Annotated in this window: 51 protein-coding genes, 2 tRNA genes, 2 pseudogenes and 1 riboswitch (1 of these 56 running past the window's edge); of the genes and pseudogenes, 30 read left to right on the top strand and 25 right to left on the bottom strand. The window is 69.7% G+C overall.

All coding sequences use genetic code 11. The annotated features are described in order from the left end of the window. A protein-coding gene (locus ACZ6I3_RS37570; protein WP_469420827.1) for a helix-turn-helix domain-containing protein crosses the window boundary here: on the bottom strand, positions 1–123 show its start. It extends 729 nt beyond the left edge of the window; the window shows 123 of its 852 coding nt (coding positions 1–123); it begins with the start codon at positions 121–123; its stop codon lies beyond the left edge, outside the window. 206 nt (positions 124–329) lie between these two features. On the opposite strand from ACZ6I3_RS37570, the gene ACZ6I3_RS37565 reads away from it, so the two are divergent. Beyond that, positions 330–764, top strand: a complete 435-nt coding sequence (locus ACZ6I3_RS37565; RefSeq protein ID WP_469420826.1) for an ATP-binding protein — start codon at positions 330–332, stop codon at positions 762–764. A gap of 531 nt (positions 765–1,295) precedes the next feature. On the opposite strand, the gene ACZ6I3_RS37560 is transcribed toward ACZ6I3_RS37565, so the two are convergent. The 5 genes from ACZ6I3_RS37560 to ACZ6I3_RS37540 form a co-directional block, all read right to left on the bottom strand. Then, a complete protein-coding gene (locus ACZ6I3_RS37560) occupies positions 1,296–2,129 on the bottom strand; it encodes a recombinase family protein (RefSeq protein WP_469420825.1) in 834 nt (277 codons plus the stop codon). 836 nt (positions 2,130–2,965) lie between these two features. Further along, complete coding sequence (locus tag ACZ6I3_RS37555) at positions 2,966–5,140, bottom strand: bifunctional DNA primase/polymerase (RefSeq protein WP_469420824.1); 2,175 nt, start codon at positions 5,138–5,140, stop codon at positions 2,966–2,968. A 218-nt stretch (positions 5,141–5,358) separates the two neighbouring features. Next, positions 5,359–5,553 (bottom strand): hypothetical protein, encoded by a 195-nt coding sequence (locus ACZ6I3_RS37550; RefSeq protein WP_469420823.1) that lies wholly within the window; start codon positions 5,551–5,553, stop codon positions 5,359–5,361. Further along, positions 5,550–5,780 carry a hypothetical protein gene (locus tag ACZ6I3_RS37545; RefSeq protein WP_469420822.1) on the bottom strand — a complete coding sequence of 77 codons (231 nt, stop codon included), beginning with the start codon at positions 5,778–5,780 and terminating at the stop codon, positions 5,550–5,552. Before ACZ6I3_RS37545 ends, ACZ6I3_RS37550 begins: the two co-directional genes overlap by 4 nt. Before the next feature lie 366 nt (positions 5,781–6,146). After that, on the bottom strand, positions 6,147–6,410 hold the full coding sequence (locus tag ACZ6I3_RS37540; RefSeq protein ID WP_469420821.1) for a mycoredoxin: 264 nt from the start codon (positions 6,408–6,410) through the stop codon (positions 6,147–6,149). A 99-nt stretch (positions 6,411–6,509) separates the two neighbouring features. Here ACZ6I3_RS37540 and ACZ6I3_RS37535 point away from each other — a divergent pair, with 99 nt between their 5' ends. The 5 genes from ACZ6I3_RS37535 to ACZ6I3_RS37515 all read left to right on the top strand — a co-directional run bounded on the left by ACZ6I3_RS37535 (position 6,510) and on the right by ACZ6I3_RS37515 (position 10,486). Further along, positions 6,510–8,789 carry an ATP-dependent DNA helicase UvrD2 gene (locus ACZ6I3_RS37535; RefSeq protein WP_469420820.1) on the top strand — a complete coding sequence of 760 codons (2,280 nt, stop codon included), beginning with the start codon at positions 6,510–6,512 and terminating at the stop codon, positions 8,787–8,789. A gap of 164 nt (positions 8,790–8,953) precedes the next feature. Beyond that, the gene (locus ACZ6I3_RS37530) at positions 8,954–9,280 is read left to right on the top strand and encodes a hypothetical protein (protein WP_469420819.1); all 327 of its coding nucleotides are present in this window, start codon (positions 8,954–8,956) and stop codon (positions 9,278–9,280) included. Between the two features lie 171 nt (positions 9,281–9,451). Beyond that, on the top strand, positions 9,452–9,820 hold the full coding sequence (locus ACZ6I3_RS37525; protein WP_469420818.1) for a WhiB family transcriptional regulator: 369 nt from the start codon (positions 9,452–9,454) through the stop codon (positions 9,818–9,820). Further along, the gene (locus tag ACZ6I3_RS37520) at positions 9,817–10,140 is read left to right on the top strand and encodes a hypothetical protein (protein ID WP_469420817.1); all 324 of its coding nucleotides are present in this window, start codon (positions 9,817–9,819) and stop codon (positions 10,138–10,140) included. Before ACZ6I3_RS37525 ends, ACZ6I3_RS37520 begins: the two co-directional genes overlap by 4 nt. 136 nt (positions 10,141–10,276) lie before the next feature. Beyond that, positions 10,277–10,486: a hypothetical protein gene (locus ACZ6I3_RS37515; protein WP_469420816.1), complete on the top strand. Its 210-nt coding sequence runs from the start codon at positions 10,277–10,279 to the stop codon at positions 10,484–10,486. 38 nt (positions 10,487–10,524) lie between these two features. On the opposite strand, the gene ACZ6I3_RS37510 is transcribed toward ACZ6I3_RS37515, so the two are convergent. Continuing rightward, on the bottom strand, positions 10,525–11,895 hold the full coding sequence (locus tag ACZ6I3_RS37510) for an ABC1 kinase family protein (RefSeq protein WP_469420815.1): 1,371 nt from the start codon (positions 11,893–11,895) through the stop codon (positions 10,525–10,527). Next, a complete protein-coding gene (locus ACZ6I3_RS37505) occupies positions 11,888–13,102 on the bottom strand; it encodes a ThiF family adenylyltransferase (RefSeq protein ID WP_469420814.1) in 1,215 nt (404 codons plus the stop codon). The genes ACZ6I3_RS37510 and ACZ6I3_RS37505 overlap by 8 nt, the downstream gene beginning before the upstream one ends. A 269-nt stretch (positions 13,103–13,371) precedes the next feature. On the opposite strand from ACZ6I3_RS37505, the gene ACZ6I3_RS37500 reads away from it, so the two are divergent. From ACZ6I3_RS37500 to ACZ6I3_RS37485, 4 genes are all read left to right on the top strand, one after another. Further along, complete coding sequence (locus tag ACZ6I3_RS37500; RefSeq protein ID WP_469420813.1) at positions 13,372–13,980, top strand: M48 metallopeptidase family protein; 609 nt, start codon at positions 13,372–13,374, stop codon at positions 13,978–13,980. 142 nt (positions 13,981–14,122) lie between these two features. Further along, on the top strand, positions 14,123–15,832 hold the full coding sequence (locus ACZ6I3_RS37495; protein WP_469420812.1) for a TerD family protein: 1,710 nt from the start codon (positions 14,123–14,125) through the stop codon (positions 15,830–15,832). 11 nt (positions 15,833–15,843) lie between these two features. Further along, the gene (locus ACZ6I3_RS37490) at positions 15,844–16,524 is read left to right on the top strand and encodes an AIM24 family protein (protein ID WP_215118632.1); all 681 of its coding nucleotides are present in this window, start codon (positions 15,844–15,846) and stop codon (positions 16,522–16,524) included. A gap of 16 nt (positions 16,525–16,540) precedes the next feature. Continuing rightward, a complete protein-coding gene (locus ACZ6I3_RS37485) occupies positions 16,541–17,296 on the top strand; it encodes an AIM24 family protein (protein WP_184590674.1) in 756 nt (251 codons plus the stop codon). A gap of 168 nt (positions 17,297–17,464) precedes the next feature. On the opposite strand, the gene ACZ6I3_RS37480 is transcribed toward ACZ6I3_RS37485, so the two are convergent. Together ACZ6I3_RS37480 and ACZ6I3_RS37475 are read right to left on the bottom strand one after the other, a co-directional pair. After that, positions 17,465–17,992 carry an NUDIX hydrolase gene (locus ACZ6I3_RS37480; RefSeq protein WP_469420811.1) on the bottom strand — a complete coding sequence of 176 codons (528 nt, stop codon included), beginning with the start codon at positions 17,990–17,992 and terminating at the stop codon, positions 17,465–17,467. Next, positions 17,989–19,464 carry a zinc-dependent metalloprotease gene (locus tag ACZ6I3_RS37475; protein WP_469420810.1) on the bottom strand — a complete coding sequence of 492 codons (1,476 nt, stop codon included), beginning with the start codon at positions 19,462–19,464 and terminating at the stop codon, positions 17,989–17,991. The genes ACZ6I3_RS37480 and ACZ6I3_RS37475 overlap by 4 nt, the downstream gene beginning before the upstream one ends. 193 nt (positions 19,465–19,657) lie before the next feature. Here ACZ6I3_RS37475 and ACZ6I3_RS37470 point away from each other — a divergent pair, with 193 nt between their 5' ends. The 3 genes from ACZ6I3_RS37470 to ACZ6I3_RS37460 all read left to right on the top strand — a co-directional run bounded on the left by ACZ6I3_RS37470 (position 19,658) and on the right by ACZ6I3_RS37460 (position 22,861). Next, on the top strand, positions 19,658–20,779 hold the full coding sequence (locus ACZ6I3_RS37470; protein ID WP_469420809.1) for an SDR family oxidoreductase: 1,122 nt from the start codon (positions 19,658–19,660) through the stop codon (positions 20,777–20,779). Between the two features lie 146 nt (positions 20,780–20,925). Continuing rightward, a complete protein-coding gene (locus ACZ6I3_RS37465; protein ID WP_469420808.1) occupies positions 20,926–21,387 on the top strand; it encodes a molybdenum cofactor biosynthesis protein MoaE in 462 nt (153 codons plus the stop codon). 382 nt (positions 21,388–21,769) lie between these two features. Beyond that, positions 21,770–22,861 carry a YlbL family protein gene (locus ACZ6I3_RS37460; RefSeq protein ID WP_469420807.1) on the top strand — a complete coding sequence of 364 codons (1,092 nt, stop codon included), beginning with the start codon at positions 21,770–21,772 and terminating at the stop codon, positions 22,859–22,861. Positions 22,862–22,984: 123 nt separating this feature from the next. On the opposite strand, the gene ACZ6I3_RS37455 is transcribed toward ACZ6I3_RS37460, so the two are convergent. Next, positions 22,985–23,530: a PPA1309 family protein gene (locus tag ACZ6I3_RS37455; RefSeq protein WP_469420806.1), complete on the bottom strand. Its 546-nt coding sequence runs from the start codon at positions 23,528–23,530 to the stop codon at positions 22,985–22,987. 164 nt (positions 23,531–23,694) lie between these two features. Here ACZ6I3_RS37455 and ACZ6I3_RS37450 point away from each other — a divergent pair, with 164 nt between their 5' ends. From ACZ6I3_RS37450 to ACZ6I3_RS37435, 4 genes are all read left to right on the top strand, one after another. Continuing rightward, positions 23,695–26,643: a UPF0182 family membrane protein gene (locus ACZ6I3_RS37450; RefSeq protein WP_469420842.1), complete on the top strand. Its 2,949-nt coding sequence runs from the start codon at positions 23,695–23,697 to the stop codon at positions 26,641–26,643. A gap of 57 nt (positions 26,644–26,700) precedes the next feature. Beyond that, positions 26,701–26,774 (top strand) — tRNA-Met (locus tag ACZ6I3_RS37445). 234 nt (positions 26,775–27,008) lie between these two features. Continuing rightward, positions 27,009–28,829: a tetratricopeptide repeat protein gene (locus tag ACZ6I3_RS37440; RefSeq protein ID WP_469420805.1), complete on the top strand. Its 1,821-nt coding sequence runs from the start codon at positions 27,009–27,011 to the stop codon at positions 28,827–28,829. A 96-nt stretch (positions 28,830–28,925) separates the two neighbouring features. Beyond that, positions 28,926–28,999 (top strand) — tRNA-Met (locus ACZ6I3_RS37435). Positions 29,000–29,087: 88 nt separating this feature from the next. Here ACZ6I3_RS37435 and ACZ6I3_RS37430 read toward each other — a convergent pair. The 5 genes and pseudogenes from ACZ6I3_RS37430 to hisN all read right to left on the bottom strand — a co-directional run. Continuing rightward, a pseudogene (locus ACZ6I3_RS37430) lies at positions 29,088–29,338 on the bottom strand (ABC transporter permease); the annotation flags it as partial. 15 nt (positions 29,339–29,353) lie between these two features. Further along, positions 29,354–30,117: pseudogene (locus ACZ6I3_RS37425) on the bottom strand (ABC transporter ATP-binding protein). 30 nt (positions 30,118–30,147) lie between these two features. Next, a complete protein-coding gene (locus ACZ6I3_RS37420) occupies positions 30,148–30,564 on the bottom strand; it encodes a Fur family transcriptional regulator (protein ID WP_215118622.1) in 417 nt (138 codons plus the stop codon). Positions 30,565–30,660: 96 nt separating this feature from the next. Next, positions 30,661–31,053: a CBS domain-containing protein gene (locus ACZ6I3_RS37415; protein ID WP_469420804.1), complete on the bottom strand. Its 393-nt coding sequence runs from the start codon at positions 31,051–31,053 to the stop codon at positions 30,661–30,663. 143 nt (positions 31,054–31,196) lie between these two features. Beyond that, positions 31,197–31,997 carry a histidinol-phosphatase gene (hisN, locus tag ACZ6I3_RS37410; RefSeq protein WP_469420803.1) on the bottom strand — a complete coding sequence of 267 codons (801 nt, stop codon included), beginning with the start codon at positions 31,995–31,997 and terminating at the stop codon, positions 31,197–31,199. Positions 31,998–32,281: 284 nt separating this feature from the next. Here hisN and ACZ6I3_RS37405 point away from each other — a divergent pair, with 284 nt between their 5' ends. Beyond that, positions 32,282–32,890, top strand: coding sequence for a TetR/AcrR family transcriptional regulator (locus ACZ6I3_RS37405; RefSeq protein ID WP_469420802.1), 609 nt, complete (start codon positions 32,282–32,284; stop codon positions 32,888–32,890). Positions 32,891–32,897: 7 nt separating this feature from the next. On the opposite strand, the gene ACZ6I3_RS37400 is transcribed toward ACZ6I3_RS37405, so the two are convergent. From ACZ6I3_RS37400 to ACZ6I3_RS37385, 4 genes are all read right to left on the bottom strand, one after another. Continuing rightward, entirely contained in the window at positions 32,898–33,221 is a 324-nt protein-coding gene (locus ACZ6I3_RS37400; protein ID WP_189723130.1) for a DMT family transporter, read from the bottom strand. A gap of 106 nt (positions 33,222–33,327) precedes the next feature. Then, the gene (rsgA, locus tag ACZ6I3_RS37395) at positions 33,328–34,338 is read right to left on the bottom strand and encodes a ribosome small subunit-dependent GTPase A (protein ID WP_469420801.1); all 1,011 of its coding nucleotides are present in this window, start codon (positions 34,336–34,338) and stop codon (positions 33,328–33,330) included. Positions 34,339–34,355: 17 nt separating this feature from the next. Beyond that, positions 34,356–35,672: a 3-phosphoshikimate 1-carboxyvinyltransferase gene (gene aroA / locus ACZ6I3_RS37390; protein WP_469420800.1), complete on the bottom strand. Its 1,317-nt coding sequence runs from the start codon at positions 35,670–35,672 to the stop codon at positions 34,356–34,358. A 110-nt stretch (positions 35,673–35,782) separates the two neighbouring features. Next, entirely contained in the window at positions 35,783–36,505 is a 723-nt protein-coding gene (locus ACZ6I3_RS37385) for a M50 family metallopeptidase (RefSeq protein ID WP_469420799.1), read from the bottom strand. A 50-nt stretch (positions 36,506–36,555) separates the two neighbouring features. On the opposite strand from ACZ6I3_RS37385, the gene ACZ6I3_RS37380 reads away from it, so the two are divergent. The 10 genes from ACZ6I3_RS37380 (at position 36,556) to ACZ6I3_RS37335 (ending at position 46,655) form a co-directional block, all read left to right on the top strand. Then, a complete protein-coding gene (locus ACZ6I3_RS37380) occupies positions 36,556–37,371 on the top strand; it encodes an SOS response-associated peptidase (protein ID WP_469420798.1) in 816 nt (271 codons plus the stop codon). 1 nt (position 37,372) lies between these two features. Beyond that, positions 37,373–38,020: an alpha/beta hydrolase family protein gene (locus tag ACZ6I3_RS37375; RefSeq protein WP_469420797.1), complete on the top strand. Its 648-nt coding sequence runs from the start codon at positions 37,373–37,375 to the stop codon at positions 38,018–38,020. A 256-nt stretch (positions 38,021–38,276) separates the two neighbouring features. Further along, entirely contained in the window at positions 38,277–38,963 is a 687-nt protein-coding gene (gene sigR / locus ACZ6I3_RS37370) for an RNA polymerase sigma factor SigR (RefSeq protein ID WP_189723136.1), read from the top strand. After that, positions 38,960–39,271, top strand: coding sequence for a mycothiol system anti-sigma-R factor (gene rsrA / locus ACZ6I3_RS37365; RefSeq protein ID WP_031103063.1), 312 nt, complete (start codon positions 38,960–38,962; stop codon positions 39,269–39,271). Before sigR ends, rsrA begins: the two co-directional genes overlap by 4 nt. A 163-nt stretch (positions 39,272–39,434) precedes the next feature. Continuing rightward, positions 39,435–40,799, top strand: coding sequence for an HD-GYP domain-containing protein (locus tag ACZ6I3_RS37360; protein ID WP_469420796.1), 1,365 nt, complete (start codon positions 39,435–39,437; stop codon positions 40,797–40,799). Beyond that, entirely contained in the window at positions 40,796–42,043 is a 1,248-nt protein-coding gene (locus ACZ6I3_RS37355; protein ID WP_469420795.1) for an HD-GYP domain-containing protein, read from the top strand. The genes ACZ6I3_RS37360 and ACZ6I3_RS37355 overlap by 4 nt, the downstream gene beginning before the upstream one ends. 117 nt (positions 42,044–42,160) lie before the next feature. Next, positions 42,161–43,141: a tetratricopeptide repeat protein gene (locus ACZ6I3_RS37350; protein WP_382490761.1), complete on the top strand. Its 981-nt coding sequence runs from the start codon at positions 42,161–42,163 to the stop codon at positions 43,139–43,141. Between the two features lie 118 nt (positions 43,142–43,259). After that, entirely contained in the window at positions 43,260–43,910 is a 651-nt protein-coding gene (def, locus tag ACZ6I3_RS37345; protein ID WP_469420794.1) for a peptide deformylase, read from the top strand. A gap of 295 nt (positions 43,911–44,205) precedes the next feature. Then, the gene (cyc1, locus tag ACZ6I3_RS37340) at positions 44,206–45,291 is read left to right on the top strand and encodes an epi-isozizaene synthase (RefSeq protein WP_469420793.1); all 1,086 of its coding nucleotides are present in this window, start codon (positions 44,206–44,208) and stop codon (positions 45,289–45,291) included. Next, positions 45,288–46,655, top strand: coding sequence for a bifunctional albaflavenone monooxygenase/terpene synthase (locus tag ACZ6I3_RS37335; RefSeq protein ID WP_469420792.1), 1,368 nt, complete (start codon positions 45,288–45,290; stop codon positions 46,653–46,655). Before cyc1 ends, ACZ6I3_RS37335 begins: the two co-directional genes overlap by 4 nt. Before the next feature lie 13 nt (positions 46,656–46,668). On the opposite strand, the gene ACZ6I3_RS37330 is transcribed toward ACZ6I3_RS37335, so the two are convergent. The 4 genes from ACZ6I3_RS37330 to ACZ6I3_RS37315 all read right to left on the bottom strand — a co-directional run bounded on the left by ACZ6I3_RS37330 (position 46,669) and on the right by ACZ6I3_RS37315 (position 52,083). Continuing rightward, entirely contained in the window at positions 46,669–47,631 is a 963-nt protein-coding gene (locus tag ACZ6I3_RS37330) for a GlxA family transcriptional regulator (RefSeq protein ID WP_399024381.1), read from the bottom strand. A gap of 248 nt (positions 47,632–47,879) precedes the next feature. After that, a complete protein-coding gene (locus tag ACZ6I3_RS37325; RefSeq protein WP_469420791.1) occupies positions 47,880–48,887 on the bottom strand; it encodes a ribonucleotide-diphosphate reductase subunit beta in 1,008 nt (335 codons plus the stop codon). Then, positions 48,887–51,262 (bottom strand): ribonucleoside-diphosphate reductase subunit alpha, encoded by a 2,376-nt coding sequence (locus tag ACZ6I3_RS37320; protein ID WP_469420790.1) that lies wholly within the window; start codon positions 51,260–51,262, stop codon positions 48,887–48,889. Before ACZ6I3_RS37320 ends, ACZ6I3_RS37325 begins: the two co-directional genes overlap by 1 nt. A 123-nt stretch (positions 51,263–51,385) precedes the next feature. Continuing rightward, positions 51,386–51,524, bottom strand: a riboswitch (cobalamin riboswitch). A 52-nt stretch (positions 51,525–51,576) separates the two neighbouring features. Beyond that, positions 51,577–52,083: a GNAT family N-acetyltransferase gene (locus ACZ6I3_RS37315; RefSeq protein WP_469420789.1), complete on the bottom strand. Its 507-nt coding sequence runs from the start codon at positions 52,081–52,083 to the stop codon at positions 51,577–51,579. Between the two features lie 680 nt (positions 52,084–52,763). Here ACZ6I3_RS37315 and ACZ6I3_RS37310 point away from each other — a divergent pair. Together ACZ6I3_RS37310 and ACZ6I3_RS37305 are read left to right on the top strand one after the other, a co-directional pair. After that, a complete protein-coding gene (locus ACZ6I3_RS37310; protein ID WP_469420788.1) occupies positions 52,764–53,753 on the top strand; it encodes a helix-turn-helix domain-containing protein in 990 nt (329 codons plus the stop codon). Positions 53,754–54,088: 335 nt separating this feature from the next. Further along, complete coding sequence (locus ACZ6I3_RS37305; RefSeq protein ID WP_469420787.1) at positions 54,089–54,583, top strand: DUF456 domain-containing protein; 495 nt, start codon at positions 54,089–54,091, stop codon at positions 54,581–54,583. On the opposite strand, the gene ACZ6I3_RS37300 is transcribed toward ACZ6I3_RS37305, so the two are convergent. Further along, on the bottom strand, positions 54,519–55,595 hold a 1,077-nt coding region (locus ACZ6I3_RS37300; protein ID WP_469420786.1), incomplete at its 5' end, for an SGNH/GDSL hydrolase family protein. The genes ACZ6I3_RS37305 and ACZ6I3_RS37300 overlap by 65 nt on opposite strands.

Here is a 55,595-nt window from a genome sequence, read left to right as displayed (position 1 = left end):
GATCTTGGACTCGGCACAGTCCAGCTCTCCGGCGGCATGCGCGATCGTCTTCCCGGCAGCCGTCCGGGCCTCCCGGAGCATGCGGCCGAGTCGCCGTTGCCGAACGGTCGGGTTGCGATTCACCGGCACGTTTGTGCGCCTCCTGGTCGTCGTCTCACTTCAGTCTGCCGTGCGGCTCCACCCCGAACAACCACGTTGCGTAACCCCCAAAGTGGGGACTTGCACTGTGAGGTGGACAACCCTCATGGTAGGGACTGTTCCGCAAAACACAGGCTGACTTGACAGGACGTCAAGTGGCTTGGGTGGCAAGGGTGGTCGGAGAGGTGATCATGGACGATTTCCGAACAGATCGAACGCGGTACCCCACTCGCAGCGCTTACGTGAGAACGGCCCGTAACCGCGTCCGCCGGGTGGCACTGGATTGGGGCTTGACCGAGTCCATGGCTGACGATCTCGCCGTAATCGCCTCGGAGTTGGTCACGAATGCGATCAGGCACGCGCACGCCCCGGCGGGGCGGGAAGTCGGTGTAAGCCTGGCTCTGTCCCCCGACTGCATCCGGCTGGAAGTCCGGGACGCCGGAAACACCTTGCCCGTTGAGAGGGAACCGTCCGCCGACGATTCCGGCGGTCGGGGGCTGTTCCTGGTGGACGCTCTTGCCGACAGGTGGAACGTGATCACTCAGGTTGTCGGCAAGATCGTCTTTGCTGAAATCGACCTGAAGCCTTCAACTCCCGCTCAATGCAACGGAGTTGCCCGTGTGTGACGCGATAGCGGCCACTTCTCCAGACCCGTTCGAGGGGACCCCCTACGAGGGTTCGCCGGAAGGCTGGTGGACCAAGCACGGCGGGGCCCTGGACGTCTCCTCTGGGGTGGTGTTCATCCCCGCCGGGGGCGACCTACCGGCGTGCTCTCACCCGTGCGCGCACTGCCGACGCAAGGGGGTGCAGCGATGACCCCACAAACTGAGGAGATCACCCCCGTACAGTCGGCATTCGTTGCGCTCTGCGATCACTGCATTGGGTGCCGAACATGCATGGCGATGGACGAGAACGGGGCGAACCTGAACCTCCCCTGTGAGGAAGCCGACCGACTAGACCAGGAGTACCGGAGTCGGAAGCGAGCCGAACGGCGCTGAGAACCCCGTAGAAGCCGCAGTGACGAGAGCCCCGAGCCTTCCCCCGGCTCGGGGTTCTCAGCGTCTCTCAGGCCCCGTACAGAGCCTCTGAGAGGCCGGACACGACAGAACCCCCGACCTGGTATGGGTCGGGGGCTCTCAGAGCCGTACAGGGGGCATTCAGAGATGCCGGTAGAGCGTTGCTCGGGATACCCCCAGAGCCTTAGCGATCGCGGTCACACTCTCCCCCTTGGCATGGCGGGCACGGGCCGCAGCGATTTTGTCGTCATCCACCACGGTCGGCCGTCCGCCGTGGTTGCCGTTGCGGGCCGCAGTGTCCAGCCCCTCTAGGGTCTTCTCCCGGATTCCCTCCCGCTCTACCTCAGCGCTGACTGCCAGTACGGCAAAGACGATTGCACCGGCCCCATTCGGGTCGTACACGCCTTGGAGCGGGCCGGAGAGCAATTCCAGTTGGATTCCATCGGACTGGAGAAGGGAAGAGAGGGTCATCAACTCGGCTGCGCTGCGAGCGAGACGCTTCATTTCGACCACGGTCAGGATGACCGGCTGCCGGGGCGCGGCTGCCTTGATCTCCCGGGCCAGGGTCAAAGCCTTGTCGAGTTCGGGCCGTTCCTTCACCCGAGTACTGATCTTCTCTGAGAACACCCGTGTGCAGTCGGCACGTGACAGTGCATCCAACTGGCTTTGGAGTTCCTGCCCCACAGTGGAGCACCGGGCATACCCGATGCGGATAGCTGCGCCCGGCGCAGCTTCGGGTACCACGGGGACGGGGACACCGGACACCCACGGCTTACCGGGGTTGCGGTCGGCCGGTGTCTTGACCGTCAGCTCAGCCTTGAGGGACGGCACCAGGGCGAAGCGTCCCGTGTGGTAGTTCGCTGCCACCTTGCCCGTTGCCGTACGGCAGGGGCTCCCTGCGGGGGCCTCACACTTGGGGCAGTCGTGGCGTTCAACCTGAGTGGCGTCTGTCTCATGCGTCGTCGTTGAGGTCATGCCCCGACTGTCTCATAAACGCGTCTCATAATCCATGGACCGACTCGCCTTTTTGAGACGGGTTGTGAGACACGAGAGATGGGGCGAATCGGACACCGTCCGGCCGGGGCTCGGTCGTCTCATAAACGATCGTTTGTGGACATGATCAACACCGTCACTAGCTGCCCGCGTGTGCTGAGCAGACGCAGGACGCCAGACGGCGGAGTGATCGCCTAAAGGGGTTGACACCGTGGGACGCCAAGGGGATGGGACGGCAGCCAGTATGGCGCGGCCGTACCAGGGCACACGTGGCTAGTCCCGGGACGCCTTGGGCTCGTGCACGGACATATGCGGGGTTGACATAAGGATGTTGACAACCTCGCGCATAAAGAGGGCCGATGCGGCGCAAAGGCCGAACGTCCGCCCCTAAAAGGTCTGTCATTCTGAGAGAGGTACCCCCTTGGGGGGTATTTCCTGTCTGGCCAGGGCCCGGAGGGTCGCCGGAGCTATAGCGAGCATTTTTTGGAAAAGTTGCTCTCTTGCCTGTTGCCGTGGGGCGCGGAACTTACCACTAGGGAGTTACCAGTGGAATCGTCTATGGTTCCGCCCTCATAGTTCCACCCCCTCTCTTATAGAGAGGGGAGGGGTTGGAACTATGGTGTTGGGGAGTCATAATTCTGAGCATGATTCCATCGCAGTTCCAGCATGATTCCAACGCCTTGACCTGCGAATTAGCGGAATCATGAATGGAACCGCCGGCTAGGGGTGATCGCGATTCCGACCCTGGTTCCAGCATGATTCCAGAGTGTTTGATAGAGGGGTTCTGGAATCACGTCCAGAACCCCTCTATGTCAGGGTCAGGCTTCCAGGCCGATCGCTTTGTGATCGTCATCAACCCAATAGTGGCGCCTTGCCTTGCTCTTAAGGTCCGGCTTCACGCGGATGCGGTCGACCTTCTCAAGAGACTTAAGGAACGTTGTGTTAGCTGCCCTGTTTCCGGTGAGCTGTGCCAGTACCGCACTCTGGTTTGCGCCTGGGTTATGCGTGAGGAAAATGCGCACCTTAGCTTCCTTGGCTTCATCCGAATCAGGCACGTTGCGAAATTCGGTAGTGAGCATCGCCCCTGAGAGGACGTGACCAGATTTACCGTCGGCCCACTTCTCCTCACCCTTCTCGCCGACCTTTTCACCAATCCGCTTAATGGTGACTGAATCAGGCTCCAGTCCACCGCGAGTGTTCGTGCACGTCATAACGAGCGTGCCGCCCTTTCCGAGCGACATTATGTATTCGACGTCAATGTCTCCGGTTTTTGCGGAACTACCACGGGCACCGCGTTCCGGGGTCTTACCCGTGTGGTCTAAGCGGATAATGGTGAGATCCGGAAGGGTGATACGCAGCGGGACAATGACGCCGTTAAAAACGTTGTTCACAGTGTCCGGTGAATTCTCTTCACCCTGAACGAAACGGGCAAAGGTGTCTAGGATTAAGACATCTGGCCTGAAATTGAGAACATGCTGTACGAATTCCTTTGCTCCGACAGGAGTGTCGAGAGCGGCTCCCGGAGGGAAGGTCTTTATGTCCAGACGGCCGCCGTGTGACTCCTTCGACATTCCGAGAGCCCGTACCTGCGCCTTGTTGCTGCGCTGAGAATTCTCCCGGTCCAGGTAAAGTACCCTTAGCGGCTCTCCTCCAGCCTCGTCTCCGAGGAAAGGAAGACCGGCCGCACAATGATAAGCAAAATCCTTGAGGAGCAGCGTCTTGCCGACCTTTGGAGCCGAGACCAGAGATGCGTAGCTTCCTCGGATAAGGAATCCTCCCGGTAGCCAGTGGGTTGGGCCGTCATCCTCATCAAGCGTGTCCCAGTCCATGGAGGATGCATCCCAGAGCGAGACGGCTAAACCAGCTGGGGCCGCGCTTCGTTCTGACACGGCCTCTCGTACGAAGTCAGGAGCGCTGCGGGAAAGGTTCTCTTCGGTGACGGTCTGGTACGCGGAGTGAATGCACTTAGCCATTCGTGAGTCATTCCATGCGTCGTCTCCGCCACGGGGTGCTGCATCTACAAGTCGGGCAACTACGCCGGATTCTGAATGGCTGTAGTCATCAACTCCCGTGCGCATAATGACGCCAGTCTGTAGCGAGTTCCAGTTGCTGGCAGCCAGGGAAAGCGCCGAGAGGGATACGTCATAGACGAGATCGTCCCAGCCTTCATCGTCGTACTCATCAATGAACCGGAACAGGATGCCTTCTAAGGCCTTCTCGGCGTACGCATCTGCCCTGTTCATCAACCCATTAGACATGTTCGCTACAGCTGCGGCAGGAAGCTGGCCAGTGGCGTTGAGGGATGCATCAGAGGACTTTAGTAAGTCAATCAGAGCCTCCGGCATTGGCAGCATTGTTTTGCCGTTATCAGGCCCGTACGATCCCTTCTTGCTTACGCTCGGATAGACGACAACCATTCCACCAGTACTGCGGATATCGATGCCGGGATACTTCTTTTTCAGGGCCCGATTAGAATTGGTAATAACCGCGCATTCTGGGTACTCCACCCAATAATGCGTCCCACCTGATCCGGTCCCGAACTGTAAGGTCTCACTCAAATTGACGCCGATGTCCGAGCAGAGCCGGTCAAAGGATTCAGCGCCCCCGTGATCTGGGTCCACATCAATTACAACACCGATACGGCGTCCATCTACGATACCGGTGTGAATTCCTACGTTAAGGAGCGGGTCACCGCCCGGTCCCCAGGTCTCGTCAACCTGCCTTGGCGTAGTAATGTGCTGCTCTTGCTCATTCCAGCGCGAGCCAACGTTCGGATGCTTTCCAGGAGTTGAGCAAGCGTGTCCTTTCCAGCAACTACAATCGCCTGACCCGTCAATGTAGTAGCAAGAGGTAAGGGCGAATCCACGTCGGACGTAGCCTTTGAGGGTTCGGCGCTTGGGATCGTCATCGATCCCTTCTGGAGAATCCGGAATTTCGGTGATGTCGATGTCAGCAAAACGGATTGGTAAGAAGGTGTTCTTCTCGTCGTTCATCTGTGTTTCCTATCGGTGATCTGAGCTGCTGTCCTCCGGGACAATCGCGTCAATGGTTGGATCATTCAGAGCTTCTGCGGTAAGGGCTGTTTCTACTAGCCTGCGGATAATCTCCGCTCTTGCTACGCCGTCCCGCCTCTGCATGTAGAGAATGGCGTCAACCGCCCATAACTCACAGCGGAAGTACTGAGTTGGCCTAGGGTCTGGGCTTGGGTGGCTCATAGTCCCAATACCTCCGCCACGGCCTTGGTTAACTCCGGGTCACCCGATAATGCCATGCTTGAAATTCCGAGACGTAAGATGAGATCTACGGTGTTAGCCCGCGTCTGTCCGTGGTGCATTGCGATCGTGTCGATCGCGTCGAGCATGGCCGGATCGACCACGAAGTCGTCTAAATCGTCAGGTCGCTTCATTCCTGACCCTCTTTCTTGTTGCCGTCTAACTGCTCTAGCCACTTTGCCTCGCTGTATCCGTAGTCAGCGAGATAGTTCGAAAGACTTGCTCGGAAGATGTCTGCCTCGGTGCGTCCAGCGCGTTTCCCGATTTCCTTGATAGCGGTGAACATCCACTCTGGGGTGCGGATGTGGTGTACGTGTACAGGGTTCTCTGACACTTGATCCTCCTTCGATATGGTGCGCATATAGCTATGGTACCGGGGCGGACTCATCCCGTGGGAGGCAGAAATTTTGCAGCCTGTTCGCCCATGCCTGATCGGTACAATGGAGGCAGCGCAAAGCAACCCCAGTCAGGGGCTAGGTAACCTCAGCTTCAAGGCAAGTACAGAAAAAGCTCTCCCAGTAAGGGACTCAAACTTCATACCCTCCGGAGTGCTCGCAGAGGCGAGACACCCGGCACTGCCAGCCTTCAAACGCGTCTGCGTTGAGGGCTACTTTTCGTTGTCCCGTAGCGCATCCGAAAGAGCGGCTCGCGGGCCCTTGACACACGAGAACCCCGCCCTCCCCTAGCGGGGTGGTACGGGGCTCTCAGGCTAACTGTGGCGCAGGACTCAGCTTGCCCCGAGAGCCTGTTTGACCTGGGCAAGAGAAGGGTTCGTCATGACTGCCTTGGGGGTATCCTCCCCGGAGGCAAAAACAACAACCGTGGGCACCGTCTGGTTTCCGCCATTCGCCTTCTCCACGAACGCGGCGGATTCCGGGTCCTGCTCGATGTTGATCTCGGTGTACGCGATGCCCTCGCGGTCCATCTGGCTCTTCAGCCGGCGGCAGTAGCCGCACCACGTGGTGCTGTACATCGTCACAGTGCCCAGCATGTCTCTTGTGCTCCTTCGGTGGCTCGGGGCGGGTGGTCGCAGAGGTGGAACGTACGTGAGGGGGCCGCCATTCCCGGGGTCCGGGAGGTGCCGGACGTGATGCCTGCCGCATTAGTACGACTATCGGGGCCCACCTGTGGACAACCGGCACGGCCGTCTCCCACGACCTGGCAGCATGGCCGTGTGACAGCAGCAACGCACTCCACCCTGTTCCCGCAGGTACCGGACTCGGCCGACGCGGTGCTCGACGGGCTCGACCCCGAGCAGCGCGAGGTGGCCACCGCCCTGCACGGTCCGGTGTGCGTCCTGGCGGGCGCGGGCACGGGCAAGACCCGGGCGATCACCCACCGCATCGCCTACGGGGTGCGCGCGGGCGTCCTCCACCCCTCCAGCGTGCTCGCCGTCACCTTCACCAACCGCGCCGCCGGAGAGATGCGCGGCCGGCTGCGCCAGCTCGGCGCCGCGGGCGTCCAGGCGCGCACCTTCCACTCGGCGGCCCTGCGTCAGCTCCAGTACTTCTGGCCGAAAGCGGTCGGCGGCTCCATGCCCCGGCTCGTCGACCGCAAGATCCAGCTCGTCGCCGACGCGGCCGCGGCCTGCCGCATCCGGCTCGACCGGGGCGAGCTGCGGGACGTCACCGCCGAGATCGAATGGTCCAAGGTCACCCAGACCGTCCCCGCGGACTACGCGCCCGCCGTCGCCAAGTCGGGCCGTGAGGCCCCGCGCGACCCCGCGGAGATCGCCCAGCTCTACGCCGCCTACGAGGACGTCAAGCGCGAGCGCTCCGTCATCGACTTCGAGGACGTGCTGCTGCTGACCGTGGCCGTCCTCCAGGACCGGCACGACATCGCCGAACAGGTCCGCTCCCAGTACCAGCACTTCGTGGTCGACGAGTACCAGGACGTCAGTCCCCTCCAGCAGCGCCTTCTCGAACTGTGGCTCGGCGAGCGGGACAGCCTGTGCGTGGTCGGCGACGCCAGCCAGACGATCTATTCGTTCACGGGAGCAACTCCGGACCATCTGCTCGATTTCCGCACCCGCCACCCCGGCGCCACGGTCGTCAAGCTGGTCCGCGACTACCGTTCCACGCCCCAGGTCGTCCACCTCGCCAACGGCCTGCTCGCCCAGGCCAGGGGCCGCGCGGCCGACCACCGCCTGGAGCTCGTATCCCAACGTGCGCCGGGACCCGAGCCCGCCTATACGGAGTACACCGACGAGCCGGCCGAGGCGGAGGGCGCGGCCCGCCGCATCCGTGAACTCGTCGACGCGGGGGTCCCGGCCGCCGAGATCGCCATCCTGTTCCGGACGAACGCGCAGTCCGAGACCTACGAACAGGCCCTCGCCGACGCCGGGGTGCCCTACCAGCTGCGCGGCGCCGAGCGGTTCTTCGACCGCCCGGAGGTGCGCAAGGCGGGCGTCGCCCTGCGCGGCGCGGCCCGCTTCGGCGGCAACGACTCCCTCCTGGACGACGTCGTCGACCTGCCCTCGCAGGTGCGTGCCGTGCTGTCGGGCGAGGGCTGGACACCGCAGCCACCGGCGGGCTCCGGCGCCGTCAGAGAGCGCTGGGAGTCCCTGGCCGCCCTGGTGAACCTCGCCCAGGACTTCGCCGCCGCCAAACCCGGCGCCACCCTGGCGGACCTCGTCGCCGAGCTCGACGAACGGGCGAACGCCCAGCACGCTCCGACCGTGCAGGGCGTCACCCTCGCCTCCCTGCACTCGGCCAAGGGCCTGGAGTGGGACGTCGTCTTCCTGGTCGGCGTGGCCGAGGGCATGATGCCGATCACCTACGCAAAGACCGACGAACAGATCGAGGAGGAACGCCGTCTCCTGTACGTCGGCGTCACCCGTGCGCGGGAACACCTCCAGGTCTCCTGGTCCCTCTCCCGCTCACCCGGCGGCCGCCCCAACCGCCGCCCCAGCCGTTTCCTCGACGGGCTGCGCCCCGGCTCGACGGCCACCAAGGGCCGTACGACCGGCGGTGCCGCGGGCGGCATCGAGCGCGGAATCCCCGGAACCAGGGGTTCCGCCCCGAGGCGAGTGCAGCGAACCCCCGCCCGCTGCCGCGTCTGCGGCCGCACGCTCACCGACGCGGGCGAGATGAAGCTGATGCGCTGCGACGGCTGCCCCTCCGACATGAACGAGGGCCTCTACGAACGGCTCCGAGAGTGGCGCGCCGAACAGGCAAGGAGCAGTGGTCAGCCCGCCTTCTGCGTCTTCACCGACAGGACTCTGGTGGCGATCGCCGAGACCGCCCCCGACGACGAGCACGAGCTGGCACGCATCCCTGGCGTCGGGATGCGCAAGCTCACCCGCTACGGAGCCGATGTCCTGGCCATCTGCGCAGGCCAGTACCCCGGAGGGGACACAGATCAGGACTGATCCCAACTCGTCGAAAAAATAGTTTGCGCATGCCCCAGCAATCCCCATAGGTTCTTAGGCACGAGAGCAGCGGCCTTCTCGAAGGCCCTGATTCCGTGTTGTACTTGCATATCCGTCGGACTGGTTCACCCAGTCCCCCGAGACGCCGAGAGGAGGCGAGTCCAGTGATCAGCATCAACAGCAGCTCCATCAGCATCGTGAAAATGACCGATCGCTCGGCCGTCTCCACGTGCATGCTCGGCGTTTCGAACCTGGGCACCGGTCTGTCCGGCATTCGTGCCGTCCGTCCGGCGTCCTCCTCCCTTGCTCCCACGGGCCTTCCCGTCCGTGAGCGCAATGAGCGACCGACCAAGGCACTGGAAGCGGCAGTAAAGGGACAGGCGCGGGCCTATGCCTTTACGGCGACCGGTGCCGGATTCCGGACGCAGACGACGCAGCACCACCAGATGTGGGCCTTCCGTGGGCCAGAACCCTGGAGTGATCCAGCCTGATCTGATCAGGCCGGCGCCTTCAGGGCCGCGGAACCCCATCCGGGATCCGCGGCCCTTCTGTTTGTCCCTGACCAGGGACGACGGACCGAAGGAGCCTCGGGACAAGAAAAGAACCGGGTACCAGCCGCCCCCGGCCAACAGGCCGGAACGACCAGACGAGGAAGACGAACCGTGCAACTCGAAGCGCACGCCCCGTCCGTACCGCCTTCCGACACGATCCCCAAGCCCGGCCCCACGGAGGACTCCGCCTTGACCCCCCTCACCGCGCTCACCGCGCTCGACGACGCCATCGAGAACCTCGGCGTACCCGTCCCGTGCCGCTTCTACGACCCGGAGGTCTTCTTCGCCGAGTCGCCGGCGGACGTGGAGTACGCCAAGTCCCTGTGCCGCACCTGCCCGCTGGTCGAGGCCTGCCTCGCCGGCGCCAAGGAGCGGCGTGAGCCGTGGGGCGTCTGGGGTGGCGAGCTGTTCGTGCAGGGTGTCGTCGTCGCCCGGAAGCGGCCGCGTGGCCGCCCGCGCAAGAACCCGGTCACGGTATGAACACCGCAGGAACGATCGACCGTCCTTTCACGCACGACCCCCAGAAGCAGGCCCCGATGAAGCCGTCCACCCACGAGCCCGCAGGCTCCGCGACTCAAGACCTCACCCCGCACGGCGCGAGGGACTCGCGCCAGAACAGGACCCGAGAGATGCAACTCATCCCAGAAGCCATGGCTCGTGCACATATGCACGAGCGACTGCAGGAGGCGGAGCGAGACCGCAGGGCCGCGCGCCTGGTGGCCGCCCGCCGGATGCAGCGCAAGGCGGAGCGCGCCTCACGGCGTGCCCGCCGGGCGCTCGCCATGGCGGTCATGCAGTAACCGAACCCACCTGAAGCGGTGGCCTCCCGATCCGGGAGGCCGAGCTCACCCCGCGGGGGCCGGTCCGTGCGAACGGACCGGCCCCCGTGGTGCGTTGTGTCCGCGAAGCCGCCGGGCACGGAGATATCGTCGGCGCGTGACGAGCCCTCCCGGAGGAAACGACGACGAAGGCTCCGCCGCGGAGCCCGAACGCCTTGTCTGCGCCCGCTGCGGCACCTCGGCCGAAGCCCCGCAGCTCACCTGGACCTGCTCCGTGGAGCACGGCGCCCGCCGGGACTTCTGCGAGACCTGCTCCCGGAAGAACCTCAGATCGATCGAGGGGCGACTGGACTCGGACTGGTGGTAGAGCGCGGGGAGCCGATCACCCGCGGGACCCGCCGGGGCTCACGCCTCCGCCGCCGGCTCCTCGCCGTCCGCCGGGTCCTCCGGTTCGAACCCCGGCAGCCACTCCTCCAACTCTTCGCGCAGACGCACCGCCGCCCCCAGCTGACACAGCACACCGATCGTGCTCAGGGTCACCCGGTGGATCAGCAGATACGCAGGGGGCAAGTTGAGCTGCTTGGCGAGCTGGTAGGCGGGGGAGCGGGGGTCGGCGACACGCGCCGCCTGGCTGCGCATCCAGCCGCGAGTGAAGGTGAACTCCTCGACCTGGGCCGGCTCGATGATCGGCAGCAGGTAGTCCAGCACCGCGTCGGGATCGAGCTCTATGGTCTCCTTGACGAACCCCTCCGCGCACAGAAGCTCGTAGACCGCCTCGGCCTCCCCGTCCAGCGTCATCCGCAGGGATTCGCCGATGGTGGCCGGCAGACCACCCGGGAGACGGTCGACCGTGCCGAAGTCCAGGACACCCAGGCGCCAGTCGTCCTCGCCCTCCGGACCGCCGGGCAGCAGCCGGAAGTTGCCCGGGTGCGGGTCGGCGTGCAGCAGGCCGGTGCGGGCGGGGCCGGAGAACAGGAAACGGGCCAGGAGCTGGCCGGCGCGGTCACGCTGCTCCTGGGTGCCGTCCGCGATGATCTCCGACATCGGGATGCCGTCGATCCACTCGGTGACCAGGACCTGGTCGGACTGGTGCACCACCTGCGGTACGACGACGTCCGGGTCGTCCGCGAACTCCTCCGCGTGAGCCTGCTGGGCCTGGGCCTCGAGGCCGTAGTCCAGCTCCTCCGAGACGCGGTCCTTCAGCTCCGCGATCAGCGGCTTGATGTCCATCCCGGGAATCAGCGGACCGAGCAGACGGGAGAAGCGGCTCAGCTGGTTCAAATCGGACAGCAGGGCCTCGCCGGCGCCCGGGTACTGCACCTTGACCGCCACCTCACGGCCGTCGTGCCACACCCCTCGGTGCACCTGGCCGATCGAGGCCGCCGCGGCGGGCTTGTCCTCGAACTCCAGGAACAGCTCATGCCAGCCCTCGCCGAGCCGCTCCTCGAGCACCGCGTGCACGGTGCGCGTCGGCATCGGGGGCGCCGCCTCCTGGAGCTTCGTCAGTGCCGCCCGGTAGGGGCCGGCCACCTCCTCGGGCAGTGCCGACTCGAAGACGGACAGGGCCTGGCCGAACTTCATCGCGCCGCCCTTGAGCTCGCCGAGCACCTTGAACAGCTGCTCCGCCGTGCGCTGTTGGAGCTCGCGGCCGACCAGCTCCGCGGACTCGCCGACGATCCGCTTGCCGAATCCCCAGGTTGCCCGCCCGGCGATGCCGAGCGGGAGTGCGGCGAGCTTGGCGGTCCGGGTGACCGCCTTCCGGGGAAGATCAGACATGCGCCCTCCAAGTCCCAGCCGGCCGCTCCGCCTCTGCCTCACGGCACTGCTCCGACGGCCGTTGCACCGCCATTGTCTCGTGTGACCCCCCTTCCTCCGAGAGGCGCTCCCCCTTTCCTCTCTCCGCCGCAGCGCACGGGCATGCCGGATGCGCCCAGACCGGCCGAGCATGCCAGTGGAGACGGGGGACGGACACCTCCCAGCGTGCCCCGGCGCTCGACGGAACGCGGCCGTCGAGGAAAGCGAGCGCGTGGGCGGCCGCCAGTCCGGCCACGGTCGTGGCGAGTGCCAGGTCGCAGGGCCGCACGTGACGCTGTCTGCCGGAGCGCCACTGGGCGACCAGGCGCGGCCAGGTCGGATCCCGGTCGGTGCGGCTGTTGTGCAGACAACCCGCGCAGCCCGTCTCCCCGGGCAGGACGAGAGGGCCGACCATGCCGGTCCCCTCCACCACACCGGCGTACAGATGGGGTGTCCCGGCGGACATCAGCGACTCGGCGGCGGACGGGTCCGGCGCGTACATGGCCACGTCGTCCCGCGGGGCGACGATCACCAGCGAGAAACCGGGGTCGCCTTCCTCCGCGGGTGCCTGTGCTGTCGCGGGGCGCGGCGGCCGGTCCGGGGCCGCCCGGCGCGCGGCACGTCGGGCCGCCTCGTCGCGGCGGTCGCCGACGGCATCGGCGGGCAGTCCGCCCGGCGCGACGTCCCACGGTTCCACCCGTCCGAGGTCGCGCACATCGACCTCGCCGACGCCGGCGCCGGCCAGCAGCGCGGCCAGCACGGCGCCGACCCGGCCCGCACCCCGCACCTGAACGCGTTGCGCGCGCCGGGCGGCCAGCTGTCTGATCGCGTCGCCGGGAGCGGAGGTGGTCAAGGACAGGGAGGCCAGGTCGGGGCGCAGCCGGTCGAGGACCTCCTTCTTCCCGCGCAGGGCGTCGGCGGCAGATCCGCCGCCCCGCGCGTCGTCCAGGAGACCGGCCCGCGCGAGCCTCCCCACCAGCCCGTCGACATGACCGTCGGGCAGATCCATACGGCGTCCCTCCTCGCGCAGCAGCTCCAGCCCCCGTGTGCCGTTCAGCAGGTCGAGGAAACTGCCCGTCGCCAGGTCCATCGGGCCGAGCGTCATCGCATGCGCCGGCGTCATCCCGAACTGCACCGTATTGAGGTCGCGCCAGCCGCGCCTGAGCGCGGGTTTCACCATCGGATGCATGACAGGCCCCCGTATGTCATAGATCGTCCCCGTGTGCCGGTCGAGTGCGGGAGCAGCCCGAGACTGGCCCGCAGGCCCGGCCTGGTCCCGGACCGAACCCGCCCAGCGCTTCGCCGACAAGAGCCAGCATGCCCAAACCCGCCGTCGGCTGCCGAAAGTTGTCCACAGGTACGAGCATTCGTCGTACAAATCCGGCGGCCGGTGGGGGCATCGGCACCGAACCGTCCCGGAGCCGGGACTTCCCCGTGTGCAGCGGGTAACGTCGGGGCGTGCCCGCCGACCCACTGCACCGCGCCGGAAAGCCACAGCGCAGCACGATGAGCCAGCCGCCGAGCGGCTCGAGGGCGAGCGCGATCGAGGTCCGCAGGAGCACCCGCCGACGCCGAACGGTCTCCGCGTACCGCGAGGGCGATCGCACCGTTGTGCTCATCCCCGCCCGGATGTCCGAGGCGGAGGAGCAGCGCTGGGTGACCGTCATGCTCGACAAGCTGGCCGCCCAGGAGAGCAAGCGGACCCTCGGCGACACCGAGCTGGCCGAGCGGGCCCGGCGTCTGTCGGACCAGTACTTCGGCGGGCGGGCCCGGCCCGCTTCGGTGCGCTGGGTGACCAACCAGAACACGCGCTGGGGATCCTGTACCCCGTCCGAGGGCAGCATCCGCCTGTCGCACCGCCTCCAGGGCATGCCCGAGTACGTCGTCGACTACGTCCTCGTCCACGAACTCGCCCATCTGCTCGTCCCCGGGCACGGACCTCGCTTCTGGGAGCTGCTGGAGGCCTATCCGCGGACGGAGCGGGCCCGGGGGTACCTCGAAGGCGTGGTCGCCGCCGAGCGATTGCCGCATGTGCCCGGGGCGCGGGGTGAAGGCCCCACGGGGTGAGTGACACCTTTGCGTGAGCGAGCAGCCGATACGGCTGCGCGGGGGTTATGTACCGGGTCTGTACCGACACCGTCCGGTGTCAGAGTTTGCCGTTAGCCTGGCGCAACGCAATCACGTTCTGGATGGGGGACGGTCGTTACGCATGGCCAGGGAATTCCAACGCGGCCACAAGGCCAGGATCAGTGACCTCACCGCGGGCACGGATCTGTACGTAGGTGTGCAGATCTCGGGCCCCGGGCTGAGCTTCGACATCAGCTGCTTCGGCCTCGACGCCGACGAACGGCTCTCGGACGACCGCTACTTCGTCTTCTTCAACCAGCCGAAGTCCCCCGAGGAATCCCTTCAGCTCCTCGGCGCCCAGGCGGGCGACACGGAGTCCTTCCGGGTGACGCTCGACCGGATCCCGTCGCAGATCCAGAAGCTGTCCTTCACGGCGACGATCGACGGTGCCGGCCAGATGTCGCAGATCGCCCCCGGGTACATCCGCATCGTCGCGGGCGGCGAGGAGGTGGCCCGCTACTCCTTCAACGGCTCGGAGTTCTCCACCGAACGGGCCGTGATGCTGGGTGACTTCTATCTCAAGGACGTCTGGCGGTTCGCCGCGGTCGGACAGGGCTTCGACGGCGGCCTCGACGCGCTGCTGAAGAACTTCGGCGGCGAGGTGGCCGAGGAGGAGGCGCCCGAGCCCGCCCCGCAGCAACCGCAGGCCGGCGCCGCCCCTGGCTTCGCCCCGCCCGCGTTCGGCGTCCCCGGCACTCCGGAACCGGCCCCGGCCCCGGCCCCTGCCCCGGCAGCTCCTCCGGCCCCCGCTCCCGCGCCGCCGCCCGCTCCCCAGCCCGCCGCGCAGGGCTTCGCGCCGCCTCCGGCACCGGCGCCGGCACCCGGAGTGCATGGCGCCCCGACCATCGTCGCGCCCATGAACAACCCGCCCGGCGGTTCCCCGGTACCGCCTCCGGCCCCGGCGCCCGCGCCCTACGGCCAGCCGGGCCAGCAGCCGCCGCCGTACGGCCAGGTCCCCGGCCAGACGGCTCCGCTGCCTCCCGGCTACGGCCAGCCCCAGGCGCCCCAGGCGCCCCAAGCACCTCAGGCCCCGGCCCCGCCCCCTGGCTACGGCCAGCCGCCGCCGTACGGGCAGGCTCCCTACGGTGCCCCGCAGCAGGGTGCTGCCCCGCAGGCCGCCGCTCCCCAGGGCGCCGGTGTGTCCGCCGCGCTCCAGCAGTTCAAGGAGACCCCCACAGGGCAGCGCTGGACGCAGCAGAACAAGAAGCTCGTCCGCGTCGACCTCGGCGTCGGCGGACAGCCCGTACTGGCCCGGCAGGGCAGCATGGTGCTCTACCAGGGCAAGGTCGACTTCAGCTACAAGGGCGCCGGCTTCGCCGGCCGGATCGTGGGCAACGCGACCGGCCAGGAGATGCAGCTGATGCGCTGTACGGGCCAGGGCCAGGTGTTCCTCGCCGAGAACTCGACCATGCTGCACCCCATCGAGCTCCAGGGCGACGCCGTCTGTGTCTCCGCCGAGAACGTCCTCGCGTTCGACGAGAGCCTCACCTACGAGGTCCGCCGCATCGAGGGACACGGCATCCCCGGAGGCGCGCTGTTCACGATGCAGTTCCAGGGGAGCGGCACCATCGTCGTGAAGACGCACGGCACACCCGTGGTGCTGCCGGTCACGCCCACCACCTTCGCCGACTGCAACGCCGTGGTCGCCTGGTCGGCCGCCGCCCAGGTCGTAGTCTCCAGCCAGGTGCGGATGCGCCGTAACGCCTACCCCGGTGACACCGGCGAGAGCGTGAACCTCCAGTTCCGGGGAGCGCCCGGCAACTTCATCGTCGTCCAGCCGTACGAGGTCTGAGGGAGCCCGTCATGACACAGCAGCTCGCGGGCCACGCCCCCGCACCCGTCACCGCCCGCATGGAGAACCACGGCAATCACATGCTGAAGGTCGCCATGCAGACCGGGAACGACCTCTTCGCGCGCGTGGGGTCGATGGCCGCCTACGAAGGGTTCGTCCAGTACGAGCCCAACCCGCCGGCCGTGCGCCAGATCGCCAAGGACTGGATGACCGGCGAGGGCGCGCCCCTGATGAAGTGCTCCGGCGACGGCCTGCTCTACCTCTCCGACTACGGAGCGAACGTCGTCGTCATCAATCTCAACGGCGACGGCATCTCCGTCAACGCCACCAACCTGCTCGCCTTCGACGCCCACCTCACGTGGGGCGTCGAGCGGGTGAAGGGCCTGGCGAAGTTCGCCGGGCAGGGCCTGTGGAACACCAAGATCTCCGGGCAGGGCTGGGTCGCGCTGACCTCCCGGGGCAAGCCGATCGTCGTCGACTGCGGAGGCGGCGAGGACGAGACGTACGTCGACCCCGACGCACTCGTCGCCTGGTCCCCGAACCTCAAGGTCAAGGGCAAGCGCAGCTTCAGGGCCCAGTCGCTGATCGGCCGCGGCAGCGGCGAGGCCTACCAGATGGCCTTCTCCGGTCAGGGCATCGTCGTCGTCCAGCCCAGCGAGGACAGCACCGACCGCCTCCGGGTCCGGGGCTGAGGGGGAGCAACACGCCATGCAGAGCCCGATTTTCGCCTACAACGAGCAGCAGACCCAGGACCGCTGGAGCCTGCAGAACAAGCAGATGCTGCGCGTGACCCTGGAGGGCCACGACGACATCCTGGCCCGCAAGGGCACCATGGTCGCCTACCAGGGCCTCGTCGAGTTCGACGCCGAGTACCAGAGCAACGACCAGTCACGCGCGCGTGCGCACACCGGTGAGGGACTCGACCTGATGCGCTGCCACGGGCAGGGCACGGTCTACCTCGCCAACCTCAAGCAGCACGTCCACGTCATGGAGGTGGAGCAGGACGGCCTCACCGTCGACAGCAGCTACGTGCTGGCGATGGACTCCTCCCTGCACCACGAGGTCATCGCCGTCGACAGCCTGTACGGCATCTCCGGCTCCGGGAAGTACCAGCTCAACATCACCGGCCGGGGCAAGATCGCCCTGATGACCTCGGGCATGCCGCTGCTGATGCAGGTGACCCCCGACAAGTACGTCAACTGCGACGCCGACGCGATCGTCGCCTGGTCGACGAGCCTGCGCGTGCAGATGCAGGCCCAGACGCACTCCTCCGGGGTGTGGCGGCGGCGCGGCAACACGGGCGAGGGCTGGGAGCTGAGCTTCATGGGCACCGGCTACGCGCTCGTCCAGCCCAGCGAGCTGCTGCCGCCGCAGAACGCCCAGGTCGGCTCGGGTCTCTCCGCGCAGTACGGCATGGGCCAGCAGGGAGCACGCGGGCAGAACCAGGGCAACGTCTGGAGCTGAGTGCTCCGCGGGTTCGGCCGAGTCGGGTTCGGGGGCTGTGCGGTCTCGTCCAGCCCGCGGGCTGTCTGTGCTCGCTCGCGCAGTTCCCCGCGCCCCTGACGGGGCGCAGCCCACTGCCAGGATCGAAAGTAAGGGGCGGCCGCAAGAGCGGTCGCCCCTTACCGGTGTTCAGGCCCCGAGCCTCGCGCGCGTCGCCGCCAGCAGGCGTACCACCGACTCGTCCGCCACGTCCGCGACCTCGTCGTACCCGAACCAGCGCACGTCGAGCGACTCGTCGCTGACCTCGTGCGCGGCGTCCGGTGCTGCCACGACCGCGTACTGGACGTCGAAGTGGCAGTTGCACGGTGGCGGGATCGGGTGCCGGTCGAGGCGGACCGGGCCGCCGGGCAGCAGCGAAAGCCCCGAGACGCCGGACTCCTCCGTCGCCTCACGCAGGGCCGCGGCGGCCAGGGAGGAGTCGCCCGGTTCGCAGTGACCGCCCATCTGAAGCCACATCCGCAGCTTCCTGTGCAGGGTCAGCAGTACCCGGCCGCCCTCGGGGTCGATCACCAGGGCGCTCGCCGTGATGTGGCCGGCGTGGCACGCCTTCCACAGGCCGTCAGGGTGATCCGCCAGGTGGTCGAGGTAGGCCTGCCGCAGCTCGGGCTGGTCCTCGTACCCCTTCAGCACGAGGACCGCGTCGTCGTACAGGCTCACCCGGCGTCGTCGCCCTTGTTCTTGTCCTCGCCTTCGCTGTCGCCCTCGGCCCCGGCCTCGTCCTTCTTCTTCAGATCGGGCTTTCCCGCCGCCTCGCCGAGCATCTTGTCCAGCTCGGAGAAGTCGATCTGCTCGCGGTGCACGAAGCCGTCCGGGTCGTCCAGGTCGGTCGCCGTCGGCAGCATGTCCGGGTGGGCCCACAGGGCGTCCCGGCCGTCGACGCCGCGCGCGTCCGTGAGCGAGGCCCACAGACGGGAGGCGTCGCGCAGACGGCGCGGGCGCAGCTCCAGACCGATCAGCGTGGCGAACGTCTGCTCGGCCGGACCACCCGAGGCGCGGCGGCGGCGCAGCGTCTCACGCAGGGCGTCGGCGGACGACAGGCGGGGCTTCGCGGCGGCGTGGACCACCGCGTCCACCCAGCCCTCCACGAGCGCCAGAGCCGTCTCCAGACGCGCCAGGGCGGCCTTCTGCTCCGGCGTGTCCTCCGGCTGGAACATGCCCTGCTGGAGGGCCTCCTGCAACTGCTCGGGATTCTGCGGGTCGAACTGGCCGACCACGTCCTCCAGCTTGGCCGTGTCGACCTTGATCCCGCGGGCGTAGCCGTCGACCGCGCCGAACAGATGCGAGCGCAGCCACGGCACGTGCGCGAAGAGGCGCTGGTGGGCGGCCTCGCGCAGGGCGAGATACAGCCGCACCTCCTCCTGCGGGACGCTCAGGTCCTTGCCGAACGTCTCCACGTTCACCGGCAGCAGCGCGGCCTTGCCGGCCGGGCCGAGCGGCAGGCCGATGTCGGACGAGCCGACGACCTCGCCCGCGAGCACGCCGACGGCCTGCCCGATCTGCGTGCCGAACATGGCGCCGCCCATCGAGCGCATCATGCCGATCAGCGGGCCGGCCATGGCCTGCATCTCCTCCGGCAGGACGTCGCCCATGGCGGTGCCCACGCGCTCGGCGACCGGGTCGACGAGCTCCTTCCAGGCGGGCAGGGTCGCCTCGACCCACTCCGCGCGGCTCCAGGCCACGGCGGAGGTGGCGCCGGACGGCAGGGACGTGGCGTCGTCGAGCCAGAGATCGGCCAGGCGGACGGCCTCCTCGACGGACTTGCGGTCGGCGGGGCCGACGCTCGCGTCCTTGGTGCCGTCAGGGCTGCCCTGGGAGACCGTCTGGCGGGCGATCTGCTTGGCCATGTCCCAGTTCACCGGGCCGCCCTCGTAGGAGAGCATCTGGCCCAGCTGCTGGAACGCGGCGCCCAGGTCGTTGGGGTTCAGGGAACCGAACATGGCAGCGAACGGATTGTCCGCACCGGGGCCACCAGGGCCGCCGCCAAAGCCTCCGGCTCCTGGCAGGCCGCCGAAACCGAACGGATTGGCCGGTCCCTGACCACCACCGCTCTGCTGGTCCTTCTTCTTGCCCTCGTCGCCGTCGTCCGGCTCCTCCGGCGGAAGGCCGAATCCGAATGGGGTGTCACTCACGGGATTCCTCGGCTTGTAGGGCCGCCGGTTCTTTCCGGCGGCACGGCTGCCCGACATCACCACCCAGCGTAGACACCTTGGGGCGGATCGGGCCTCGGTGCTTTGCCGGCTGACGGCCTGCGGCAGGATGGATGCCACCTGGTACGCACGCTTCACTCGTGCTCGTACTGAAGACAACCGCTGGAGACGCCCGGTGAGTTCCCCAGATCCGCAGGTTCGCGCAGCGCGAAACCAGTCAACCAGTTCCGCGAGTCCCGCGGCGCGCGGGCCCGTCGTCGCGGTCACCGGCGCCGCGTACGGCATCGGAGCGCTGCTCACCGAGCAGCTCGCCGCGTCCGACGAGGTCAAGCAGGTCGTCGCCATCGACGAGCGGCGTGGCGAGTGCGCGGCGGCGCAGTGGCACATCCTGGACGTTCGGGATCCGGCCATCGCGGACAAACTGCGCGGCGCCGACGTCGTGGTGCACTTGGCGCTGGATCTCGACCTGGAGACCGACGCGGCCGCCCGGACGGCCTACAACGTACGGGGGACGCAGACCGTCCTGACGGCGGCGGCCGCGGCCGGAGTGCGCCGGGTCGTGCTGTGCACCTCGGCGATGGTCTACGGGGCGCTGCCGGAGAACGAGCTGCCGCTGTCCGAGGACGCCGAGCTGCGGGCCACGGCGGAGGCGACGGGCGTCGGCGACCTGCTGGAGATCGAGCGGCTGGCACGGCGTGCCCCGCGGGCGCACCCGGGGCTCAATGTCACCGTGGTCCGGCCCGCCGTGCTGGTGGGAGGCACGGACACCGCGCTGACCAGGTACTTCGAGTCTCCTCGACTGCTCGTCGTCGCCGGGTCGCGGCCCGCGTGGCAGTTTTGCCACGTCGAGGACCTGTGCAGCGCGCTCGAGTACGCCGTCCTGGAGAAGGTCGACGGGGAACTGGCCGTCGGCTGCGACGGGTGGCTGGAGCAGGAGGAGGTCGAGGAGCTCAGCGGCATCCGGCGGATGGAGCTGCCGTCGGCGGTCGCGCTGGGCGCGGCGGCGCGACTGCACCGGATCGGGCTCACGCCGTCTCCGGCGGGGGACCTGGCGTACACGATGTACCCCTGGGTGGTGAGCGGGAGCCGGCTGCACGACTCGGGGTGGCGCCCGCAGTACACCAACGAGGAGGTGCTGGCGGAGCTCCTGGAGGAGGTCTCCGGGCGGCACACGGTGGCCGGGCGGCGACTGGGCCGCAAGGACGCGACGGCCGCGGGAGCCGCGGGCGCGACGGTGGCGCTGCTGGGTGCGGCCGCGGTGGTACGACGGGCCCGCAAGGCCCGGCGGCGGATCTGAGAGACCCGCCCGTGGAGAGACCACCCGTGGGAGCACGCCTGAGCGCACCTGCCCGAGCGCACCTGTAGGAGGCTCCAACGCCTACGCGCGCGTGCCGGTCGATAGGTCTATTCCGTGTTGTCAGTCGCGTGCGGCACGATGGGGGCATGGCAGCCACGAGTGATCACCCAGGTGAGCAGGGAGCACAGGATCCGATCAGGCTGATCGGGATCCGGGACACGGCCCTCTCCCTGGACGAGGTGTTCCGGGCCGTCGGGGACGACGCGGCCGGCGGCACCGCGCTCTTCGTGGGGACCGTCCGGAACCACGACGGGGGCGCCGATGTCGCGGAGCTCGGGTATTCCTGCCACCCGAGTGCCGAGGCCGAGATGCGGCGGATCGCCGAGAAGGTCGTCGCCGACTTCCCCGTGCGGGCGCTGGCGGCCGTGCACCGGGTGGGGGATCTCCGGGTCGGAGACCTCGCCGTGGTCGTCGCAGTCTCCTGTCCGCATCGAGGAGAGGCCTTCGAGGCCTGCCGGAAGCTGATCGACGACCTGAAGCACGAAGTGCCCATCTGGAAGCACCAGAAGTTCTCCGACGGCACCGAGGAATGGGTCGGTGCCTGCTGATCCCCGGAACCGCCCTCCGGTTGCGTAACCGCACCCCTGGCGTGAGCGTTGTCTCTGCGGATGGTTAATCTGCTGATCAGTCAGTTGCGGACGCTCAATGGGGTTGGAGGTCGGCATGGCGGCTCTCGCCTGGTTGCTGATTCCGCTTGTGGCTGCCATCGGCGCGGGGCTCTGGGGCAGTTGGGCCAACCGGACTCGCAGGTCGCGCGGCGACGGCCCGGAACTCACCGGATACGCCCGCTTTCGCGAGGCCATGGAGAAGCCCGGGCCGGGTAGCTGAAAGCCAAGGAAACAGCAGGTCAGAGACGGTATAGCCCACAGGGCCGCCCCGGACGGGCGGCCCTGACGGTGCGCTGACAGGCCCGTCCCGTACTGTCGAGTCATGCCACGCCGCACCGCGACGATGCTCGCCTCCACCCTGATGCTGATCGCGCTCCTGTGCGCGGGAGTGTTCATCCCCGTGCCGTACGCGGAGATGTCCCCGGGGCCGACGGTGAACACACTTGGCGATCATGACGGCGAGCCGGTGCTGCAGATCTCGGGGCGCAAGACCTATGCGGCCAGTGGCCACCTGAACATGACCACGGTCCGGGTCACGAGCGCCGACTACCGGATGAACCTGGTCGAAGCCGTCTACGGCTGGCTCGCGCACGACAACAAGGTCGTGCCGCGCGAGACGCTCTACCCGGACGGCAAGACGGAGGAGCAGTCGACCCAGGAGAACGCCGAGGAGTTCAGCCAGTCCCAGGAGAGCGCCAAGGTCGCCGCCCTGAAGGAACTCGACGTTCCGGTGAAGGCGTGGGTGATCGTCTCGACGGTCGTCAAGGGGTCCCCGGCCGAGGGCAAGCTGCACGCCGGGGATGTGATCAAGTCCGTCGACGGCAAGACGGTCGAGGAGCCGGCCGACGTCGCGGAGCTCGTCACGAAGCACAAGCCGGGCCAGGACGTCCGCTTCACGATCGTGCCGGCCAAGGAGCAGGCCGCCGCGGAGAAGGAGAAGCGGACGCCGACGAAGACGCAGGACATCACCATCACCACGACGACCTCGGACGACAAGGGCGAGAAGCGCGCCATCGTGGGGATCTCCGCGGGGACCGACCACACGTTCCCGTTCACGGTCGACATCAAGCTGGCCGACGTCGGCGGGCCGAGCGCCGGGCTGATGTTCGCACTCGGCATCTACGACAAGCTCACGCCGGGCAATCTGACCGGCGGCAAGTTCGTGGCCGGCACCGGCACGATCGACGACACCGGCAAGGTCGGCCCGATCGGCGGCATCGAGATGAAGACCGTGGGGGCCCGGGCCAAGGGCGCGCAGTACTTCCTGACGCCCGCCGACAACTGCGCCGCAGCCGCCAAGGACACCCCCGAGGGCCTCACCCTCATCAAGGTGGACACCATCCAGGACGCCCTCGGCGCCCTCAAGGACCTCCGCAGCGGCGACACGGCGGACCTGCCGAAGTGCGGCAAGTAGTCCGCGGCGCCGAGGACGCGTCGGAGCAAGGCGACCGGCGCGACTGAGGGGGCCTTGCGGGACCGGTGGGGCCCGAGGGTCCCGAGGGGCCGGCGAGCCCCCTCACGCCGCGCTGCTCCCGCTCTACTCCTCCTCGAACGTCGCCGCCAGCGCCTCCGCCAGGCCCGGGACCAGGTCGGAGCCGGTGAGGACCTCCGTGGCGGAGTCCTTCTCGCGCAGGCGCAGGGCCGACTCGCGGGCGCCGTCGCGCAGGACCGCGACCGTCATCCGGACCTCCTGACGGTCCGGGTGGTCCGCCACCCACTTCGTCAGCGCGGCCTGGCTCAGGCCCTGCGGAACCTGGGCTTCCGCGGACGGCGGCAGCATCAGACGCTCCACGGCGAGGGCGCAGCCGACCACCGCGTCGGGCCAGGCGATGGTGGCGAGGAACTCGTCGAGCGGCTTGCCCGTTGGAACCTCGTCCTGCTCGATCGGGGTGAGGCCGGAGTTCTCCGACTCGGCCCCGAGACCGAGCCGGTCGGCGAGCGAGGGCTGTTCGGCCCGCAGCCGTGCGGTGTCGACGAGGGCGAAAAGGCGGGCGGGCTGGTCCCAGCCGAGCCCGGAGACGTACTCGTCGATCTCGAGAACGGCCCGGGTGAGCGGGTTCGCAGCCATGGGAGTGTTGGACATGGTCACAATCCTGCCTCGTTCCTGGCCGGAATCGGGAACCGAGTAAACGGTGAGTAAGTTGCATAGGTGGGGGCCCACGATCACCGGGGGCCACGCACGGTCCGTGAAGACGCGGGCCTGACGGATCAACAGCGAACTTCGAGGTGCGCACCTTGGCTTTCCAGATGCCGGACCGCGGCGGAGGCCCGACAGGGCCGCGGATGAGAGTGGGCCGCCCGTCCCGGCGTGTCCGCACCCTGCTCATGACGCTGGGCGTCCTGGCCGTCCTCGGCATGGCGTTCACCATGTTCGCGGGCTTTTGGACGGACTGGCTCTGGTACCGGTCGGTGAACTACTCATCGGTCTTCACCACGACCCTGTGGACCAAGATCGGGTTGTTCTTCGTCTTCGGCCTGCTCATGGCCGTCGCCGTCGGCCTCAACATCTGGCTGGCGCACCGGCTGCGGCCACCGCTGAGCGCCATGTCGATGGAGCAGCAGAACCTCGACCGCTACCGGATGGGCATCGCGCCCTACAAGAAGTGGCTGCTGTTCGGGATCACCGCCCTGGTGGGCCTGATCGCCGGCGCCTCCGCGTCCGGCCAGTGGCGGACCTGGCTGATGTGGGTCAACGGCGTGCCGTTCGGCGAGAAGGACCCCCAGTTCAAGCTGGACGTCTCGTTCTACGCCTTCGACCTGCCCTGGTACCGGTTCCTGCTCGGCTTCGGCTTCGCCGCGGCGATCCTGTCCGTGATCGCCGCCGCGCTCACGCACTACCTGTACGGCGGGCTGCGTGTCACCAGCCCCGGCGCGCGCGCGACGGCGGCGGCCACCGGGCACCTGTCGGTGCTCATCGGCGTCTTCGTGGCACTGAAGGCGGTCGCGTACTGGCTCGACCGGTACGGACTCGCGGTCAAGTCCAGCGACTTCAGGGCGACCGACAACTGGACGGGCCTGAGGTACGTCGACGCCAACGCCTATCTGCCGGCCAAGACGATCCTGTTCTGCATCGCCGTCATCTGCGCGCTGCTGTTCTTCGCCACCCTGTGGCGGCGGACCTGGCAGCTGCCCGTGATCGGCTTCGGCCTGATGGTGCTCTCCGCGATCCTCATCGGCGGCCTGTACCCGGCGATCGTGCAGAAGTTCCAGGTCCAGCCGAACGAGCAGGCCAAGGAAGCGCCGTACGTCGAGAAGAACCTCGAGGCGACGCGCAAGGCCTACGGCATCGACGGCACCAAGGTCACCGACTACACGGGGACCAGCAAGACCGAGGACAAGACCAAACTCCGTGATGACGTCGACTCCACGGCGAGCATCCGGATCATGGACCCGAACATCGTCTCGCCGACGTTCCAGCAGCTCCAGCAGATCAGGAACTACTACGCGTTCCCGAACAACCTGGACGTGGACCGTTACGCCAAGGACGGCAAGGACCAGGACACGGTCATCGGCCTGCGTGAGCTGAACCTCGCGGGCATCCCGAAGAAGAACTGGATCAACAACCACTTCCGCTACACCCACGGATACGGAGCGGTCGCGGCCGAGGGCACCAGCGCCGACGCCCAGGGCCGTCCGAACTTCACGGAGTCCGACCTGCCCTCCGAGGGCGACCTCGGCACGTACGAGCAGCGGGTCTACTACGGCGAGAAGACCACCACGTACTCGATCGTCGGCGGTCCCCAGAAGGAGATCGACTACTCCGACGACAATGGCGAGAAGACCACCAGCTACAAGGGCGACAGCGGGGTCAACCTCTCCAACCCGGTCAACCGGGCCGCGTACGCGGTGGCGTTCGGCGAACCGCAGATCCTCTACTCCGGCGCCATCGGCGAGGGTTCGCGGGTCCTGTACAACCGCACGCCCAAGGAGCGCGTCGAGGCGGTCGCCCCCTGGCTGACCATCGACGGTGACGCCTACCCGGCGGTCGTGGACGGCCGTATCCAGTGGATCGTCGACGCGTACACGACGACGAACGGATACCCGTACTCCTCGCGTACGACCCTCGGTGACACCACGGCCGACTCGCTGACCGCCACCAACGACAACCGCGCGGTGGTGGCCCAGCAGAACCAGGTCAACTACATCCGCAACTCGGTGAAGGCGACCGTCGACGCGTACACCGGAGAGGTCAAGCTCTTCCAGTGGGACACCAAGGATCCGGTCCTGAAGACCTGGATGAAGGCCTTCCCGGACACGGTGAAGCCCAAGAGCGAGATCTCCAAGCCGCTGATGGATCATCTGCGCTACCCCCAGGACCTGTTCAAGGTCCAGCGGGAACTGCTCACGCGTTACCACGTGAAGGACGCGACGACGTTCCTCAGCGGCAGCGAGGTGTGGCAGGTGCCGGACGACCCGACGAACCGGTCGGGCAACGCGGTGCCGCCGTACTACCTGAGCATGAAGATGCCCGACCAGAAGGCACAGGCGTTCTCGCTGACGACGACCCTCACGCCCAACGGCCGGGACAATCTCAGCGCGTTCATGGCGGTCGACGCCGAGGCCGGCGCCAGCGACTACGGCAAGATCAGAATCCTGAAACTGCCGACCAACACCACGGTCAACGGCCCCAAGCAGGTCCAGAGCCAGTTCAACTCCCAGGAGGACATCGCCGAGTCCATCAGGCTCCTGAGAGGCGGTGACTCCGAGGTCGAGTACGGCAACCTGCTGACGGTGCCCCTCGACGGAGGACTGCTCTACGTGGAGCCGGTCTACGTACGCGGTGGTGGACTGAAGTACCCGCTGCTGCGCAAGGTGCTGGTCACCTACGGAGGCCAGACGGCCTTCGAGAACACGCTCGACGAGGCCCTCAACAAGATCTTCGGGGCGGAGGGCGCCACGCCTGAGCCACCGGAGGACGGCGACACGACGCCTCCACCGGCGTCCGAGGACCCGACGGTCAAGCAGGCCCTGGAAGACGCCCAGAAGGCGTTCACCGAGGGCCAGGACGCCCTGAAGGAGAACGACTGGGAGGCGTACGGCCGGGCACAGAAGGACCTGGAGGACGCCCTGCAGCGTGCCGAGGAGGCGCAGGCCGCGGCGGACAAGGCCGGCGGTGCCGGGGGCGGCGAGAGCAAGCCCAGCGGCAGTCCCAGCGCCAGTCCGAGTGGCAGTCCGAGCCCGAAGCCGAGCAGCTAGGCCTCCGGCCTGGTCAAATGCTCCACCCGCGCCGTGATACGGTTGTGAACACAACGGCGCGGGGTGGAGCAGCTCGGTAGCTCGCTGGGCTCATAACCCAGAGGTCGCAGGTTCAAATCCTGTCCCCGCTACTGAAATCGCGAAGTCCGAGTGACGGAGCGACATCGAAGGCCCGGATTCCACACAGGAATCCGGGCCTTCGTGATGTGTGAACGCATGTGCTGGCGGGGGCTGCGGCCGTGCCGCCGGGGGGAGTTGGGAAAACTGTGTTTGACTTGTCTCTCTGTGGGCATGTCGACAAAACGCTGTAGTGACCTCAATGGCTGCGGTATACCAGGTGTACCCAGGTTGCAGGTGGTGCGACGATGGACGTTATGGGGGACAAGGCAACTCTGTTCGAGACAGGGCGTTTTGTGCAGCCTTCCAGCCGGGAGGACACCGACACCCCGGACGAGACCGGGGAAATCGCCGACGAGGCGGCCGAGGAGCTGCGTCAGCGGCTCGCCGCGGAGGCCGGCGATGCCGAGGCGATGAGTGTTCTCGGGGCCATGCTGCTGCGCCGTGGTGATCTCGACGGCGCCGAACCCCATCTGCGTGCCGCCACCGCCGCGGGCGACCGGGCCGCGGCCAACAACCTGGGAGTCCTTCTCCACCAGCGGGGATACGCCGACGAGGCCGCCGGATGGTGGCGGATCGCCGCCGTCGCCGGATCCACGGCGGCCGCGCACGCCCTCGGCCGGCACCACCGCGAGCGCGGCGACGAACCCGCCGCCGAGTACTGGCTGCGCCAGTCCGCGGAACAGGGCCACACCCTGGGCGCGTACGCCCTCGCCGACCTGCTGGAGCACCGCGGTGACGCCGGGGCCGAGCACTGGATGCGGGCCGCGGCCGAGCGCGGGCACCGGGAGGCGGCGTACCGGCTGGCGCGGGCGCTGGACCGCAAGGCGGCGCGGGAGGCCGGCGACGACGGCGCACCCGTGCCGGACGAGGCCGAGCGGTGGTACCTGCAGGCCGCCGCGCGCGGGCACCGGCGGGCCGCGCTGCACCTCGGGACGATCCTGGAGAAGCGCGGCGAGCTGAAGGAGGCCGGGCGCTGGTACCTGACGTCCGCCAAGGACGGCGAGGCGCGGGCCGCCTGCGCGCTCGGATTCCTGCTGCGCGACGCGGGCGACACCGAGAACGCCGCCGTGTGGTGGCTGAGGGCCGCTCAGGACGGTGACGGCAACGCGGCGAACGCGCTGGGCGCGCTGCACGCCGAGCGGGGCGAGACCCAGACCGCCGAGCGGTGGTACCGGGCCGCGATGGACGCGGGCGACGTCAACGGCGCGTACAACCTCGGGCTGCTCTGCGCCGAGCAGGGGCGCACCCCGCACGCCGAGCAGTGGTACCGGCGCGCGGCCTACGCGGGGCACCAGGAGGCCGCGAACGCGCTGGCGATCCTGCTGCTGCGGGCCGGGGACGAGACGGGCGCGGAGCCGTGGTTCTCCAAGGCCGCGGAGGCCGGGAGCGTGGACGCCGCCTTCAACCTGGGCATCCTCCACGCCGGCCGGGGCGAGGAGCAGGCCGCGCTGCGCTGGTACGAGCGGGCGGCTGCCGCCGGGCACACGGAGGCCGCGCTGCAGGTCGGCATGGCGCGGCTGCGGGACGGCGACGACCAGGAGGCCGAACGGTATCTGCGGTGCGCGGCCGGGGGCGGGAGCGCCGAGGCCGCGTACCGGCTGGCGACCGTGCTGGACGCGCGCCGGCCGCCGGAGCCGGCGCACGAGCTCGGGGAGCCGGTGCACCGGCGGAGCGAGTGCGAGGAGTGGTACGAGCGGGCGGCCTCGCAGGGGCACCGGCGCGCGCAGGTGCGGGTCGGCATGCACGCCGCGGCCCGGGGTGACGTCGTGGAGGCGGCTCGGTGGTACCGGGAGGCGGCCGAGGCCGGGTCCCGCAACGGCGCGTTCAATCTGGGGCTGCTGCTGGCCCGGGAGGGGAGCGATCCCGAGGCGGCGGTGTGGTGGACGCGGGCGGCCGACGCGGGGCACGGGCGGGCGGCGCTGCGGCTCGCCCTGGTCTACGCGCGTCGGGGAGAGCTGGCGGAGGGGCAGCGCTGGGCCGACCGTGCGGTGTCTCTCGGGCCCGCGTCTGTGGCGGAGCGGGCGGCGCGGTTGCGGGACGCGCTTCGGCAGGAGCTGTCGGCGTAGAGCCGGGCCGGGCTGCGAGGCCCGGCCCGCCGCCAGGCCTCGGCGTTAAGCGATTTGCATCCGGCCTCCGCGTTCACGTAACGTTGCATTCAACGACGCGGGGTGGAGCAGCTCGGTAGCTCGCTGGGCTCATAACCCAGAGGTCGCAGGTTCAAATCCTGTCCCCGCTACTGAAGGCCGAGGGCCGGAATCCGAAAGGGTTCCGGCCCTCGGTGCATGTTCAGGAGTGTGTGTTCAGGGGCGGTGCCCCCACCGCCTCCTCTCGGAGGCGACGATCACCAGGACCGCCACGCCCGCCGCGATCGCGCGCCGACCAGGACGGCGGGCAGGGAGACCAGGAGCAGGACATGGCGGAACATTTGCCACGGGGAGGCTCCGAAGACCCGGCCGGCGTCCCGGTGGCCGTCGGGGACCGCCATGACCGCGGACATCGTGGAGATCCAGACGAAGAAGAAGACCGTGGCCGCCACCAGGGCCACCTGCGGGCCCTCGCCCAGGCCGAACATGTTCGGGGGCGACGGTGGTCATGCGGGCACTGCCTCCTTCCGCAGCAGGTCCCACAGCTCGCTCTTCAGCGCGGTGAACTCGGGGGCGGCGCGGACGTCGCCGGTGCGCGGGCGCGGGAAGGGCGGGCGGTGTTCGGCGATGATCCGCCCCGGGCGGGCGGACATCACGAACACGCGGTCGCCGAGGACGATCGCCTCCTCCAGGCTGTGGGTGATGAGGAGGGTCGTCGTGCGCAGGGCCTGGGTGATCTCCAGCAGTTCGTCCTGGAGGATCGTGCGGAGCTGGGCGTCCAATGCGGCGAAGGGTTCGTCCATCAGCGGCAGTTCGGGCTCGACGGCGAGCGCGCGGGCGATGGCGACCCGCTGGCGCATGCCGCCGCCCGAGAGGGTCGCCGGGTAGGCGTGCGCGAAGTCGGCGAGGCCCATGCGGGCCAGCCACTCGGCGGCGCGGGCGTTCGCCTCCCGGCGCGGGACGCGCTGCACGTCGAGGCCGAAGCGGACGTTGGCCTGGACGGTCTTCCAGTCGTAGATGCCGTAGTCCTGGAAGATCATGGCCGCCGGGCGTGCGCTGGACGTGTGGATCTCCAGCGCGCCGGTGCTGGGCCGTAACAGGCCGGCGGCGATGCGCAGCAAGGTGGACTTGCCGCAGCCCGAGGGGCCTACGAGGCAGACGAACTCGCCGGGAGCGACGGTCAGGTCGAGGGGGCCGAGGGCGTCGACCGCGCGGGGCCCCGGCCGAAGGTGCGCGTCAGTGTGCAGACACGACAAGCCCCGGCACGCATCGCTGCCGGGGCTTGTCGAGAAGGAGGGAGCTAGGCGGCCGCGCAGTTCGGGCAGACACCGCGGTACGTCACCTCGACGTCCGAGACCGTGAAGCCGAAGCGCTCCGAGTCCGGGAGGTCCGCCAGCGGGTTGCCGATCGGGTGGACGTCCCGGATCGCGCCGCACTGGGCGCAGACGAGGTGGTGGTGCGGCTGGTGGGCGTTCGGGTCGTACCGCTTGGCGCGCTGGTCGGTGGAGACCTCGAGCACCTCGCCGAGGGTCACGAGCTCGCCGAGCGTGTTGTAGACGGTCGCCCGGGAGATCTCGGGCAGCTTGGCGACGGCCCGGGAGTGGACCTCGTCGGCCGTCAGATGGACGTGTTCGCCGTCGAGGACCTCGGCCACGACACGCCGCTGCGCGGTCATCCGCCATCCGCGTCCGCGCAGCCGTTCCAGAAGGTCACTCATGGCCACCAGCCTAACAGCAAAGCGGACCAGGTCCCGAACAGGTGTGAGTTTAGAATCTACCTGTTGTTGGATGCTGTCTAACGTGCTTCGGTGCTGTCAGGCGGGTACCTGCTGGCGAGCCGGTACCCAGCAGCGGATGATGTCGCGGACCGAGACGATGCCGGCGGGTTCGTCGTCCTCCAGGACGATGAGATGGCGGAAGCCGCCGTGTGTCATGGCCCGTGCCGCCTCCTCCAGGGTCCAGGCCGGAGCCGCGAACACGACGTCGGTGGTGGTGTGGGCGTGGGCGCGTTCCGTGTCCGGGTCCTGGCCCAGGCCCACGGAGTTGAGGATGTCGCGTTCGGTGAGGATGCCGATGCCGCCGGCGTCGGGGTCGTACACCACGGCCGCCCCGATCCGCCGCGCGGACATCAGTGCGGCGGCCTGGCGAAGGGTGTGGGTCGGGCCGATGGTGAGGACGACGGTGCTCATGGCGTCACGGACGAGCATGGATGGAGCCACCTCCTGGGAGTGCCCCCGCCGTTTGTTCAGTGTTTCACAAGTTCACAAGTTGGGGGGACTCTCAGGGTGGCAGGTAAAGGGAGGGTCAACAAGGGGGCGCTCGGTAACAACGGGGCGCGCTCAGGGCGCGCTCAGTAGCGCTGGTTGAGATATCCGAGCAACTCGTCGTGCAGCAGACCGTTCGACGCCGCCGCGTCGCCGCTGTGCGGGCCCGGGCGGGCGTCGAGTCCGGTGAAGGTGCCGCCGGACTCGGTGACGATGATCGCGGTAGCGGCCATGTCCCACAGCGACAGCTCCGGCTCTGCGCACATGTCGATGGAGCCTTCCGCGACCATCATGTACGGCCAGAAATCGCCGTACGCGCGCGTGCGCCACACCTCTCGGGTGAGGTCCAGGAAGCCGTCCAGGCGGCCCTGCGCCTCCCAGCCACTGAGTGACGAGTACGCGAAGGAGGCGTCGGCGAGCTTGTTGACGCGGGAGACGTTCAGGCGGGAGGCCTTGGTGAGGCTGCGGCCGGTGAAGGCGCCGTGGCCCTTCGCGGCCCACCAGCGGCGGCCGAGGGCGGGGGCCGAGACGACACCGACGACGGGCTGGAAACCGCCCTCGCCGGCCTCCATCAGGGAGATGAGAGTGGCCCAGACGGGGACGCCGCGTACGTAGTTCTTGGTGCCGTCGATCGGGTCGATGACCCAGCGGCGGGGGCCGGTGCCCTCGACGCCGTACTCCTCGCCGAGGATCGCGTCCCGCGGGCGGGCGCGCTGGAGTTGGCCGCGGATGAGTTCCTCCGCGGCCTTGTCCGCTTCACTCACCGGCGTCATGTCCGGTTTGGTCTCGACCTTGAGGTCGAGGGCCTTGAACCGGTCCGTCGTCGCGGCGTCGGCGGCGTCGGCGAGGACGTGGGCGAGACGCAGATCGTCGAGGTAGTCGGGCATGCAACGAACCTATCTGCCGAGGTGGGGGTGGGGCTACAGGGGGTTTGTGCCGGGGTGTGGGGGCGTTGTGGTCGCCCGGCGTGCCGGGGGCTCGGCGTGGGGGCCGGGGCGGGTGGGTGCGCAACCCGGCGGAGCGGGGTGCCAGGGAGGCGGCCCCGGTTCAACCACCGGAGGTACCCGCGCAGGTCGGCTCAAAGGCGCCCCCGCATGCCCTCGCGAACCCTTGACAGTGGTTCCACGCGCGTCAAACCTGGGCGCAGAGCCGCTGGCCCCAAGGGGAGGCAATGATGCCTGCAGCGCGGGAATCTCTGTTGGACGCCGCCTACGCGGCGCTGGCGCGCCGGTCGTGGTCCGCCGTGCGGATGGTGGACGTGGCCCTGGCGGCCGGAGTGTCCCGGCAGACGCTCTACAACGAGTTCGGCAGCAAGGACGGCCTCGCCCGGGCGCTCGTGAGGAGAGAGACCGACGGATACCTCGCCGGCGTGGACCGCGCGCTCGCCGGCCACAGCGACCTCCGCGACCGGCTCACCGCCACCGCCGAGTGGACCGCTTCGGCGGCCCGCGAGAACGCCCTGGTCCGCGCCATGCTGACCGGCTGCTGGAGCGAACGGCTGCCCTCGCCGACCCTCTCGGCCGTGCCCTCCACCTCCGCCGTACCGGCGCAGCGCCGCGCCGACGGCCCGCTGCCCTCACCCGGCGACCTCGTCACCCTCATCCGCGACCGGGCCGTCACCGTCCTGTCGGCACCCGGCACGCCCAAGTCCGACACCGCCGACCTGTCCCGCTCCTGCGAACTCGCCGTCCGGCTCGCCCTGTCCTGCGTGGCCGCGCCACCCGGCGAGGGCGGCGTCACCGACCTGGTCCGCAGCGCCCTGCACCGGCAGCCCGGGTGACGGGGCGTCAGTGCGCCGAGCCCGACAACTGCAGCCCGATCACGCCGACGATGACGAAACTGATCGACACCAGCTTCAGCGTCGACACCAGGTCGCCCAGGAACACCATGCCGTAGATCGCCGTGCCCGCCGCCCCGATGCCGGTCCACACCGCGTACGCGGGACCCACGTCGAGTCTCCTCAGCGCCAGGGTCAGCAGCCCGAAACTGCCGAGGGCGAACACGCAGAACGCGACCGTCGGCCAGAGCCGTGTGAAACCGTGCGACAGCTTCAGACACACGGCGAAGCCGGTCTCCAGCAACCCGGCCACGATGACCAGCAGCCACGCCATGAGCCGTTCCTCCCGTGTCCCACGTTCAGTGACCGCTTGCGTTCGGCTTGGTGCGATTAGTGATTATGCACTTACCGTCCGCACGCCATGACAAACAACGCTGAGGTCAGTCGCCTTCCTTCCGCTCCCGCGTGGCCAGCAGCCGCCGCAGCGAGTACAGCCGCGCCGGGTCCGCGTGCCCCTCGGCCACCCACGCGTCCAGAGCGCAGTCCGGCTCGTCGTGGCTGCACGCGCGCGGGCAGCCCTCGGTGCCCGGCTCCAGGTCGGGGAAGGCGTGGATGACCCGGGACGGCTCCACGTGGTGCAGGCCGAAGGACCGCAGGCCCGGGGTGTCGATCACCCAGCCGTCGTTGTCCGACAGCGGCAGCGCCAGCGCCGAGGTGGTGGTGTGCCGGCCTCGGCCCGTCACCGCGTTCACATGCCCGGTCGTACGCCGCCGCTCCTCCGGAACGAGCGCGTTGACCAGGGTCGTCTTGCCGACTCCGGAGTGCCCGACGAACGCGGTGATCTTGCCGTCGAGCTGCTCGCGCACCCGGGCGATGGCGGTGCCGTCCTGCAGTTCCTCGCGGCTGGTGACGACGTAGGGAGTGTCGAGGTGGCCGTACAGCTCCAGCAGCTTGTCGGGCGGGGCGAGGTCCGACTTGGTCAGCACCAGCAGCGGATCCAGGCCACCGGCGTAGGCCGCGACCAGGCAGCGGTCGATCAGGCGGGGGCGGGGCTCCGGGTCGGCCAGGGCGGTGACGATGGCCAGCTGGTCGGCGTTGGCGACGATCACGCGCTCGAACGGATCGTCGTCGTCCGCCGTACGGCGCAGCACGGAGGTGCGCTCCTCGATGCGGACGATCCGGGCGAGGGTGTCCTTCTTGCCTGACATGTCGCCCACTAGGGCCACGCGGTCGCCGACCACGGCCGCCTTGCGGCCCAGCTCGCGGGCCTTCATGGCCATCACCACCCGGTCCTCCACGAGACAGGTGAGGCGGCCCCGGTCGACGGTGAGGACGAGGCCCTCGGCGGCGTCCTCGTGCTTGGGGCGGATGTTCGTCCGGGGCCGGGTGTTCCGGCGCCCGGGACGGGTGCGGATGTCGTCCTCGTCGGTGTGCTTGCCGTAGCGGCGCATGACGTGATCCCTGCGTCCTACGCCCCGAGCATCCCGGTCCACAGATCGGGGAAGTCCGGCAGGGTCTTGGCCGTCGTCCCCACGTTCTCGATCTGGACTCCCTCCACTGCGAGGCCGATGATCGCGCCGGCCGTGGCCATGCGGTGGTCGTCGTACGTGTGGAAGATCCCGCCGTGCAGCCGGCGCGGGCGGATGTGCAGGCCGTCGGCGGTCTCCGTGACGTCGCCGCCGAGCTCGTTGATCTCCTTGGTGAGCGCGGCCAGCCGGTCCGTCTCGTGCAGCCGCAGATGGGCCACGCCGCGCAGGGTCGAGGGGGAGTCGGCGAGGGCCGCGACCGCCGCGATGCCCGGCGTCAGCTCGCCGACCTCGCTCAGGTCGACATCGATGCCGTGGACCGAGCCGGAGCCGGTGAACGCGAGTCCGTACTCGGTCAGTTCGCAGGAGCCGCCCATCTCGGTGAAGATCTCGCGCAGCCGGTCACCGGGCTGGGTGGTGCGGTCCGGCCAGGCCGGGACGACGACCTTGCCGCCGGTCACCAGCGCGGCCGCCAGGAACGGCTGGGCGTTGGACAGGTCCGGCTCGATGACCAGGTCCCGGCCGAGCAGGGCGCCCGGCGTGACCCGCCAGACGTTCGGCTCGCCACCCGACTCGGGCGTGTCCACCTGGGCGCCGACCGCGCGCAGCATGTCGACGGTCATACGGATGTGCGGCATGGAGGGCAGCGTGGTGCCGGTGTGGCGGACCTCGACGCCCTGGTTGAAGCGGGGGCCGGACAGCAGCAGCGCGCTCACGAACTGCGAGGAGGAGGACGCGTCGATCGCGACCTGGCCGCCCTCCAGGGCACCGCTGCCCTGCACGGTCAGCGGCAGCGCGCCGCGGCCGTCGTCGTCGATCCGGGCGCCGAGCTGGCGCAGCGCGTCGATGACTCCGTTCAGGGGGCGCTCGTACGAGCGGGGGTCGCCGTCGAACCGGACGGGACCGTCGGCGAGCGTGGCCACCGGCGGCAGGAACCGCATCACCGTGCCGGCGTTGCCGACGTCGACCGTGGCCGGTCCGCGCAGGCCGGTGGGGAGCACACGCCAGGCCTCGCCGGTGCCGTCCGGGCCCACGCCCTCCTCGATCTCGACGCCCATCGCGCGCAGGGCACCGGCCATCAGCAGGGTGTCGCGGGAGCGCAGCGGGCGGCGCAGCCAGCCGGGCTCGGAGGCGAGGGAGGCGAGGACGAGGGCGCGGTTGGTGACGGACTTGGACCCGGGCACGTGGACCGTCGCGTCGACGGCTCCGCTCGCGTGCGGGGCGGGCCAGAGGGCGGTGTCTGCGGTGTTCGGGGCCATGCCTTTACTTTATAAGCAGGCAGGGAGGCGAGTAGTTCTTCGGGTGCGGCACCGTTGTGGTTGCGCGCGCCGTTCCCCGCGCCCCTGTGAAGCCGCCCCTTCGGGGCGCATCACAGGTCCAGGAGCCACCTGCCCCCACCGATGAGCGAGCACAGCGACACCGCGTGGAACAGGAAGAACCACAACCCCGCCGGCACATGCGTCAGCCGCGACAACTGGTCCGCGTCCGAGTCGCCCGCCCCGCCCCGGGCCCGCTTCGCCTGGAGTTCGAACGCCGGACGGACCCCGCCCAGCAACAGGAACCACACCACCACGTACGCGAACGCCGCCTGCACCTGAGGGCCGGCCAGCCAGGACACCAGGACGAACAGGCCGCCGGTGACGATCATGGTCAGGGCGCCGTACGCGTTGCGGATCATCACCAGCATGGCCAGGAGCAGGGCCGTGGCCAGCCAGAGCAGGAGTGTGATGCGGCCGGCGCCGAGCAGGGCAGCTCCGCCGAGGCCCAGCAGGGGCGGGGCGGTGTAGCCGGCGGCGGCCGTGAGGATCATGCCGATGCCGTGCGGCTTGCCACGGCTGACGGTCAGGCCGCTGGTGTCCGAGTGCAGGCGTATGCCGGTGAGGGTGCGGCCGGTGAGCAGGGCCACGAGACCGTGGCCGCCCTCGTGGGCGATGGTGATGGCGTTGCGGGAGATGCGCCACAGTCCGTGCGGGATCACCACGGCGAGCGCGGCGGCCAGTGTCGCGATCACCACCCACAGGTCGGGGTAGGGCTGCGTGCCGGAGACCTCGTCCCAGAGGGAGGCGAGCGAGGCGGTAGCGGTGCTGTCCATGTGCGGCGTTGGCTCCCTGTGGTCGGATGGAATCTGGCAGTGTGGCACGTATGTGCGGACGGTATTCAGCGAGTCGCAGGCCAGAGGATCTCGCAGGAATCTTTGAGATCGAGAAGTGGGAGCCCGAGGAGACCCTCGAGCCGGACTACAACGTGGCGCCCACCAAAGAGGTCTACGCCGTCCTCGACCGCCCTCTGAAAGACGTGGACGACCCGCGCCCGGTTCGGCAGCTGCGCAAGCTGAAGTGGGGGCTCGTCCCGTCCTGGTCGAAGACCCCCGAGGGCGGCGCCCGGATGATCAACGCCCGCGCGGAGACCGTCCACGAGAAGCCGTCCTTCCGCCGTGCCTTCACCTCCCGGCGCTGCGTCCTGCCCGCCGACGGCTACTACGAGTGGGTCACCGGCACACAGGAGCGCGAGCTGGAGGTCGAGGGCAAGAAGAAGAGGCCCCGCAAGCAGCCCTACTTCGTGACCCCGGCGGACGGGTCGGTCTTCGCCATGGCCGGGCTGTACGAGTTCTGGCGGGACAGGACGCTGCCGGACGACCACCCGCAGTCCTGGTGGGTGACGTGCTCCGTCATCACCACCGAGGCCGAGGCGAGCCCGCTGGCGGTGTCCCCGGCGGACGGTCCGCATGCCCTGGCCGAGATCCACCCCCGGATGCCGCTGATGCTGACGCCCGACCGCTGGGACGCCTGGCTCGACCCGTCCCGCACGGACGCCGAGGACCTGCGCGGACTGCTCGCCCCGCCGCCCGGCGGGCTGATGCGCGCCTACCCCGTCGCCACGGCCGTCAGCAATGTCCGCAACAACGGGCCGGAGCTGCTGAAGGAGCTGGAAGGGCCGGAAGAGGGCACACTCTTCTGACGTGACGCATGCGACGAACGCGACGACGGAGACTGTCGAGACCGACGCCGGAACCGCCCGTATCACCTGGCACGAGGCGAAGAAGGCCCGGCTGGTGCTCGCCGTCAGCCACGGCGCCGGCGGCGGCATCGAGGCCCGCGACCTGAAGGCCCTGGCCGAGGTCCTGCCCGCGCACGGCGTGACCGTGGCCCGTGTGGAGCAGCCCTGGCGAGTGGCCGGAAAGAAGCTGGCGCCCGCGCCGAAGACCCTGGACGTCGGCTGGCGCGGGATCTGGCCCGCCCTCGCCGCACCCGGACTGCCGGTGATCTCCGGCGGCCGCAGCGCCGGCGCCCGGGTCGCCTGCCGTACCGCCACCGAACTGGGCGCCCACGCAGTCCTCGCCCTCAGCTTCCCCCTCCATCCACCGGGCAAGCCGGAGAAGTCCCGGGCCGACGAACTGCTCGGTTCCGGAGTGCCCACCCTGGTCGTCCAGGGCGGGAACGACCCCTTCGGTAAGCCGGAGGAGTTCCCCGCGGGCTCGTACGAACTCGTCGAGGTGCCCCACGGCGATCACGGCTTCGCCGTCCCCAAGCGCGCGGACATCTCCCAGGACGAGGCCGTGGCGCTCATCACGGACGCGGTCCTGGAGTGGACCGGGTCACTCGGGTAAAGCACCGGGAATGCGGGGGCGGCGAGCACTGTTGTGCGGGACGTACGGGCTGGAGACCAGCACAGACGTCACAGGAGAGGAAGTCCGCCGCATGGGTTCGACCATCTGCCCGAGCCGCAGCAGCCGCGCCGACCTGGAGTGGACGGTGCTGCACGCGGCCAGGACCGCCCCTGTTCGGGCGGCGGGCGGACCGGATCGTCGTCTATCCTCCGATTCGGGTGAGACCGGTCTCGGTCTCACGAGAACACTCGAGGAGGTGGGTCCGGTCACAGGGACCGACGCAGGGACCGAACACGGCCAGGCGGAGCAGCCCGAGGGCCAGGGCGGCACGGGCGCGGAGACGGCCGCGGAGCGCAGTGCGCGCTTCGAGCGGGACGCGCTCGAGTTCCTCGACCAGATGTACTCGGCCGCGCTGCGCATGACGCGCAACCCGGCCGACGCCGAGGACCTGGTGCAGGAGACGTACGCCAAGGCGTACGCGTCCTTCCACCAGTTCCGCGAGGGCACCAACCTCAAGGCGTGGCTGTACCGGATCCTCACCAACACCTTCATCAACTCGTACCGCAAGAAGCAGCGCGAACCTCAGCGCTCTGCGGCCGAGGAGATCGAGGACTGGCAGCTCGCCCGCGCCGAGTCGCACATGTCGACGGGCTTGCGCTCCGCGGAGTCGCAGGCGCTCGACCACCTGCCCGACTCGGACGTGAAGGAAGCGCTCCAGGCGATCCCCGAGGAGTTCCGCATCGCCGTGTATCTCGCGGACGTCGAGGGGTTTGCCTACAAGGAGATCGCCGACATCATGGGGACACCCATCGGTACGGTGATGTCCCGGCTGCACCGTGGCCGCCGTCAGCTGCGCGGCATGCTGGAGGACTACGCCCGTGACCGCGGGATGGTCCCGGCCGGTGCCGGAGAGTCGAACGAAGCGAAAGGCTCGGGGTCATGAGCTGCGGAGAGCCGCACGAGACGGATTGCAGCGAAATCCTCGATCATCTCTACGAGTTCCTCGACCGGGAGATGCCGGACTCGGACTGCGTGAAGTTCGAGCACCACTTCGAGGAATGCTCGCCGTGCCTCGAGAAGTACGGGCTCGAACAGGCCGTGAAGAAGCTGGTCAAGCGCTGCTGCGGGCATGACGACGTGCCGGGCGACCTGCGGGCCAAGGTCATGGGGCGGATCGACCTGATCCGTTCCGGCCAGGCGGTCCCCGACCAGGACGTCACGGCCTCGCCCGCCACGCCGCAGGAATCCTGACACTCCTGCGCCTTTCAACTACCCCGCCTCTGCAGGGGTAGTCATCCTCAAGTCATCGTCGAACGCGTCACTCGAACGTGCTAATCCGTGGGCTATCGGCCCATGGAGCCCCCCACTGCCGTCCTAGGCTCCGGGCCTGACGGGCATGGCCGGGGAGGGGCTCATGGAAGCGGTATCGGCGCGGGCTCGTGTGTATGTCGCCTGTGTCGCCGTCGCCGCCCTGTGCTGTCTGCTCCCGTTGCCCGGTGTCCGTACGCCGTGGTGGGCGGTCGTGCTGCTCGCCGCGCTGTACGCCGGGTGCGAGCGCGTCGCCCGGTCCCGGTTCGTCGGCATCTCGCACCCGGCCGGGACCTTCTACCCCGTGCTGCTCGCCGGCGCCTTCCTGCTGCCGGCGCCCGCCGCCGCCCTGGTCGGCGTGCCCGCCGCGCTGCTCTCGCCCGTCGGGCAGCGGCCCGTGGCGCTGCGGCGCGTCTGGCGGGCCGCCCAGCTCGTCCTCGGGGTGTGGGCCGCGGCCCACGTGCACTGGGCGCTCGGCGGGCGGGACGCCGTCGTCGCGGGCGACGTCCCCTACGCGCTCGGACCGGCCGGGGCCGCCGTGCTGGCGTTCTGCCTGGTGCTCGCGCTGCTGGACGGCGGGATCCTCGCCGCAGGGGTGGGGGCACCGCCCACGCCCTTCAGCCGGTGGGGGAGGGTGCCGGTGCGGCGCGCCTGGCGGGGACTGGTGGCGCGGTCGCTCGCGCCGATCGCCGTGCACGGGCTCGCCGGGCTGATGATGGCCGTCCTGTGGCGCAGCCCGTACGGTCCCGGGGCCGCGCTGCTCGTGCTGCTGCCGATGTGCGTCTCGTGGTGGGCGTTCGCGCAGTACCACCGGGAGAGGGCCGCCCACCAGGCGACCATCCGGGCGCTGGTCCAGGCCGTCGACATCAAGGACGGGTACACGCGCGGGCACAGCGAGCGCGTCGGACAGGCGTCCATGATGATCGCGCGCGAGCTGGGCATGGACGACGAGCGCGTCGAGGTGCTCCGCTTCGCCGGGATCCTGCACGACGTCGGCAAGCTGGGCGTGCCCACCCGGCTGCTCAGGAAGAACGGGCCGCTGACCCCCGAGGAGCGGCGCGTGATCGAGCTGCACCCCGAGTACGGGCACGAGATGGTGCGCGGCATCGGCTTCCTCGGCGAGGCCCGGGCCGCCGTACTGCACCACCACGAGCGGCTCGACGGCAGCGGGTATCCCTACGGGCTGGTGGGCCGTCAGATCCCGGAGTCCGCACGGGTCGTGGCGGTCGCCGACGCCTTCGACGCCATGACCTCCACCCGGAGCTACAGCAGGGCCCGCCCCGTCCCGGTGGCCCTGGAGGAACTGGAGCGGTGCGCGGGCAGCCACTTCGACCCCGTGATGGTCGCGGCCCTGGTGGAAGCCGTACGCCGGGCGGGCTGGCACCCCGCGGTGACCGCCGACGACGCCCACACGCCCCAAATCCCCGCGCCCGGCGCACCCGTCTCCAGCCGGCCGGGAGCACACCGATGAGCGCGTGCGGGGCGCCGCTCCTGCGCACCCTCGTCCACGCCTGCGCCGCCCTCCTCGCCACCGGCTCCCTCGCCGTCACCCTCTACAGCGGACTCGAGGAACGCCGCGTCGCCCTCGCCTTCGGGGTCCTCGTCACCGTCGGGGAACTCACCCGGCGCAACGGGGCGCGGGTCCGGGAACCGGCACCGCTCGGAGCCGCGGCGGCCCTGTCGTACGCGCTGCTCGGGGAGGCCGGCGGGCAGGCCACACACCACGGCCTCGCCCAGGTCGTCGCCGTCGTGCTGGCCGCCTCACTGCTCGGCAGCGTGCCGCACGTCGCCCGCGGACAGGGGCCCACCCTCGACCACCTGGCGCGCCGCATGCTCACCGTCGGCTTCGTCGCCGTGTGCTTCCAGCCCCCGTACAACCGGGGGATGTTCGACGACTGGGGCGGACCCGCCTACGCGTTGCTGCTGCTCGCGCTGCTGTCCCTGACCGCGCTGTGCGACGCGGTGCTCGCCGCCGCCCTGGCCCACTCCCGCACCGGCTGGCCCTTCGGCCCGGTGCTGCGGGACGAGCTGCGGGCCGTGTGCGGCATCGGGTCCGCCGTCATCGCGACCGGGGCCGTGATGGCGCTCGCGGTCGCCGTCGTCGGGCTGTGGGCGCTGCCCGTCTTCTCCGTGCCGCTGCTGCTCGCCCAGATGTCGTTCCGGCGGTACGCCGCCGTCCGGGCCACCTACCGGCAGACCATCGCCTCCCTCGCGCGGGCCACCGAGGTCGCCGGCTACACCCCCTGCGGGCACGCCCGGCGCGTTGCCGCCCTCGGCCAGGCGGTGGGGCGGGACCTGGGCCTGACCGAGCCCGAACTGGCCGTGCTGGAGTACGCCGCGCTCATGCACGACATCGGCCAGCTGAGCCTCGTCGACCCGGTGCCGGCGGGCGCCACCGCCGACCTGCCCGCCGCGGAACAGCGCCGGATCGCCCTGCTCGGCGGGGCGGTCGTACGGCAGACGGGGGTCGACGAGGCGGTCGCCGTGGTCGTGGAGCGGCAGGCCGACCCCTACGCCGAGCAGCCGCTCGCCGCGCGAATCGTCCGGGCCGTGAACGCTTACGAGGAGAAGTCCAGGGAAGGCGGGCCCGGCGGGCCGCTGACGGCGCTGGAGGAACTCCGGCTCGCCACCGCCGGGAAGTACGCGCCGGAGGTGGTGGAATCACTGGCCCGTGTACTGGCGAGGAGCAGTCTGACTCTGCCCGTGGCTGGGTAACCCATGGGTAATGAGCGCCTCGGAGGCCGTACGTGGTTGGATGCGAAGGAGAAGGTGTCCGGGGGCTCGAAACACAGCTACGGCCAGCCCACCGAACGGAACTGGCAGGCGGGAATCGTGAGGATCTTCGGCAAGGGACGGCACCGGCCCTCCGCCTCCTGGCGGCAGGCCACAGACCGGGCGTTCACACTGATCGGCGACGGCCGGTACGAGGACGCCGGCGCACTGTTGACACGTGCCGCCGACCTGGAGCCCTGGCTGTCCGAGTCGTGGTTCAACCTCGCGCTGCTGCACAAGTTCCGGCACGACTGGGAGCAGGCGCGGGCGGCGGGCCTCAGGGCCGTGGCGCTGCTCGACCGGGACACCGGTGCGCCCGACTGGTGGAACGTCGGCATCGCCGCGACCGCCCTCCAGGACTGGCCGCTGGCCCGGCGCGCCTGGCAGGCCTACGGGCTGCGGATGCCGGGTTCGGCCACCGCCGCCGGCGAGCCCGTCGGCATGGACCTCGGCAGCGCGGCCGTACGGCTGTCCCCCGAGGGGGAGGCCGAGGTCGTGTGGGGGCGGCGGCTGGATCCCGCGCGGATCGAGGTGCTGTCCATTCCGCTGCCGTCTTCGGGGCGGCGCTGGGGCGAGGTCGTGCTGCACGACGGGGTGCCCCACGGGGAGCGGACCACGGCCGCCGGGCACACCTACCCGGTGTTCGACGAGATCGAGCTGTGGGCGCCGTCGCCGGTGCCGACCTGGGTGGTGCTGCTGGAGGCGGCGACCGAGGCGGACCGGGACGCGCTGGAGCAGCTCGCGGGTGACGCCGGGTTCGCGGCGGAGGACTGGTCCTCCTCGGTGCGGTTGCTGTGCCGGATGTGCTCGGAGTCCCGGATGCCGTCGGACGAGGGTGACGGGGAGCATCTCGATCCGCACGATCACAGTGAGCCGGGGCATCCCGGGCCGTTGGGGCATCGGACGGACGGGCAGTTGTGGGTGCCGGAGCGGGAGTGCGGGTTGGCCGCGCCGGCTTCGCTGGTCAGGGGGTTGCTGGACGGGTGGGTGGCCGACAGTCCTGATTCCCGTGACTGGCGCGATCTTGAAGAGGTCTGCTGACGCGGTCGTCCGGGTGCGGGTTCGTCGTGGTTGTTCGCGCAGTTCCCCGCGCCCCTGATGCCCGTACCCTGTATCAGCATCCCAGCTTGGATTTGTTCAGGAAGGCGTACGTAACGTCATGGCTCAGCAGGACACCGATCAGCAGGACGCGGGCGTGCTCCCCGTCGATGACGAGGGGTACGTGATCGACACGGAGGACTGCGAGGAGCGCGAGGCGGCCTGGCGGGAGCGGGGGACCTCGCGGCCGATCACGGTGGTCGGGAACCCGGTGCTGCACAAGGAGTGCAAGGACGTCACCGAGTTCGGCGAGGAGCTCCAGCAGCTCGTCGCGGACATGTTCGCCAGCCAGCGCACCGCCGAGGGCGTGGGCCTGGCCGCCAACCAGATCGGTGTCGACCTGAAGGTCTTCATCTACGACTGCCCCGACGACGAGGGTGCCCGGCACACCGGCGTGATCTGCAACCCCAGGCTCGTCGAACTGCCCGCCGAGAAGCGCCGGCTGGACGACAGCAACGAGGGCTGCCTGTCCGTGCCCACCGCGTACGCCCCGCTCGCGCGGCCCGACTACGCCGAGGTGACCGGGCAGGACGAGAAGGGCAACCCGATCAAGGTGCGCGGCACCGGATACTTCGCTCGGTGTTTGCAGCACGAGACCGACCACCTGTACGGCTCCCTGTACATCGACCGGCTCTCCAAGCGCGAGCGCAAGGACGCGCTGCGGCAGATGGCCGAGAACGAGCCTCGCTACCCCGTGGTCGCGAACGACTGAGACCTCACGAGCACCAGGCGAACGGCGTCTGTTCGGGATTCCCGTCCCGAACAGACGCCGTTCGTCTGTGTCGTTCGCCTGTCCGTCGCACGTTCGATCGCTTCTGCTCTCCTGGCGATCCGCCACCAGTCACACACCGGGAGGATCCCGGCACTGTGGGGTAGTGAATGAAGCAAATGCGTTCCCAGAACGGTCAGTTGTAGTGCTGAATGGGATGAGCGGGGTATGCAACGGCGCACGCCCGGCACGAAGGGAGGGGCGCCCGCGCCGACTGGCGGCTGAGAGGGGTTAGTTCGTGCACGCTTTGTCACACGGCACCACATCGACACCGACCACCATCGCAGTTCCACCGTCGCTCTCTCTCCCGGTGATCGAGGCGGCGTTTCCCCGGCAACTCCATCCGTATTGGCCGCAGTGTCAGGAGAAGACCCGGGCCTGGCTGCTCGAAAAGCGGCTCATGCCCGCGGACAAGGTGGAGGAATATGCCGATGGCCTTTGCTACACCGACCTCATGGCCGGGTACTACATCGGTGCCTCCGGCGAGGTCCTCCAGGCGATCGCGGACTACAGCGCCTGGTTCTTCGTCTGGGACGACCGGCACGACCGCGACATCGTGCACGGCCGTCCGGTCGCCTGGCGGCGGCTGCGGGACCGGCTGCACACGGCCCTCGACTTCCCCGGGGCGCACCTGCACCACGAGGACCCACTGGTCGCCGGGTTCGCGGACAGCGTCCTGCGGCTGTACGCGTTCCTGCCGAGGACGTGGAACCTCCGGTTCGCCCGGCACTTCCACGCGGTGGTCGACGCATACGACCGGGAGTTCCACAACCGTACCCACGGAATCGTGCCCACGGTCGACGAGTATCTCCGCTTGCGCCGGCTCACCTTCGCTCACTGGATATGGACGGATCTCCTGGAGCCGGCCGCGGGATGCGAAATACCCGACCCCGTTCGGAAGCACCCCGCATACCGGCGGGCGGCGCTGCTGAGCCAGGAATTTGCCGCCTGGTACAACGACCTCTGCTCCCTTCCCAAAGAAATTGCGGGCGACGAGGTGCACAATCTCGGAATCAGTCTCATCACTCATGAGGGGCTGACTCTGGAACAGGCGGTCGTTGACCTGAGGCACCGTGTCGAGAATTGCATAACCGAATTCATCGACGTCGAAGAGGAAGCATTGCGGTTCGCCGACGACCTCGCCGACGGCACCGTGAGGGGAAAGGAACTGAGCGCCGCCGTGCGGGCCTGTCTGAGCAATATGCGCAACTGGTTCAGTTCCGTCTACTGGTTCCACCACGAGTCCGGCCGGTACATGGTCGACAGCTGGGACGACCGGTCCACGCCCCCGTACGTCAACAACGAAGCGGCAGGTGAGAAATGACCGTCGAGTCCGTGCAGCCCGAAGCCCTGGCTCCGGATCTGCGTGAGCCGCCCCGGGCGGGCGGCGGTGTCCCCGGCCTCGGCCACGGCTGGCAGCTCGTGCGCGACCCGCTGGCGTTCATGTCCCGGCTGCGCGACCACGGCGACGTGGTCCGCCTGAAGCTCGGGCCGAAGACCGTGTACGCCGTCACCACCCCGGAGCTCACCGGCGCACTGGCGCTGAGCAACGACTTCATCATCGCCGGCCCGCTCTGGGAGTCCCTGGAAGGCCTGCTCGGCAAGGAGGGAGTGGCCACGGCGAACGGGCCGCGGCACCGTCGCCAGCGGCGCACCATCCAGCCCGCCTTCCGGCTCGACGCCATCCCCGCCTACGGGCCGATCATGGAGGAGGAGGCGCACGCGCTGGCCGAGCGCTGGAGGTCCGGCCAGACGATCGACTGCACCTCCGAGTCCTTCCGGGTGGCCGTGCGCATCGCGGCCCGCTGTCTGCTGCGCGGCGCCTCCATGGACGAGCGGGCGGAGCGGCTGTGCGTCGCGCTCGCCACCGTCTTCCGCGGGATGTACCGGCGGATGGTGGTCCCGCTCGGGCCGCTCTACAGGCTGCCGCTCCCGGCCAACCGCGAATTCAACCGGGCATTGGCCGATTTGCATCTCCTGGTCGACGAGATCGTCGCCGAGCGCCGGGCATCCGGTCAAAAGCCGGACGATTTGCTGACGGCATTGCTGGAGGCGAAGGACGAGAATGGCGACCCCATCGGGGAACAGGAGATCCACGATCAGGTCGTCGCGATCCTCACCCCCGGCAGCGAAACCGTCGCCTCCACGATCATGTGGCTGTTGCATATGCTCGCGGAACACCCTGAACAGGCGGACCGGGTGCGGGACGAAGTAGAAGCAGTCACCTGCGGGAGGCCGGTGGCATTCGAGGACGTCCGGGGACTCGGGCACACCAACAATGTCGTCGTCGAGGCCCTGCGTTTGCGCCCCGCCGTCTGGATTCTGACCCGCCGGGCGGTGCGGGACACGGAACTCGGCGGATACCGGATTCCGGCCGGGGCGGACATCGTCTACAGTCCGTACGCGATCCAGCGCGACGCGAAGTCGTACGAGCGGCACCTGGAGTTCGACCCCGATCGCTGGCTGCCGGACCGGGTCAAGGACGTCCCGAAGCACGCCATGAGCCCGTTCAGCACGGGCAACCGCAAGTGTCCGAGCGACCACTTCTCGATGGCCCAGCTGACGCTGATCACGGCGGCGCTGGCCGCCAGGTACCGCTTCGAGCCGGTGGCCGGTTCCAACGCCGCCACGCGCGTCGGCATCACGCTCCGGCCGCACGACCTGCTGCTGCGGCCGGTGCCGAGGTGACAGACGGTGATCGTCAGGCCGCTTCGGGACCCCTGAACGTGCGCCGGTAGGCGTTCGGCGTGGTGCCCACCGCCCGGACGAAGTGATGGCGCAGCGTGGCCGCGTTGCCGAACCCCGTTCGGCCGGCGATCGCGTCCATCGTCTCGTCCGTCGCCTCCAGCAGCCGCTGGGCCAGCAGCACCCGCTGGCGCAGCACCCAGCGGTAGGGAGTCGTCCCCGTCTCCTGCTGGAAGCGGCGGGCGAAGGTGCGCGGGGACATGTGGGCGTGGGCGGCGAGCTGCTCGACGGTGACCTCCTCGTCGAGGTGGCGTTCCATCCACGCCAGCACGTCGCCGATCGTGTCGCCCTCGGAGTGCGGCAGCGGGCGCTCGATGTACTGGGCCTGGCCGCCGTCGCGGTGCGGCGGCACCACCATCCGCCGGGCGATCTTGTTGGCGACCTCGGTGCCCTGCTCCTTGCGCACCAGGTGGAGGCAGGCGTCGATTCCGGCGGCCGTACCGGCGGAGGTGATCACCGGGTCCTCGTCCACGTAGAGCACGTCCGGCTCCACGACGGCCCGGGGGTACTGCCGGGCGAGGTCCCGCGCGTGCTTCCAGTGCACGGCGCAGCGGCGGTCGTCCAGCAGCCCGGCAGCGGCCAGCACGAAGGCGCCGGAGCAGACGCTGAGCACCCGGGCGCCCCGGTCGACCCCGCGCCGCAGGGCGTCCAGCAGCTCCGGCGGGAACTCACGGGACGCGTAGCTGTGCCCGGCCGGTACCGCGATCAGGTCGGCCGTCTCCAGCCGCTCCAGGCCGTGCTCGACCTGGAGCGAGAAGCCCGAGTTCATGCGCAGGACCGGGCCCTCGGCCGAGGCGACGGCGAAGTCGTACACCGGCAGGCCCTCGTCGCTGCGGTCGGTGCCGAAGACTTCGCACACCACACCCAGTTCGAAGGGGTTCACGCCGTCGAGCAGGACGGCGGCCACGTTCTGGAGCATGTCTCCAGTGTGCCTCGCCTGTGGCAGTAATTCGAGGGCCTACGGCAGTACTGCCACTGACGGTAAGGAGTCATCGGCGCGACAGTGGTGTCCATGGAAACGAACCAGGCACAGACACTCATCGCAATGATCTTCGTACTCGGGACGCTGGTCCTCCTGGTCCTCCCGTCAGTGATCGGCATCGCGCGCGACCGGCGCGTCGACCGTCAGATCAGGGAGGCCCAGGAGGCCGGGGAGAGCGAGCGGGCTCAGAACTCCTCGTCCAGGTCGACGGTGCCCTCCACCGCCACCTGGTACGCCGAGGGACGGCGCTCGAAGAAGTTGGTCAGCTCCTGAACCCCTTGGAGCTCCATGAAGGAGAAGGGGTTCTCGGAGCCGTACACCGGAGCGAAGCCGAGGCGGCTGAGCCGCTGGTCGGCGACGCACTCCAGGTACTGCCGCATGGACTCGGTGTTCATGCCCGGGAGGCCGTCACCGCACAGGTCGCGCGCGAACTGCAGCTCGGCTTCGACGGCCTCCCGCAGCATGTCCGTGACCTGCTGCTCGAGCTGGTCGTCGAACAGCTCCGGCTCCTCCTTGCGGACGGTGTCGACCACCTCGAAGGCGAAGGACATGTGCATCGTCTCGTCGCGGAACACCCAGTTGGTGCCGGTGGCCAGGCCGTGCAGCAGGCCCCGGCTGCGGAACCAGTAGACGTAGGCGAAGGCACCGTAGAAGAACAGGCCCTCGATGCACGCGGCGAAGCAGATCAGGTTCAGCAGGAAGCGGCGGCGGTCGGACTGGGTCTCCAGCCGGTCCAGCTTCTCCACCGAGTCCATCCACTTGAAGCAGAACCCGGCCTTCTCGCGGATGGAGGGGATGCTCTCCACGGCGTCGAACGCCGCGGTGCGGTCCTCCGGGTCGGGGAGATAGGTGTCGAGCAGCGTCAGATAGAACTGGACGTGCACGGCCTCCTCGAACAGCTGGCGGGACAGGTACAGCCGCGCCTCGGGGGAGTTGATGTGCTTGTACAGCGTCAGCACCAGGTTGTTCGCGACGATCGAGTCGCCCGTCGCGAAGAAGGCGACCAGACGGCCGATCAGGTGCTGCTCCTCGGGGGACAGCTTGGCGAGGTCCGCGACGTCCGAGTGGAGGTCGACCTCCTCCACGGTCCAGGTGTTCTTGATGGCGTCCCGGTAGCGCTCGTAGAAGTCCGGGTAGCGCATGGGACGCAGGGTGAGCTCGAAGCCGGGGTCGAGAAGGTTCTGGGTGGTCATTACTGGCAGGCCTCGCAGGACTCGGGGTTTTCCAGGGAGCAGGCGACCGCGTCGGGGTCGGCCGTCTGCTGCACGGGGATGGTCTTCTCAGGCTGAGCCTGGGCCTGTGCGGCGCGGGCGATGCGGGTCGCCGGGCGCGAGCGCAGGTAGTACGTCGTCTTCAGCCCGGCCTTCCAGGCGTACGCGTACATCGAGGAGAGCTTGCCGATGGTCGGCGTCTCCATGAAGAGGTTCAGGGACTGGGACTGGTCCAGGAACGGGGTCCTGGCCGCCGCCATGTCGATCAGGCCGCGCTGCGGGACCTCCCACGCCGTGCGGTAGAGCGCCCGTACGTCCGCGGGGATCCAGGCGAACTCCTGCACCGAGCCGTTCGCCTCGCGCAGCGCCTCCCGACTGCGGGCGTCCCACACGCCGAGCTGCTTGAGCTCGTCCACCAGGTAGGAGTTGACCTGGAGGAACTCACCCGACAGCGTCTCGCGCTTGAACAGGTTGGACACCTGCGGCTCGATGCACTCGTACACGCCCGCGATGGAGGCGATGGTGGCCGTGGGCGCGATGGCGAGGAGCAGGGAGTTGCGCATGCCGGTCGCGGCGATGCGCTCGCGCAGGGCCGCCCAGCGCTCGGGCCAGGTCAGCTCCACGTCGTAGTGGTCCGGGTGCAGCACACCCCGGGCCGTACGGGTCTTCTCCCAGGCCGGCAGCGGGCCGCTGCGCTCGGCCAGGTCGGCGGAGGCCTCGTACGCGGCGAGCATGATCCGCTCGGCGATCCGGGTGGAGAGCGCCTTGGCCTCGGGCGAGTCGAAGGGCAGGCGCAGCTTGAAGAAGACGTCCTGCAGGCCCATGGCCCCGAGGCCGACCGGACGCCAGCGGGCGTTGGAGCGGCCCGCCTGCTCGGTCGGGTAGAAGTTGATGTCCACGACACGGTCGAGGAAGGTCACGGCCGTACGGACGGTCTCGTCCAGCCGCTCCCAGTCGATGTCCCCGCGGGTCTGGTCGACGAAGGCGCCGAGGTTGACCGACCCCAGGTTGCAGACCGCCGTCTCCCCGTCGTCGGTGACCTCCAGGATCTCCGTGCAGAGGTTGGAGGAGTGGACGACGTGGCCCGGCTCTGCCGTCTGGTTGGCGGTGCGGTTGGCGGCGTCCTTGAACGTCATCCAGCCGTTGCCGGTCTGCGCGAGGGCGCGCATCATGCGGCCGTACAGCTCACGGGCGGGCAGGGTCTTCCTCGCCAGGCCCTTCGCCTCGGCCTCCCGGTACGCGGCGTCGAACTCCGCGCCGTACAGGTCGACCAGCTCGGGCACGTCCGAGGGGGAGAACAGCGACCACGGCCCGTCGGTGTTCACCCGCCGCATGAACTCGTCCGGCACCCAGTGCGCGAGGTTCAGGTTGTGCGTACGGCGGGCGTCCTCGCCGGTGTTGTCGCGCAGCTCCAGGAACTCCTCGATGTCGGAGTGCCAGGTCTCCAGGTAGACCGCGGCCGCGCCCTTGCGGCGGCCGCCCTGGTTCACGGCGGCGACCGAGGCGTCGAGGGTCTTCAGGAACGGGACGATGCCGTTGGAGTGGCCGTTGGTGCCGCGGATCAGCGAACCGCGCGCACGGATACGGGAGTACGAGAGGCCGATGCCGCCCGCGTGCTTCGACAGCCGGGCCACCTGGTGGTACCGGTCGTAGATCGAGTCGAGCTCGTCCTTGGGGGAGTCGAGGAGGTAGCAGGACGACATCTGGGGGTGCCGCGTGCCGGAGTTGAAGAGGGTGGGGGAGGAGGGGAGGTAGTCGAGGCGGCTCATGAGCCCGTAGAGCGCGGCGACCTCGTCGACGGACTGTGCCGTGTCGTCCTCGGCGAGGCCGGCGGCGACGCGCAGCATGAAGTGCTGGGGCGTCTCGACGACCTTGCGGGTGATCGGGTGGCGGAGCAGGTAGCGGCTGTGCAGCGTCCGCAGACCGAAGTAGCCGAAGCGGTCGTCGGCGGCCCGGTCGATCAGCGCGTCGAGCCGGGCAGCGTGCAGGCGCACGAACTCGGCGGTCCGGTCGGCGATCAGGCCCTCCCGGTGGCCGACCGCCACGGACTCGGTGAAGGACGTGACGCCCTGCGAGGCGGCCTCGGCACGGATGCCGATCGTCAGCAGGCGCGCGGCCAGCCGGGAGTAGGCGGGGTCCTCGGAGATGAGGCCGGCGGCCGCCTCCGTCGCGAGCTCGCGCAGCTCCGTCTCGTCCGCCCGCGCGGACCGGCCGCGCAACGCGGCGGCGGCGACCCGGCCGGGGTCGGCGTCGGGGAGATCGGCGGTCAGCTCGGTCAGGGTCCGCAGCAGCGCGGCACCGGGACCGTCGTGCTCTTCTTCGGCAGCTGAGACCGGTTCGGCTGGCGCGATGGTCACGTGGGGCTCTCCCTCGCTCGGCAAGGGGCCTCGCGCAGGGCAGGGGGCAGCACACGAGCGCACACGGCGTCGCGTCCACCGGCCCATTCCACGAGGCCCGGACGTCAGGGCACCCCGGCCGGACGGCCGGGCGCGCTGTCGGCAGGTCCTCGGACTGAAGCGTGTGCGCTCCGCCTTGAGGGCGTATACGCACAAGTACACCGTTGCGGGACAGTTCCGGATTCGCGCCGGATTCCCCTGCGGCGACAGCGAGCACGAGCATACATCTTGTGCTGGGTTCGGGTGACACCCCCAGATGTTGTGTCGTGCTGGTTTCAGAGTGTCAACTGATAAGTGAGGAGAGTGATGTCGTCCAGGTGCGGGAGCGGGTTCCAGTCGCGCCCGGGAGTGCGGGTGAAACCCAGGCGCTCGTAGATGCGGTGGGCCGCGCGCATGGTGCGCTGGGTCGACAGCACGACGCGGAGACAGCCGGGCGTGGCCCGTGCCCGGTCGACGCAGGCGCCCACGAGGGCCTCGCCCGTGCCGCGGCCGCGGGCGGCGTGCGCGACGGCGAGCATCCGTATCTCGGCCTCTCCCGGGCCGGCTATGTCGGCCATGGGGCCGCCCGACGGTACGAAGGTGACGCCGCCGAGGAGGGTGTCGTTCTCGACGGCGACCAGGACGTCGGCCGCGGCCGCCCGTTTGGCGACGTCCCGCAGTTCGTGGAGGTACTCGTCGCTCTCGCCGAAGTCGAGGAGGCCGTCCGCGAGATAGGCGTGGGCCGTCAGCTCCCCGAGGGGGCCGTACTCGGTGGGTTTCACTCGCCGGATCAGGGTGTCCATGGCGTGAGTGTGTACGACAGCGGGGGGGGGGGGGGGGGGGGGGGCGGGGGGGGGGGGTGGGGGGGGGGGGGGGGGGGGTGGGGTGTGTCCGGGGGTTCCCCCCCCCGTCGTCTCCCCCCCCCCCCCCGCCACCGCGCTGCGCGCCGAGGCGTACCGGTCGTCCAGGGAATCGGGCGCTGCCGTGGGACCCGTGTCCTGGGGGGAGTCGTCGTACAGCTCCCCCCACCAGTCGTCCTCATGACGGGCGGGTCTTCCCCCCTGCTGGCTCATGCCTCTGATTGTCCACCGCACGGGCCGTATGAAAACGGGGCATCGGGAAAATCCGGCGCATCCGCCGCGTCGAACGGCGTGTCGAGTGAGGGGGTGAACTGCCGTACGACAAAAGGCTGGTGGCCGCCGGGCGGCCCCACCCCCCACGGGAGGACCGCCCGGCGGCGTCCGAAGTGACCCGGCCCCGCATCCCCTTCGTGCGCGCGCACGTCCGGGCCCGGGCCACCGTCCTGGGTTCCTCGGGGCGCGGCGGTGAAACGTGTACACGGCCGCGCGTCCCTCGGTGCTGCCCACCTTGGCAGAGTCCCCGCCGCTACGGCGATGATGTGCGGCGGCGGGTTTACGCCGTGGCCGGTTTCCGCCAGGCCGACCCGCTTCCGTGACGGGTGCGCAGGGAGGGACGTGGGCCGATGCTGGCAGCGATAGGGCTCGACGAGACGCACGAGGCGGCGTACCGGGCGCTGGTGTCCGTGGGCGCGGCCGACGTGGCCGATCTGGCGCGGCGCCTGACGCTGGCCGAGCAGGACACCGAGCGGGCGCTGCGCCGGCTGGAGCGGCGGGGTCTGGCGGCCCGGTCCTCGGCCCGGCCGGGCCGCTGGGTGGCGGCGCCGCCCGGGGTGGCGCTGGGCGCCCTGCTCACCCAGCAGCGGCACGAGCTGGAGAAGGCGGAGCTGGCGGCGGCGCTGCTCGCGGAGGAGTACCGGGCGGCGGCGGCCGAACCGGCGGTGCACGACCTGGTGGAGGTGGTGACCGGCACCTCGGCCGTCGCCCAGCGCTTCCTTCAGCTCCAGCTGGGCGCGACCGAGGAGGTGTGCGCGCTGGTCACCGGCAGTCCGGTCGCCGTGTCCGGCATGGAGAACGACGCCGAGGAGCAGGCGGCCGGGCGCGGGGTGCGCTACCGGGTGGTCGTGGAGCGCTCGGTGCTGGACCTGCCGCACGGGCTGACCGAACTGACGGCGGCGCTCGGCCGGGACGAGCGGGTCCGGGTGGTGGACCGGGTGCCGACCAAGCTGGTGGTGGCCGACCGCTCGCTCGCGATGGTGCCGCTGACGTCGCGTACGGCGGAACCGGCCGCGCTGGTGGTGCACGCCAGCGGGCTGCTGGAGCTGCTCGCCGGGCTGTTCGAGTCGGTGTGGCGGGAGGCGCTGCCGCTGCGCCTGGGCGCCCGCGGGGTGACCGAGCAGCAGCCGGAGGGCCCGGACGCCACCGACCTGGAGGTGCTGTCGCTGCTGCTGGCCGGGATGACGGACGCGAGCGTGGCCAAGCAGCTCGACCTGGGCCTGCGGACGGTCCAACGCCGGGTGCGGCGGCTGATGGAGCTGGCCGGGGTGACGACCCGGCTGCAGCTGGGCTGGCACGCCCGGGAGCGCGGCTGGGTCACCCGCGAGGACGCCCACTGACCAGCCACAGCCCGGCTCCCCGGCAGCCCAGCACCCCTACCCCGGCGCCCGGGCACCCCAGCACCCAGGCACCCCCTCGCCCGGGCGTCCCAACCCGGCTCCCCAGGCGCCTGGCACCCCGGCCCCCCGACACCCCAGCACGAGGCACCCCAGCCCGGCACCCCTGGCGCTTGGCACCCCGGCCCCCTGGATCCCAGCACCCGAGCCCCCGTCGCCCTGGCACCCCAGACCCCCGGCACACCAGCACCTGGGCCCCGTCGCCCCAGTGGCCTCGGCCCCCCTCCCCCTCCCTCTGATGACCTGCGATGTCGTCCCCCGTCCTGCACCCTGGGCAGATGGGAGCGTGGGAACTCCTGCTGGTCGGCGTGGTGATCGCGCTGGGGCTGTGCGGAGTGCTGGTGCCCGGGGCGCCGGGGTCGTGGCTGGTGTGGGCCGCGGTGCTGTGGTGGGCGCTGAAGGACCCGCAGCCGGTGGCCTGGGGCGTCCTGGTCGGCGCCACCGCGGTGCTGCTGCTGTCGCAGGTCGTGCGCTGGGCGCTGCCGCCGCGCCGGCTCCAGGAGAGTGGCGCCACCCCGCTGATGGCGGTGTACGCGGGTGCCGGGGCGGTCCTCGGTTTCGTGCTGGTACCCGTGCTGGGCGCCCTGCCGGGTTTCCTGGCCGGGATCTATCTGGAGGAGCGGCTGCGGCTCGGCCGGCACGGCGAGGCGATGGCCGCGCTGCGGACGGCGATGCGGGCGGGCGGCGCCAGTGTGCTGGCGGAGCTGTTCACCTGCCTGCTGATCGCGGGGGCGTGGCTGGGTGCGGTGCTGTGGGGCTGGCCGGCACGGTGACGTGCGGCCGGCGGGTCAGGGCGCGGTGGACCGTGTCGGCCACGGCGGCCATGCCGGCGTCGTTGAAGTGCAGATGGTCGCCGGGGTCGTAGGCGGCCCGGATGCGCCGGGGGTCGGCCGGGTCCCGGACGGCGGCGTCCGCGTCGGCGACCGCGTCGAAGGCGCCGCCGGTGCGGATGAAGCCGTTCACCCGCTGCCGTACGTCCTCACCGGCGGCGGTCCAGGCGGGGTAGCCGCCGTACGGGGTGAGGGTGACCCCGACGACCCGGATGCCGCGGGTGTGAGCCCGGGCCACCAGGGTGCGGTAGGCGTCCGCGAAGGCGTCCGTGTCGTGCGCCGCCGGGGTGCCCTTGATGTCGTTGATGCCCTCGAAGACCACCAGCGCCCGAACGCCGGCCCGGTCCAGCGCGTCGGCGTCCAGGCGGGCGAGAGCGCTCGGTCCGGTGCCGTCGCGCAGCAGGCGGTTACCGGCGATGCCCGCGTTGAGGACGCCGATCCGGTGGCCGAGCAGCCGCCGGGCGAGCCGGTCGGGCCAGCGCCGGTTGGTGTCGGGGGTGGAGCCGTTGCCGTCGGTGAGCGAGTCCCCGAACGCGACGACGCTGCCGGCGGCGGACCCGCGCACGTCGACGCCGGTGACGTAGTACCAGCGGCTGGTGGTGGCCGTGTACGCGGTGCCGGACTCGTCGGCGGCCCGGCCGGCGCCGGGCCGGGCCAGGTAGCTGGTCTGCAGGGCGGTGCGGTGGTAGGTGGCGGGCCCGGAGTCGTCCGGTGTGTACACGGTGACGAGCAGGTCGGCACCGGCGGGCACGGGCAGCGGCACCGGGTCGGTGACCGTGTCCGCGCCCGGCGGGACGGTCGCCTCCGGGGCGCCGTGGAAGGCGGCGGTGCGCAGGGTGCCGGGTACGGCGTCGGGGCCGGCCGCGCGGCGCAGCGCGACGGTGACCGCGCCGAGGCGCAGGGGCCGGGTGCCGAGCCGGTTGCTGAGCCGGACGCGGACGGCGGTGCCGCCGAT

It is taken from the genome of Streptomyces sp. NPDC041940 (assembly GCF_055589465.1).
This window is presented reverse-complemented; position numbering and strand designations above follow the sequence as displayed.

Bases quoted from the DNA above. Each gene is read 5' to 3' on its own strand.
- ACZ6I3_RS37495 (WP_469420812.1), top strand. From the start codon at position 14,123: ATGGCCAGGGAATTCCAACGCGGCCACAAGGCCAGGATCAGTGACCTC.
- ACZ6I3_RS37510 (WP_469420815.1), bottom strand. From the start codon at position 11,895: ATGTCTGATCTTCCCCGGAAGGCGGTCACCCGGACCGCCAAGCTCGCC.
- ACZ6I3_RS37545 (WP_469420822.1), bottom strand. From the start codon at position 5,780: ATGCGCACCATATCGAAGGAGGATCAAGTGTCAGAGAACCCTGTACAC.
- def (WP_469420794.1), top strand. From the start codon at position 43,260: ATGGCTCAGCAGGACACCGATCAGCAGGACGCGGGCGTGCTCCCCGTC.
- hisN (WP_469420803.1), bottom strand. From the start codon at position 31,997: ATGCCCGACTACCTCGACGATCTGCGTCTCGCCCACGTCCTCGCCGAC.
- ACZ6I3_RS37315 (WP_469420789.1), bottom strand. From the start codon at position 52,083: ATGGACACCCTGATCCGGCGAGTGAAACCCACCGAGTACGGCCCCCTC.
- ACZ6I3_RS37485 (WP_184590674.1), top strand. From the start codon at position 16,541: ATGCAGAGCCCGATTTTCGCCTACAACGAGCAGCAGACCCAGGACCGC.
- ACZ6I3_RS37535 (WP_469420820.1), top strand. From the start codon at position 6,510: ATGCCTGCCGCATTAGTACGACTATCGGGGCCCACCTGTGGACAACCG.
- ACZ6I3_RS37360 (WP_469420796.1), top strand. From the start codon at position 39,435: ATGGAAGCGGTATCGGCGCGGGCTCGTGTGTATGTCGCCTGTGTCGCC.
- ACZ6I3_RS37520 (WP_469420817.1), top strand. From the start codon at position 9,817: ATGAACACCGCAGGAACGATCGACCGTCCTTTCACGCACGACCCCCAG.
- ACZ6I3_RS37355 (WP_469420795.1), top strand. From the start codon at position 40,796: ATGAGCGCGTGCGGGGCGCCGCTCCTGCGCACCCTCGTCCACGCCTGC.
- ACZ6I3_RS37380 (WP_469420798.1), top strand. From the start codon at position 36,556: ATGTGCGGACGGTATTCAGCGAGTCGCAGGCCAGAGGATCTCGCAGGA.
- ACZ6I3_RS37325 (WP_469420791.1), bottom strand. From the start codon at position 48,887: ATGACCACCCAGAACCTTCTCGACCCCGGCTTCGAGCTCACCCTGCGT.
- ACZ6I3_RS37310 (WP_469420788.1), top strand. From the start codon at position 52,764: ATGCTGGCAGCGATAGGGCTCGACGAGACGCACGAGGCGGCGTACCGG.
- ACZ6I3_RS37465 (WP_469420808.1), top strand. From the start codon at position 20,926: ATGGCAGCCACGAGTGATCACCCAGGTGAGCAGGGAGCACAGGATCCG.
- ACZ6I3_RS37540 (WP_469420821.1), bottom strand. From the start codon at position 6,410: ATGCTGGGCACTGTGACGATGTACAGCACCACGTGGTGCGGCTACTGC.
- ACZ6I3_RS37415 (WP_469420804.1), bottom strand. From the start codon at position 31,053: ATGCTCGTCCGTGACGCCATGAGCACCGTCGTCCTCACCATCGGCCCG.
- ACZ6I3_RS37555 (WP_469420824.1), bottom strand. From the start codon at position 5,140: ATGAACGACGAGAAGAACACCTTCTTACCAATCCGTTTTGCTGACATC.
- ACZ6I3_RS37505 (WP_469420814.1), bottom strand. From the start codon at position 13,102: ATGCATCCGATGGTGAAACCCGCGCTCAGGCGCGGCTGGCGCGACCTC.
- aroA (WP_469420800.1), bottom strand. From the start codon at position 35,672: ATGGCCCCGAACACCGCAGACACCGCCCTCTGGCCCGCCCCGCACGCG.
- ACZ6I3_RS37450 (WP_469420842.1), top strand. From the start codon at position 23,695: ATGCCGGACCGCGGCGGAGGCCCGACAGGGCCGCGGATGAGAGTGGGC.
- ACZ6I3_RS37565 (WP_469420826.1), top strand. From the start codon at position 330: ATGGACGATTTCCGAACAGATCGAACGCGGTACCCCACTCGCAGCGCT.
- ACZ6I3_RS37560 (WP_469420825.1), bottom strand. From the start codon at position 2,129: ATGACCTCAACGACGACGCATGAGACAGACGCCACTCAGGTTGAACGC.
- ACZ6I3_RS37455 (WP_469420806.1), bottom strand. From the start codon at position 23,530: ATGTCCAACACTCCCATGGCTGCGAACCCGCTCACCCGGGCCGTTCTC.
- rsrA (WP_031103063.1), top strand. From the start codon at position 38,960: ATGAGCTGCGGAGAGCCGCACGAGACGGATTGCAGCGAAATCCTCGAT.
- ACZ6I3_RS37460 (WP_469420807.1), top strand. From the start codon at position 21,770: ATGCCACGCCGCACCGCGACGATGCTCGCCTCCACCCTGATGCTGATC.
- rsgA (WP_469420801.1), bottom strand. From the start codon at position 34,338: ATGCGCCGCTACGGCAAGCACACCGACGAGGACGACATCCGCACCCGT.
- ACZ6I3_RS37330 (WP_399024381.1), bottom strand. From the start codon at position 47,631: ATGCTCCAGAACGTGGCCGCCGTCCTGCTCGACGGCGTGAACCCCTTC.
- ACZ6I3_RS37550 (WP_469420823.1), bottom strand. From the start codon at position 5,553: ATGAAGCGACCTGACGATTTAGACGACTTCGTGGTCGATCCGGCCATG.
- ACZ6I3_RS37490 (WP_215118632.1), top strand. From the start codon at position 15,844: ATGACACAGCAGCTCGCGGGCCACGCCCCCGCACCCGTCACCGCCCGC.
- ACZ6I3_RS37305 (WP_469420787.1), top strand. From the start codon at position 54,089: ATGGGAGCGTGGGAACTCCTGCTGGTCGGCGTGGTGATCGCGCTGGGG.
- ACZ6I3_RS37335 (WP_469420792.1), top strand. From the start codon at position 45,288: ATGACCGTCGAGTCCGTGCAGCCCGAAGCCCTGGCTCCGGATCTGCGT.
- ACZ6I3_RS37385 (WP_469420799.1), bottom strand. From the start codon at position 36,505: ATGGACAGCACCGCTACCGCCTCGCTCGCCTCCCTCTGGGACGAGGTC.
- ACZ6I3_RS37400 (WP_189723130.1), bottom strand. From the start codon at position 33,221: ATGGCGTGGCTGCTGGTCATCGTGGCCGGGTTGCTGGAGACCGGCTTC.
- ACZ6I3_RS37405 (WP_469420802.1), top strand. From the start codon at position 32,282: ATGATGCCTGCAGCGCGGGAATCTCTGTTGGACGCCGCCTACGCGGCG.
- ACZ6I3_RS37420 (WP_215118622.1), bottom strand. From the start codon at position 30,564: ATGAGTGACCTTCTGGAACGGCTGCGCGGACGCGGATGGCGGATGACC.
- ACZ6I3_RS37440 (WP_469420805.1), top strand. From the start codon at position 27,009: ATGGACGTTATGGGGGACAAGGCAACTCTGTTCGAGACAGGGCGTTTT.